Genomic DNA, 57,671 nt, shown 5'->3' with positions numbered 1-57,671 from the left:
GAACGCCATCGGCACCCAGGTGGAATTATCCAATACCTATCATCTGCACGTCAGACCCGGAGACGATGTCGTCTACAAAATGGGCGGCCTGCACAAATTCATGGTCTGGGACAAACCGATTTTGACCGACTCCGGTGGATTCCAGGTGTTTTCCCTGGCAGGGCTTCGGAAAATCAAGGAAGAGGGGGTCTACTTCCATTCACACATCGACGGCCGCAAGATCTTCATGGGACCGGAACAGAGTATGCAGATCCAATCCCACTTGGCTTCCACGATCGCGATGGCCTTCGACGAGTGCCCATCCAGTGTGGCAGAGCGAAAATACGTGGAAGACTCGGTAGCCCGGACCACCCGCTGGCTTCTGCGCTGTAAAGAGGAGATGGCCAGATTAAATTCCCTGCCCGAGACCATCAACCCTCATCAAATGCTGTTCGGGATCAACCAGGGAGCCATCTTTGAGGATATCCGGATTGGCCATGCGAAGGAAATCGCCGCCCTCGATCTGGATGGTTATGCCATCGGCGGCCTGGCCGTAGGTGAGAGCCACGAAGAGATGTACCGGATCCTGGACGCGACGGTCCCCCATCTGCCGGTGGATAAGCCTACCTATCTGATGGGAGTCGGGACTCCGGAAAATATCTTGGAAGGCGTGGACCGGGGGGTGGACTTCTTCGACTGTGTATACCCCACCCGAAACGGCCGGCACGGCCATGTATACACGAACCATGGTAAGTTAAATCTGTTTAACGCCAAATATGAACTGGATGCCCGGCCATTAGAAGAGGGGTGCCAGTGTCCCGCCTGCCGCAGATACAGCCGGGCCTACATCAGGCATCTGCTCAAGGCCAAAGAGATGCTGGGCATGCGGCTGTGTGTCCTTCACAATCTCTATTTCTATAACACCATGATGACTGAAATACGTGACGCCATTGAAGCTGGGCGTTACCAGGAATATAAGGCGGGGAAAATAGCCCGTATGCGTGCGGGGGAGTAAACGGGCGACAGTCCCCTCTTATAAGTATTAAAAAATTATAAAATATGAGAAAGTACTTGATGAATCTTTGGCAATTGTGTAGAATGGACGTAATGGGTAAAAATACCAGGAGAGATTATAGTGAGATTAGGAGGAACTATTATGTTATTAGCAACACAAGGCGGAGGCAGTCCCTGGGTGCTGTTGATTTTTTATGTTGTTGTGTTTGGCGGTCTGATGTATTTTATCGCGATCCGTCCTCAGAAAAAAGAGCAAAAGAGAATGGCCGCGCTGCTGTCCTCTGTTGAAATCGGCGACAGCGTCATCACTACCAGCGGATTTTACGGCGTCATTATCGATATTACCGACGAAGATGTGATCGTAGAATTCGGCAGTAACAAAAACTGCAGGATTCCAATGAAAAAATCCGCGATCGCAGATGTGGAAAAAGCGGAAATCGAATAAAATTTATTGAAAAAACAGACAGGCTTGCTGCCGCACGGACGATGGAATCATCGCAGATGCGGCAGTATTTTTTTGACTCTTTACAGTATAGGGATAAAATAAGATAGAACGTTGTCCGTTTTATTTTTTGAACTAATCTTGGTGGGCATGGTTATAAATGGCTTGTATTTCATCCGGCAGTTTATCCGGCAGCATTTCGTTCAGACGGTTTTCATTACCGTCTTTTAGCGCCTGTTCGTAATACCAGCATTTGAAGCGGAGCATATCCAGCACTTTTTCCAATCTTCTTAATTCTGCGTCCACCACTTCCTTTCGATTCAGAAAAAGGTCCAGCCGCTGCGGGTAAGTATCGCTTCCCTCAGAGCACCATACCATAAATTGTTTGATATCCTTTATTTCCATACCGGATTTTTTCAGGCATTCGATTACCCGGAGGGCTTCAAGTTCCTTTTCTCCAAATTTGCGGATGCCGGAAGAACGCTTTATGTCGGGGAACAGCCCCTCTTTGTCATAATAGCGGAGAGTCGAAATGGGCAGTTGGAACATCTCTGATACTTGTCCTATCGTATACATATAGAATTACCTCCCTTAAACATATTGAATAAAAAGTTCTTGACCTGGAGTCAGGTTCAGGTATTATCATGATAATATCACAGATTGGAAAAAATAACAATCTGACATTTAAGGAGGTTATACAGGATGACCAGGAAAGTTCTTGTTATCAGCACCAGTTTAAGAAATCGCAGCAACTCGGAGATACTGGCAGATTCTTTCATAGAGGGTGCGAAAGCGGCAGGGAATGATGTGGAAAAAATATCTTTAAAGGACAAGTCCATCGCTTTTTGTAAAGGCTGTCTGACCTGTCTGACGCTGCGCCGCTGTGTCATAAAAGATGATGCGGTTGAAATCGCGGAGAAAATGAAAACGGCAGATGTAATCGTATTTGCCACCCCGATTTACTATTATGAAATGAGCGGACAGATGAAGACATTGCTCGACCGTGCGAATGCGCTCTACACGGCAGACTATGCTTTTCGGGATATTTATTTTCTGTCCTCGGCGGCGGAAGAGGGGGATGGCGTGGACGAAAGAGCAGTCCAGGGCTTGGAAGGCTGGATCGCCTGTTATGGCAAATGCCATTTATCTGGCACGGTATTCGCAGGAGGAGTAAATGATGCAGGTGAAATAAAAGGCCATCCGTCTCTGAAAAAGGCCTATGATATGGGCGCTTCCATCAAATAAAGGAGGATGATAAAATGGAAGAGAAATTACATTTGACAGAAGAATGGGATAAGACATTTCCCAAAAGCGATAAGGTAAATCATAGTAAAGTTACGTTTCATAACCGCTATGGAATCACTTTGGCGGCAGACTTATATGTGCCGGCAGACGCAAAGGGGAAACTTTCCGCTATCGCGGTAAGCGGTCCTTTTGGCGCGGTGAAAGAACAGGCGTCTGGTTTATACGCGCAGACTATGGCGGAAAAGGGATTTTTGACAATCGCATTTGACCCTTCCTTTACGGGGGAAAGCGGCGGAACTCCCCGTTATGTGGCTTCCCCGGATATAAATACAGAGGATTTTCAGGCCGCGGTGGATTTCCTGTCCGTTCAGGATAAGGTCGATCCTGAAAAAATTGGTATTATCGGTATCTGTGGATGGGGAGGGATGGCGTTAAATGCGGCCGCAATCGATACGAGAATTAAGGCGACGGCGGCTTCTACCATGTATGATATGTGCCGGGTAAACGCAAAAGGTTATTTTGATTCCGAGGACAGCGAAGAGACCCGTTATGAGAAACGTAAAGCCCTGAATGCGCAAAGAACCAATGATTACAAAACTGGAGAATATGCCAGGGGCGGCGGTGTTGTTGATCCTCTGCCGGCAGACGCGCCGTTCTATGTAAAAGATTATCATGATTATTATAAGACAAGGCGCGGTTACCACAAGAGATCGTTAAATTCCAATGACGGTTGGAATATAACGTCTGCTTTGTCGTTCTTAAATATGCCTATTCTGCAGTATAGCAGCGAGATCCGTAGCGCTGTTCTCCTGATTCACGGTGAAAAGGCGCATTCCTGCTATTTTAGTAAAGATGCCTTTGAAAAACTGAAGGGTGACAACAAGGAACTTCTTATTATCCCCGGGGCTGTCCATACAGATCTTTACGATCAGATGGATATTATCCCATTTGACCAGATGGCGGAATTTTTCAGGGCCAGATTGTAAAATTATGTAAAATGCAGATGAAATGCGTAGACGGCGAAGGCTGGTATCAGGAGGATGGCAAGGACGCACAGAGCCTGAAACCGGGAACAGTCGTTACGATCCCTGCAGGAGTAAAACACTGGCACGGAGCGAAAGCGGACACTTGGTTCAGCCATCTGGCCGTAGAGTGTCCGGGTGTGGATACTTCAAATGAGTGGCTGGAGCCTGTGACGGATGAACTTTACTGCAGCCTGTACACCTCTCAAGCTTAGATGCTTGGGAGGTGTTCTTTTCATTCCCAGTACCGGAATCATGGACCCGGTTAATTGAAGAAATAGTTGAAATCTCGAAAGAAATAGGCTATCATGATACTAATATCGCTTTTTCTTGAATAGGAAAGTGCTCCTAATGAAGAAAAAGCCCCTCCGGGGGATCGCACTGCAGCGGAAAGGAAGATGCCGTTTGCGCGGCCCGCCGCTGGCGGAGAGTTTCGTAAACGAAACTCTATTTAGGTTAAAGGAACAAAGGAGAGAGGACAATGAACTATCATATTGCGTTGATTCCGGGAGACGGGATTGGCCCCGAGATCGTAGCTGAGGCCAGGAAAGTACTGGACCGGATTGCTGAAAAATATGGGCATGAATTTGAATATCAGGAATTGCTGTTAGGAGGCGCCTCCATCGATGCCACCGGAGTCCCGCTGACAGATGAGACTGTAGCCGCCGCGAAGAAGAGTGATGCGGTTTTGATGGGTTCCATAGGGGGGGATACGACTACCTCGCCCTGGTATAAGCTGGCACCGGAGCTGCGCCCGGAAGCCGGACTGCTGAAAATCAGAAAAGAATTAAATCTATTTGCAAATCTAAGACCGGCTGTTCTGTATGATGAATTAAAGGCCGCCTGCCCGCTTCGGGACGAAATCATCGGCGACGGATTCGACATGTTAATTATGAGGGAACTGACCGGAGGTCTATATTTCGGAGAACGTAAAACATTTGAAGAAAATGGTCTCACGACAGCTGTCGATACGCTTACATATAACGAAAACGAAATCAGAAGAATTGCCATAAGAGGATTTGACGTCGCCAGAAAGAGGCGAAAGAAAGTGACCAGCGTGGACAAGGCCAATGTGCTGGATTCCTCGAGATTGTGGAGAAAAGTGGTTCAGGAAGTGGCGGCGGATTATCCGGATGTGGCTTTGGAGCATATGCTGGTAGATAACTGTGCCATGCAGTTAGTGAAGAATCCGGGCCAGTTCGATGTGATCCTGACGGAGAACATGTTCGGGGATATTCTTTCCGATGAGGCCAGCATGGTGACCGGTTCCATCGGTATGCTGTCATCCGCCAGCTTAAATGATACGAAGCTTGGCCTGTATGAGCCCAGCCATGGATCGGCTCCGGATATCGCCGGTAAAGGAATCGCCAATCCGATCGCCACGATTCTGTCCGCAGCGATGCTGCTCCGATACTCCCTGGATCTGGACCAGGAGGCGGACGCGGTGGAAGCGGCCGTGAAGCAGGTGCTGAAGGAAGGTTACCGGACGGTGGATATCGAATCGGAAGGCTGCGCTCAGGTTGGGACTGCGCAGATGGGAGATCTGATCGTGCAGAGGATCTGAATGAAACAAGAAAACAGGTACAGTAAAGGGGAATAGATATGAGAAGTGATTCAGTAAAAACAGGTATGCAGCAGGCCCCGCACCGGTCTTTGTTTAACGCGCTGGGACTTACGAAGGAAGAGCTGGAACGGCCGCTGGTCGGGATCGTCAGCTCATATAATGAGATCGTCCCGGGACATATGAACCTGGATAAGATTGTGGAAGCGGTAAAACTTGGGGTGGCTATGGCCGGAGGAACGCCCATTGTATTTCCGGCGATCGCGGTCTGTGATGGAATCGCCATGGGCCACACCGGGATGAAATATTCTCTGGTTACCAGGGACCTGATCGCGGATTCCACGGAATCCATGGCTCTGGCCCATCAGTTTGACGCTCTGGTGATGGTGCCCAACTGCGATAAGAATGTACCCGGACTATTGATGGCGGCCGCCCGGATCAACGTACCCACTGTGTTCGTAAGCGGCGGGCCGATGTTAGCCGGCAGGGTGAGAGGGCAGAAGAGAAGCCTCTCCAGCATGTTCGAAGCCGTTGGCTCCTACAGCGCCGGGAAGATGACGGAGGAAGAGGTGGCGGAGTACGAGAACAAGGTATGTCCCACCTGTGGTTCCTGCTCCGGGATGTATACGGCCAACAGTATGAACTGCTTAACCGAAGCGATCGGCATGGGGCTTAAGGGCAACGGTACGATCCCCGCGGTGTATTCCGAGAGGATTAAACTGGCGAAGCATGCCGGCATGAAAGTCATGGAGCTTCTTGAGAAAAATATAAAACCCAGGGATATCATGACGGAAAAAGCGTTCTTAAATGCCCTGACCGTGGATATGGCTCTGGGATGCAGTACGAATTCCATGCTGCACCTGCCGGCGATCGCCCATGAGGCCGGCGTGGACTTAAATGTGGATATTGCCAATGAGATCAGCGCAAAGACCCCGAATCTGTGCCATCTGGCGCCGGCAGGCCCGACTTATATGGAAGATTTGAATGAAGCGGGCGGAGTCTATGCGGTTATGAATGAGCTGGACAAAAAAGGCCTGCTCTATACGGATCTGATGACCGTAACCGGTAAGACCATAGCGGAAAATATTAAGGGATGTGATAATAAAGATCCCGAGACGATCCGGCCGATCGATCACCCTTACAGCGAAACAGGCGGTATCGCTGTGCTGAAGGGAAATCTGGCTCCGGACTCCGGTGTGGTCAAACGCTCGGCGGTGGCTCCGGAGATGTGGGTTCATGAAGGGCCTGCCAGAGTCTTTGACTGTGAGGAGGACGCGATCGACGCGATCAAGGGCGGAAAGATCAACTCCGGTGACGTGGTGGTCATCCGCTATGAAGGCCCGAAGGGGGGGCCCGGTATGAGGGAGATGCTAAACCCCACCTCCGCGATTATGGGGATGGGACTGGGCTCCTCTGTAGCACTGATTACGGACGGCCGTTTCTCAGGGGCGTCCAGGGGCGCCTGTGTGGGCCATGTATCACCGGAAGCTGCTGTGGGCGGTAACATCGCGCTGGTGGAAGAAGGGGATATGATCCGGATCGATATCCCGAATAATACGCTGGACTTTGAGGTTTCCGAGGAAGAGCTGGAAGCCAGACGGGCAAAATGGCAGCCCAGAGAGCCGAAGATAACCACCGGATACCTGGCCAGATATATGGCGATGGTAACCAGCGGAAACCGCGGCGCGGTCCTGGAAGTCCCGGGACAGAAGAAATAGAAAGAGAGGTTTCGTCTATGCAGTTAAATGGATCAGAAATCGTCATAGAGTGTCTGAAAGAACAGGGAGTAGATACCGTTTTCGGCTATCCGGGCGGTACGATTCTGAATATCTATGATGAATTATATAAGCATCAAAGTGAAATCCGCCATATCCTGACATCCCATGAGCAGGGTGCCGCCCACGCGGCGGACGGGTATGCCAGGTCCACCGGCAAAGTGGGCGTGTGCTTCGCCACCTCAGGGCCCGGCGCCACCAACCTGGTAACCGGCATCGCTACCGCGTATATGGACTCGGTACCGCTGATCGCCATCACCGCCAATGTGGCGGTGCCCCTTCTGGGCAGGGATACCTTCCAGGAGATCGATATCGCTGGCGTGACCATGCCGATTACCAAGCACAACTATATTGTAAAAGATGTAACCAAGCTGGCGGATACGATCCGCAAAGCATTTACCATAGCCAAATCCGGCCGGCCGGGTCCGGTCCTCATCGATATCACTAAGGATGTGACGGCAGCCGTCACGGAGTATGAGCCTGCGGTTCCAGCCCCGATCCATCGGGTTACGGACACGATTGTCCAGGCGCATCTGGAAGAGGCGGTCGACATGATCAACCGCGCCAAACGGCCTTATATCTTTGTGGGCGGTGGCGCGATTATTTCCGGCGCCAGCGGGGAAGTGGAGGAATTCGCGCATAAGATCCACGCGCCGGTAACGGATTCCCTGATGGGCAAAGGGGCATTTCCCGGGACCGATCCGTTATATACCGGTATGCTGGGAATGCATGGAACCAAGACATCGAATCTGGGCGTGACCGAATGCGATCTGCTGATCGCTCTGGGTGTGCGGTTCAGTGACCGGGTTACCGGCAATATCAAGCGGTTTGCCAGAAATGCCAAGGTGCTGCAGATCGATGTGGATCCGGCGGAGATCAACAAGAATGTGATGACATCCTTAAGCATCATCGGTGATTTAAAAGAAGTGCTGAAACGGCTGAATGCCCTGATTGAACAGAACCAGAGGCACACCTGGGTATCCCATATTCTGGAATTAAAAGAAAAATACCCTTTAAAATATAACGAAAATGGTTTATCCTGTCCTTATATTATAGAAGAGCTGTATCGGATCACAAAAGGTGAGGCTGTCATCACCACAGATGTGGGGCAGCATCAGATGTGGGCCGCCCAATATTATCAGTATACGAAGCCACGGACGTTCCTGACCTCCGGAGGGCTTGGTACGATGGGATACGGTCTGGGAGCCTGCATTGGAGCCAAGGTGGGGTGTCCGGATAAGCTGGTAGTCAATATCGCCGGGGATGGCTGTTTCCGGATGAATATGAACGAGCTGGCTACAGCGACCAGATATAATATTCCGATTATCCAGATGGTGATCAATAACCATGTGCTGGGAATGGTCCGCCAGTGGCAGACCCTGTTCTATGAGCAGCGGTATTCCTATACGGTCTTAAATGACCCGGTGGATTTTGTGAAGCTGGCGGAAGCCATGGGGGCGGAAGGAATCCGTGTGAGTAAAAAGGAAGAGGTGGCTCCTGCCATCGAGAAGGCGATCGCTTTAAATAAGCCGGTTGTTATTGATTTTCAGATCGACTGTGATGATAAAGTATTCCCGATGGTCTCTCCTGGAGCTTCGATTGAAGAGGCCTTTGACCAGCAGGATTTGGAAAATAGAGGATAATGCTTGTTTCTGAGTCATATATATTGTGAGGGGGACAGAAATCCAGAATAAATCTAAAAAACCAGAGAGGAGTTTGTGAAAAAAAGATAGCAGATTATGGAAGAAAACAAAACCCGAAGAGTGAATAATACTAAGAGAGAAAAGAAAATAAAGACACCCAAAGATCCGGCTGGCGAAACCGCGTCAACTGCGGAAGCGGTCATCCTGGATCTGACTGACCAGGCCAACCGGAGAGTAAAACCAAAGAAGTCGCATAAGAAACTGGTTTTGGGCATAGGAATTCCTTTAGGGGTATTGCTGCTTGCCTATATTGGCATATCCGTTTTTTTCATGAATTCTTTCCTATATGGAACCACAATAAACGGAGTGGACTGCTTTGGCAGTTCTCCGGAAAAGGTTTCACAGCTTTTGGCGGCAAAGTCATCCGAATATCAGTTGACACTGCTGGAACGCTCCGGTCAGACGGAGACGATCAGCGGTCCCGATATTGGGCTTACCTGGGATTATTCTGTGGAAGTGCAGGAGTTTCTGGATGCACAGAGCGCTTTTGCCTGGCCAGCGCTGCTGATGGACCATAAGAATTTTACCATAGAGCCCAGGGTGCAGTTTGAGGAAGATAAACTGGATGACGTGCTGGACGCGCTTTCCTGTTTTGATCCTTCCAACGTGACGGATCCGGAGGACGCCTATATCGAGCATACGGATACCGGCTTTGTATTCGTGGAAGAAGTGCAGGGGAACAAACTGGTAAAAAGCCAGGTGAAAGAGCAGGTGATAGCCGCTGTCAATTCTAATGATACGCAGTTATCTCTGGAAGAAACAGACTGCTATGTAAAACCGGAGATCACCATGGAATCTGAGGAGATCAGCAAGCCGAAGGCACAGATTGAAAAATATCTGGAGACCGAGATCACCTACGAATTCGGTTCGGATAAAGAGGTGCTGGATAAAGATACGATACACCAGTGGATCAGCATTGATGAGCAGAATGAAGCGGTTTTAAGCGAGGATGATGTAGCCTCCTATGTAAAAAAGCTGGCCAGCAATTACGATACCGTGGGTAAAAAACGGGAATTTAAGACCAGCGGGGGTTATATCCAGGAGGTCAGCGGTGGTCCCTACGGTTGGAAAATCAATCGGGCGGAAGAAAGAGAAGCTCTCTATGAACTGATTCAGAAGGGGGCCAAAGAGGCCAGAGAACCGATTTATTCCCAGACGGCGGCGTCCAGAGACGCCAATGATATCGGAAATACCTATGTGGAAGTTAATCTGACCACACAGCATATGTGGTTTTATAAAAATGGATCTCTGGTGAAAGATACCGATATCGTCAGCGGTATGATGACTGAAAAACGGGCTACCCCGCCGTTAGTCGGCTTTATCCACTACAAACAGCGCAACGCCGTACTGCGGGGAGAAGATTATGAGACACCGGTGAAGATGTGGATGCCGGTGGCCGGAGATATTGGGATACATGACGCCAGCTGGAGAAAGTCCTTTGGCGGTCAGATTTATGTCAAAAATGGTTCCCATGGCTGTATCAACACGCCGTACAGCGCGGTAAAGGTCATCTTTGAGAACATTGAGACGGGAACTCCCTGTGTCTTTTACTACGGACCTGAAAATGTGACGCCTCCGGAAGAAGCGCCGGTTCAGGAGACAGGGGAAGAACCAGAGAGCTGATAATAGTTCAGCCGTCCGGGAGCAGGTAAATCTGACTCCCCGGGCGGACATGCGGCGTCATCCGGTGGACAAAACGCCGCGTGAAAAGCCACAACTATTCAGATAAATGAAAATGCAAGGAGGAAATGAAAGTGAGCAGAGTGTATAATTTTTCAGCAGGGCCGGCGGTACTGCCGGAAGCGGTGCTGAAAGAAGCGGCAGAGGAGATGCTGGATTATAAGGGGACCGGCATGTCCGTTATGGAGATGAGCCATCGTTCCAAAGCTTACGAAGAGATCATCAATGAGGCGGAGGCGGACCTGCGGGAGCTGATCGGGATTCCGGATCATTACAAGGTCATGTTTTTACAGGGAGGCGCGTCGACCCAGTTCGCCATGATTCCCATGAACCTGATGAAAAATAAGGTGGCCGATTATATCATAACCGGACAGTGGGCGAAGAAAGCATTCAAAGAGGCGCAGTTGTATGGAAAAGCCAATGCCATCGCATCTTCCGAGGACAAAGTTTTCTCCTATATCCCGGACTGTTCCGATCTGCCGGTCAGTGAAGACGCCGACTATGTGTACATATGTGAAAACAACACGATCTATGGCACCAAATTCAAAACCCTTCCCAATACCAAAGGAAAAACCCTGGTAGCGGATGTATCCTCCTGTTTCCTTTCCGAACCGGTGGATATCACAAAATATGGGATTATGTACGGCGGCGTACAGAAAAATATCGGTCCTGCCGGTGTAGCGATCGCGATCGTGCGGGAAGACCTGATCACAGAAGATGTTCTCCCGGGAACACCCACCATGCTCAGATATAAGATTCATGCAGATAACAAATCCCTTTATAATACTCCTCCTTGTTACGGTATTTATATCTGCGGTAAAGTTTTCAAATGGATTAAGTCCATGGGCGGCCTGGAGGCCATGAAAGCCCACAATGAGAAGAAAGCCGCGATCCTGTACGATTTTCTGGATCAGAGCAAGCTGTTCAAGGGCACGGTGCGCAAAGAAGACCGTTCCCTGATGAATGTGCCCTTCATAACCGGAAATGAGGAGCTGGACGCCAAGTTTGTCAAAGAAGCCAAAGCGGCCGGATTTGAGAACCTGAAAGGCCACAGAAGCGTTGGCGGTATGCGTGCCAGTATCTATAACGCCATGCCCATCGAGGGTGTGGAGAAGCTGGTTGCCTTCATGAAGGAATTTGAAGGAAAGAATCTGTAATCCGGATGGATAATAAACTGATTAGACAGGAGGAACATAAAATGTTCAAATATAAGTGCCTGAATCCCATCGCCAAGGTAGGATTGGATTTGTTCAGCGATGAATATGAGAGAGTGGAGGAATTCGCAGAAGCGGATGCCGTTCTTGTGAGAAGTGCAAGCGTACATGATCTGGAGCTTCCAGACACGCTGGAAGCGATCGCAAGAGCCGGAGCCGGAGTCAATAACATTCCTTTGGACAAGTGCGCGGAGAAAGGTATCGTTGTCTTTAACACACCCGGAGCCAATGCCAACGGCGTGAAAGAACTGGTGATTGCCGGTATGCTCCTGGCCGCCAGAGACGTCATCGGCGGCATCAACTGGGTTCAGAAGGAAAGAGAAAATCCAGACATCGCCAAAGCGACGGAAAAAGCGAAAAAAGCGTTTGCAGGTAATGAAATCGAAGGCAAGACGCTGGGTATTATCGGTCTGGGGGCCATCGGTGTCAAGGTGGCCAATGCGGCTACTCATCTGGGCATGAACGTGTTGGGCTATGATCCTTACATTTCCGTAGACGCTGCCTGGAATCTTTCCAGAAGTATCAAGCACATCAAAAAAGTAGAGGATATCTACAGCGAGTGTGATTATATCACGATCCATGTGCCTTTGACCGATGGAACGAGGCAGATGATCAATCAGGACGCTATCGAAATGATGAAAGATGACGTTGTCGTACTGAACTTCTCCAGAGACACTCTGGTGGATGAAGATGCGATGCTCAGTGCTCTGGAAAATGGTAAGATAAAAAGATATGTTACCGATTTCCCGAATCCCAAGGTAGCAAACGCAAAAGGCGTGCTGGTCATCCCCCACCTGGGCGCTTCCACAGAGGAATCCGAGGACAACTGTGCGGTTATGGCGGTCAAAGAACTGGTCGATTATATGGAAAATGGTAATGTCAACAATTCTGTAAACTATCCGTCCTGCAACATGGGCGTATGCAATAGTGTATCCCGTGTGGCGATCAATCACAGAAATGTAAAAAATATGCTGGGGCAGTTCACCAACATGCTGGCTGAGGCTGATGTCAATATCACCAACATGGTAAATAAGAGCAAAGGCGACTACGCTTATACGCTTCTGGATCTGGAGACCGCAGTGAACAAAGAGGTCATAGAAAAATTAAGGGCGGTTGACGGCGTGTTGAAGGTCCGTGTGATCAAAAAATAGTGTGGAAATGAAAGACTCATAGTAACGCAAGGTGCATAGAGACGGAAGGGGTATCTGCTTTCCGTCTCTTCCCATTCAGCAGGAAATCACGTGGAAAAAGAGCGTTCTATTATGAACAAGGGAGGAAATCGTATGGCAGCTGTGAAACCATTTTGCTGTATCCGTCCCAGATCTGATCTGGCGGACAGGATAGCGGCATTGCCCTATGACGTATATAACCGGGAAGAGGCTTTGGAAGAGGTAAAGCGGGAACCAATGTCCTTTTTAAAGATCGACCGGGCCGAAACGCAGTTCGGACCGGAAGTGGACACCTATGATCCAAAAGTGTATCAAAAGGCGCGCGCCACCCTGCAGAAAATGATCGAAGACGGATATTTTTTGAGAGACTGCGATGAGTGTTATTTTATCTATGAACTGACTATGGACGGGCGGGCCCAGACCGGAATCGCTGCCTGTTCTTCCATAGATGACTATCTAAGCGGCGTGATTAAGAAGCATGAGAATACAAGGGCAGATAAGGAAGAAGACCGGATCCGTCATGTGGACACCTGCGGCGCCCAGACCGGTCCCATTTTCCTGGCCTATCGTTCAGATGACAGGATCAATATGATTGTCAAATGGAAAAAGAGGGAAGAACCGATCTATGACTTCGTTTCACCAGACGGGGTGGGACACCGTGTCTGGCGTATCTGTGAGCGAAAATTGGTAGAGGGCCTGCGGGAAGCGTTCGCGGATCTGGACCGGATCTACATCGCGGACGGGCACCATCGGGCGGCATCGGCGGTGAAGGTGGGTTTAATGCGCAGAGAAGCGCATCCGGATTACAATGGGACGGAAGAATTCAATTATTTTCTCTCGGTGTTATTTCCGGATGACCAGCTGATGATCCTGGACTATAACCGGGTGATCAAAGATCTGAATGGTCTGAGCGTGCCGGAATTCCTGCTGAAAGTAAAAGAGAAGTTTGAGCTGGAAGAAGTAGGGACAGATCCTTTTCGCCCAGCCTGCAAGGGCGAGATCGGAATGTATCTGGACAAGAGCTGGTATAAGCTGACCGTCAGGCAGGAACTTCGTTCCAGGCATCCCGTAGATGGGCTGGATGTGTCCATCCTGCAGCGGGAGCTGCTGCATCCGGTTCTTAATATCCAGGACCCGAAAACTGATAAGAGGATCGACTTCGTGGGCGGTATCCGGGGGTTAAATGAACTGGAACGGCGTGTAGCGGCCGACAGCCAGGTGGCTTTTGCCATGTATCCCACCTCTATTCAGGAGCTTTTCGCTGTGGCGGACGCAGATCTTTTAATGCCTCCGAAATCCACCTGGTTTGAGCCAAAGCTGCGCAGCGGTTTGTTTATTCATCAGATCTGACGCGTTAGTGAGGGGACTGGCTCCTTTCGGCTGTCACGCAGCCCCGTAAAGTGACTGGATGAGAAAGGTGCCTGTCCCCGGAAGCAGACTCGGGCAGGCCCACATCCGGGGACAGGCACCTTTCTCCACATAGCCGCGGAACAATTTGGCGCTACAGCCGAAAGGAGCCAGTCCCCTCACTACAGAACTTCCTGTCATATCAAAACCCCTTCCATCATATATTGTAACAGCACATATGGAAGGGGTTACTTTTATGGACAGCTTTAACGTATATAAAGACATCCAGGCCCGCACGAACGGAGAAATATATCTGGGGGTCGTAGGGCCGGTACGCACCGGAAAATCCACATTTATCAAACGTTTCATGGACCTGATGGTTTTACCGAACATGGAAGATGAGCATGCCAAGAACCGCACACGAGATGAACTGCCGCAGTCCGCAGCTGGAAAGACCATCATGACAACGGAACCGAAATTTATCCCGAAAGAGGCGGCGCAGATCTCCCTGGGCGAAGATGTACAGGTGAAAGTGCGGCTGATCGACTGTGTCGGCTATATGGTCGATGGCGCCACCGGACACATCGAGGGGGACACGGAGCGGATGGTCAAAACCCCCTGGTTCGATTATGAAATCCCGTTTACACAGGCGGCGGAGCTTGGAACGAAGAAGGTCATCAACGACCATTCCACCATCGGTATCGTGATCACCTGTGACGGCTCCTTTGGCGATCTGAACCGGGAAAGCTATCTGGCCCCGGAAGAAAAGACGATCCTGGAGCTTAAGAAGCTGGGCAAACCGTTCCTGGTACTGGTGAATTCGGAGAAACCCTACAGTGAGGATGCCCAGAGGGTAGCTGCGCAGATCGAAGAAAAATATGGCGTCATTGCCATGCCGGTAAACTGCGAGCAGCTCCGAAAAGACGACATACATAAAATCATGGAAAGTATTTTATATGAATTCCCAGTCGCCCAGATGGAATTCTTTATGCCCAAATGGGTGGAAATGCTGCCGCCCGACCATAAAGTAAAGGCAGATATGATCGCTAATGTCAGGGAGCTTCTGAAGAAAATCAACACGATCCGGGATGTGACCAATGAGAATATCCAGTTCACCGGAGACTTCACGAAAAAAACGAAACTGGATAAGATCGATATGGCATCCGGCTGTATCCGGATCATCATCGATGTGGATGACAGCTTCTACTATGAGATATTAAGCGAGCTGACCGGAACCCCGATCTCCGGGGAGTACCAGCTGATCGCCACCATCAAAGAGCTATCCTCCATGAAGAAGGAATACGCCAAAGTATTGGAAGCCATGTCCGATGTGCGCTACAAGGGCTACGGAGTCGTAACGCCGAATCTGGATGAGATCGTGCTGGATGAACCGGCCGTCATCAAACAGGGGAATAAGTTCGGCGTGAAGATCAAATCGGAATCCCCGTCCATTCATATGATTAAAGCCAACATAGAGACTGAGATCGCGCCGATCGTCGGCAGCGAACAGCAGGCCCAGGATCTGATCACTTACATTAAGGCCAACAGCGAGGGTGAGAATGGGATCTGGGATACGAATATATTTGGCAAATCCGTACAGCAGCTGGTGGAAGACGGAATCCGGACGAAGATTTCACAGATCAGCGATGAAAGCCAGGTGAAGTTACAGGAGACGATGCAGAAAATAGTGAACGACAGTAACGGGGGAATCGTCTGCATTATTATTTGAGGCGAAGGCGTTCTGGGGGCCAGGTTTGAGGGATTCCAAGGGTTTTTGCTTATGTGCCATAAAGAAGTAAAAGAAGTGTAAAAATTTTGCCGTTCCTATCCGGCGTTTCGCTATTACGCCGGATAGTGCGGGCTATTTTTCGTCAAGTCAACCCTGCCGATAAAGCTGTAATAAATATCTATCAAAGGATATCTTTAAAATAATTTAAGAATTTGTTCTTTCTTCGGACTCATGATCTTCTTCATCAAGTTCTTGAACCACCTGTGCATCACCTGTTCCCGAAAGAGCTTCAAGTAGCTCGCGTATCTCATTTTGGGCCAGGGAACCCGAACCCAAGGATAGACTCACCATTAGGATGAGAAATAATTTATATATCTTTTCTTTCAATTATATTCCTCCAATTCAATCTCTGATTTGCTTTCTCTCATAATAAGTGAGTGGCTGATTACCCGCTATCTATTTGCATACAAAAAGGAAGCCATTGTTTGATTCTAAAAATGGCTTACAACCATCAGCAACTTGCAATGATTTGAAAAGGAGTTGATTCAATCGTCCAGACGTACCTTTTGATTAATTAGTGTCCATTCATCAGGCAATAATATAAATAAGGTCGAAAAGGAAAACAGAAAAACTATGATAAGAAAAAGAAGCAGGCTGAATCCTTTGGGGATAGCTGCAATCATAGGTATTGGACATATATTCTTCGTTATAGTTTCAGTATGAGAATTATGTTTGCTCAAAAATGAAGCCTTAATATGGGTAGTATCATCACCGCCTTCCTTGGAAACAATACTTTCCGAATTTGCCCACGTCTCAATTATAGTTATCTTATCTAATAATCTATAAAGATTATAATTATTGCATAAGAACACATTCATAGTTAAGCCCATAACAAAAAGAAGCATAATGAAAAAGATCAAAATACGAGATAGATGATTTTTCTTAATATTTATTTTCATTACAATTCCCTTCTTAGCTACCGCTACGTTCCATGTGGTCAACTTTTAATCTGTTCCATTTTATCATATCAACATTAACTTTTCTATGAATTTTTCCTTATAATATACGGAATAAAGGGATAAGGCTGCCTATTAAAATAATTGTGTTACTATATAATACATGAGCATTTACTCATGTCCGGCCCGGCCATTTTTCGCAGGACACCACTCACGGACCGTCAAGGCCCTGAGTGGTGTCCCGTAAATTGGCTTAGATAGTGGGTGACGATAAATAAAAGCGTTTCATGAGTGTGTTATATTGCCTTGAGGGGGTGGCGGATTACGGTTTTCAGATTCTGAGGATTGCATCTGCGCACATCACTGAGATAGATCTCATGGTGGAAACGTTCCTCTGTGATATCGACGTGATAACCATTTTCCCGTGCGTATTCATCCATCAGCCGTATGGTCTGTGGTTCATCGTCATATGGTCCGATGTGCATACATTGGACGGACAGGCCCTCTGTATAGTTAAAAAATTCTACTTTGGAATAGTCTGCTTTTTTCTTTTGGGTAGCTTCCATTACCGCCCATTCGAAATCTTTTCGCTGTATAAAATCAGGGAGCCTGATGACGGAGATCCATCGGAAAGTTTCTTTCCGGCCATAATCGATTCCCTCCATTCCGTCCATCCACCAGAATCCCTCCAAGGGGGGAACTTTATAATCAAAATAACCGTCAATTTTGTAATCCCCCTTTGGACTCATTTTCAAGGTAAAGGCGATGCCATAGAGGAGGCCGATGGATGCTTTATATTCCCCATCCGGTTCGTTCGGATCTCCCTGTCCCCTGACTGCGATAAAATTCATGGAAGGAATCTCTATGATTTCCGGTTTGTTTTTTGGCAGATAAAATTCTTTATATTCCTTTTTATAGTCGAATGCCATATACATTCCCCTTTCTCGTTTTGAACATTATACCATTTAAAATATGACAGCTATACGTCAAGTTAAATACGTCAAGTAAACAATACAATACAAAAGCTAAAAATATCAAGAAATATTAAATCATCAATAAGATCCCTTTTTTCGATACTTTGGGTTCTTTCTTAGAGTAGATATATCCAGATATCTAGAAGCGCTCGGACACTTATGCAGAGCCAGCGGAGGAAATTCCGATACCAGGCCATACCCTATTAAGAAAGAACAATACTTTGACCCTAAACATGAGAAAGTGGATTCTTTGCCTGGCTCTAACATCTGAAGTACATCACATTGTCTGTTAAAAATCCATAAATAATTAGTAAATTAGAAATCAAAGCTACTACCTGAAAGGCGGTAGCTCATAAGGAAACATGACAAAAACTATGAGTTATGCCAGGTAAACGGAAAAATGAAAAACTCTATGTGATTGAGAAATCTTTCGCATAGAGTTTTTTCATGTTAGGGATATTGTTTTTGAGTTTTTCAGCGTTCGCAGAACGCGTAGCCGTCACCGCAGGTGGCGATCTCATGGGTTTGGGGATATGTCACCAACAAGCATTATTGCAGGTTTTCCGGGAACGGAAAATCTGCAATAATACGCAATCTTACGGAAGATTGCATTGCTTGCCGAATTTGAAAATTTGACAAAATACATATGTACAAATATAATATAGGTGTTATATTATACGGATATGCGTATGTTATGGAGGGCGAAATGGATTACATATCAGTTAAAGAAGCAGCCGAAAAATGGGCAATCTCGGAACGGCGAATTCAAAAGCTGTGTGAGGATGGAAGAATTGACGGTGTTGAACGGTTCGGCAGATCGTGGATGATACCCAGGAATTCTAAAAAACCAAATGATTTACGAAGGCGTAGCACCCAACAAGAAAGGCGGTGATATTCATGTATAACCCACAACTTGAAACATTTATCAAAGTGGCTGACGCCGGAAGTTTTAATAAAGCGGCAGAACAATCCTTTATCACACCTACGGCTGTGATTAAGCAAATAAATCTTTTAGAGACAGGTTTAGGGGTAGCACTATTTGACCGCACACATCGTGGACTTACTTTAACCAAAGCAGGAAAATCTCTGTATCGGGATTCAAAATATATTATTCAATATTGCCGTGATTCCGTTGTTCGGGCAAAGAACGCCATGCAGCAGGACGAGCAGATTATTCGTATCGGTACCTCTCCCATGACACCGGCACAGGTGCTATTGGCTTTATGGCCCAAAATTCACGAGCATTATCCTAATATGAAATTTCAGCTTGTACCCTTTGAAAACACGCCAGAAAATGCAAAAGAAATCCTTGCCAACCTCGGACAGAATATTGATATTGTTGCAGGAATTTTTGATGAAACATTGCTGGATTTGAGAAAATGCAAAGGTTTTGAATTGATGCGCAATCCGATTTGCTGTGCAGTTTCCATTAATCACCCGTTGGCAGAAAAAGATAAGCTCAAAGTTACTGACTTATATGGTGAAAACTTAATGCTCATTCATCGTGGCTGGAGCCACTATGTTGATAAATTGCGGGATGATTTGTGGATGAACCATCCGCAGATTAAGATTATAGATTTTGACTTTTACAATGTCAGCGTTTTCAATCAGTGCGAAAACAGTAACGACATTTTAATGGCGATTGATTCGTGGCAGAGTGTGCATCCGCTGCTTAAAATTATTCCTGTAGAATGGGATTACTCCATTCCATTTGGTTTGCTCCATTCGCCGGAGCCGACAAAAACTGTTCAGGATTTCCTTTCCATTATTCAGACAATTAAATAAATGAAGTTATAACCTTTAGGTATAAACTGATGAACGAATCGAGACTTCTGTTGAGGTCTCGATTTTTTTATAATGTAGGTGTAAAGAAAAAGCAGAGGTGATCGAAATGAAGAAAGCAACCATTCTTTTTATGATATTTCTTGTGATTTTCTGTTTCGCCGGCTGTTCGTCTGAAGATACTTCCTCCGTCAGCCCCGAAACAGAAAACACAGCGGAATCACAAATGGAGCAAATGAATTTGAGCAGCTTTGATAAAAACACCCGTATAGCAGATGTAATTAATGATTCTTCTTTCGGTGATTACGGCAGGTTGATTTTTCCGGCTGATACCGGATATTACAGCGGAGACACGTTGGAAGAATTAAGACTCACATGGTACAACAACATTTCACCGGATAAGACAGTAGAAATTGTAAACTATCTGAAAAGCCATGCCGATGCCGGAGAAACCGTATTCTATGATATTTATACGGAGGAAGAAAAGGCGGCTGACCCGGATAAAGAAGATACGGGGCTGTTCTTTTTCAAAGGCAATCCCGGCGAGAAGTTCGCTGTGTGCAACGCAGGCGGCGGATTTGCTTATGTGGGAGCGATGCAGGACAGTTTCCCTCATGCGTTGGAATTATCAAAAAAAGGCTATAATGCCTTTGCTTTGATTTATCGTCCTGGCTCACAAACTGCCTGCGAAGATTTGGCACGAGCCATCAGTTTTATTTTTGAACACGCCGAGGAATTGGAGGTAGATACCGATTGCTACTCTCTTTGGGGCGGTTCGGCTGGTGCAAGAATGGCAGCATGGCTCGGCTCCTATGGTCCCGCTGCTTTCGGCGGCGATGATTTACCCCAGCCGGGAGCCGTTATCATGCAGTACACAGGTCATAGCGACTACACCGAGAACGACCCGCCAACTTATGCCTGCGTAGGAGAAAATGACGGTATCGCAAGCTGGCGCACCATGCAGCAGCGTTTGGAGGTTTTGGACTCTCTTGGTATTGATACAGAGTTTCACAAATATCCCGGACTGGAACACGGATTTGGTATTGGAATCGGAACAGCAGCCGAGGGCTGGTTTGATGATGCTGTTGCCTTTTGGGAAAAGCAAATGTGACAGAGTGTAGATTTACTCTTTTGTCCGTATCAAATTACTTATATACGGTTGCTTTCCTGAGAGAACATCATCATAAAAATTTTGTTTCCAATCGATGTAAGCGACACTGGCATTTAGTTCTTCGATTTCAGAGAGAAGGGCTGTCCGTTTCTGAGCGAGCATTTCTTTTCTCGATAAAATAGTTGATTGTCCCTCAAGGCACAGTGAAAGATATCCTTTCATTTCCTGTATGCTCATGCCGCATTTTTTCAGACAGGTAAGGTCTTTAATCCATTTTATATCCTGTTCATCGAAAATCCGGCGATTGTTGGAATCACGCTTTACATTTGGAATAAGCCCCTCGTTGCAGTAAAATTTTAAGGTTTGGTATGTCATATCGAGTGTTCTGCATACCTGCATCATCGTGTACATAACGATTACCTCCTATGTGTGTAAAGAAATTAAAAATCTTTTAAAAAGGGTATTGACCGATAGTTACAACCGGTTGTTATACTCTGATTGTATCACAGAATAAAGTGAAATCAAAGGAGAAATAACAGATGAACAATTTTATTTTTGAAAATGACACCAAAGTTTATTTTGGTAAAGGCTGTGTGAAAGAATATCTTTCCAGTGTTTTAAGCCATTATGGAAAAACCGTTATGCTTGCCTATGGGGGCGAGGCTATCAAGAGAAACGGTATCTACGATGAAATCGTTGAGGCTTTGACCGCCGCAAAGAAAACAATTGTTGAGTTTTCCGGAATTATGGCTAACCCCACCTATGCAAAAGTTTTGGAAGGCGCAGCCCTTGCAAGAGAAAAAGGCGTTGATTTCATTCTCGGCGTGGGCGGTGGTTCTGTGATGGACTGCTGCAAGGCGGTTTCACTGGCTGCCCGGTATGAGGGTGATATATGGAATGACTTTTGGGAGCGAGCCGGTATTGTGGATTTTGAGCCGCTTCCGCTTGGATTCGTGGTTACGGTTACAGGCACCGGCAGTGAGTGCAACGGCGGAGCTGTTATCACCAATGAGGAGCGTAAAATCAAGACGGGGCGGGACTATCCTGCCTGCAATGCAAAGTTCGCTATGCTTGATCCGGTCTACACGATGACCGTTCCCCTGCGTCAGACCATTTCCGGCGGTTTCGATATTCTTTCTCATATTATGGAGACCTATTTCAGCGAGCCGAATGAAGATAATGTTTCTGACAACATTTCAGAGGCGTTGATGAAAAGTGTAATCCACAATCTGCGGGAGGTGATAAAAAATCCGAAGGACTATACTGCCCGGAGCAACCTTATGTGGGCAGCGACTATGGCGGAAAACCGTATCATCAAGCTGGGCAAGCGGTGTGATTTCCAGTGCCACCAAATGGAACATCAGCTTGGCGCTTACACGGACTGCAACCACGGCGAAGGGCTGGCAGTGCTGCACCCAATCTACTATCGGCATATTTATAAAGACGGGTTGCCGAAGTTCATTCGCTTTGCAGAAAATGTCTGGAATATTCCCCGTGAAGGCATGAGCGATGAAGAACTTGCACAATCCGGTGTGGAATCACTGGCTATGTTTATCGCAGAAATTGGCTTGCCTACCACTCTGACCGAATTGGGAATTACAGACGAAGCACTTCTGGGAGAGGTGGCAGATTCCTGTAATATCGCTCCCGGAAGTTACAAAAAAATGACTGCCGAAGAAATCCGGCAGATATTAAAAGAATCCATATAATTTAGGAGGTAAACACCATGAAAAAAGTAATTTCTTTATTCCTTGCACTGACTTTCGTTTTCACACTGGCAGCTTGCAGTAACAATCAGCCGCAGACAAATGATTCATCTGAATCTTTATCCGAGCCAACAACAGAAAGTGCAGAAACACCTGCGGATATTTCTGCTTCCGAATCTTCTGAATCAGAAAACGGAAAGACATTGGTGGTCTATTTTTCCGCCACAGGCAACACGGAAGCAGCAGCCAATTACATCGCACAGGAAACTGGCGGCGACCTGTTCGAGCTGGAACCGGCAGAACCCTACACGGATGAAGATTTGAATTATAGCAATGAGGACAGCCGTGTATCCAGAGAGCACGAGGATGAATCCTTGCGGGATGTGGAGCTTGCGGCGGATACCGTGGAAAACTGGGATGAATACGATACCGTGTTTATCGGATATCCAATTTGGTGGGATATTGCTGCGTGGCCGGTAAATGACTTTGTAAAATCCAATGATTTTACAGGCAAAACGGTAATACCTTTTGCTACCTCTGCTAATGACGATATCGGTGAAAGCGGTAAATTGTTAGAGGAAATGGCCGGAACTGGAAACTGGCTGGAGGGTGAACGCTTTTCTTCCAGTGTCTCAAAAGATGCGGTAACAGAATGGATTGAAGGTCTGAATCTGTAAAAGTAAGATAAAGATTTATCCGATAGTAACTCAAAAATAAAAAAAATCAATTTTAGGAGGAAACCATTATGAAAAAAATAATTTCCCTGTGCCTTGCACTGACTATGATTTTTGCACTGGCAGCTTGTAGTAATAGTCAATCTGCAGACGAAAATTCATCGGAATCTTCTTCATCTGTACCTGCTACGGAAAGTGCAGAGCAGACAGAGCAGCCATCTTCTTCTGATGAAGAAGAACCTGCTGAAACACCTTCTGAACAGCCGGAAACGGATGCGAAAACCCTTGTTGTTTACTTCTCCATGCCGGAAACAACTGATCCAAACAACATGACGCAAGAGGAAGATAACAGTGTTGTTGTCATTAATGGAGAAGTTCTCGGAAACACACAGTATGTAGCTTATGTGATTCAGGAGCAAACAAACGCAGATATTTTCCGTATCGAACCGGAAACTCCCTATCCGACTGACCATGACACCCTTGTCGATTTGGCGGCTGACGAACAGGATGACAATGCCCGTCCCGCTATTAAGGATACGATTGAGAATCTGGATCAATATGATACCATCTTTGTGGGTTATCCCAACTGGTGGGGCGATATGCCGATGATTCTCTATACTTTCTTTGATACTTATGATTTTTCCGGCAAAACCATTATTCCGTTTAACACCCACGGCGGCAGTGGATTTTCCGGCACTATCGGCACCATTGCAGAACTGGAGCCAAATACCGAAGTCAACGAGGACGGATTTACAGTATCCCGCAACAATGTGCAGGAAGCTGAGCCGGATATTATAAGCTGGCTGGATGAACTTGGCTATTAAGGAGGAGGCTGTTATGAGCAAAAAAGTATTGATTTTATCCGGTAGTCCCCGTAATGGAGGCAATTCCGATGTGTTATGTGATGCGTTTATGAAAGGGGCGCAGGAAGCCGGTAACGAGGTAGAAAAGATTTTTCTGCGAAGCAAAAAAATCGGCTATTGCAACACCTGTTACTACTGCAAAAAAAGCGGCGGTGTCTGTGCCATTAAAGACGATATGGCGGAAATCCTTGAGAAAATGCACTGGGCGGATGTTATCGTTATGGCAAGCCCTGTCTATTTTTACTCTATCGACGCACAGATGAAAACCGTGATTGACCGTACAGTGGCACAGTGGACGCAGATTAAGAACAAAGAGTTTTATTACATTATGACTGCTGCGGAGGAAAGCAGCACCGTTATGGATTGCACTTTAGAGTGTTTCCGAGGTCTTGCCGCCTGCCTTTCCGGCTCAAAGGAAATGGGCGTTATTTACGGGAGAGGCGTTTATGAAGCCGGTGTGATTAAGAACACAGCTACGATGCAGCAAGCCTATGAAATGGGCAAAGGAATTTAAGGAGAACATACCATGCAAAAAAGAAAACTTGGCAACAGTGATTTGATGGTCAATCCGGTGGGTCTTGGCTGTATGGGATTCAGCCATGCTTCCGGTGAGCCGACCGAAAAAAATACTGCAATAAAAACATTACGACAGGCCTATGAGATGGGATATGACTTTTTTGACACCGCCGAAGCCTATACGGGCTTCTTCCCGGACGGCTCTGTGTCCTATAATGAAGAATTAGTAGGTCAGGCACTACATGATGTAAGGGACAAAGTTGTGATCGCCACCAAAATGGGTGTTTTCCATAACGAAGATTTATCCCTTTCTTTGGACAGCAGTCCGGAAACCATCCGAAAAAGCGTAGAGGGCAGCTTGAAAAAGCTGGGTACGGATTATATCGATTTGTATTATCAGCATCGCATAGACCCAAAGGTTGAACCGGAGGTTGTTGCGGAAACCATGTCTGAACTCATCAAAGAAGGTAAAATCCGACATTGGGGAATTTCCGAAACAACGGAAGAATACCTGCGGCGGGCACACGCAGTATGCCCGGTGACTGCTATAGAGAACCGATATTCCATGATGGCAAGGTGGCATGAATCTATTTTTCCTGTGTGCGAAGAATTGAATGTGTCTTATGTGGCTTTTTCTCCTATGGCAAACGGCTTTCTGACCGGACAATATACACCGGGTACTGTCTTTGAGGGAAAGCATGACTACCGGGCAGGTATGCCGCAGTACACAGAAGAAGGATATAGCAAAGCCAAAGAACTTTTGGAATTGCTGGAACGGATGGCACAGGAAAAGAATTGCACGATGAGTCAACTGTCGTTGGCTTGGATGATTTGCAAAAAACCTTACATTATTCCGATTCCCGGTTCCAGAAAGCCTGACCGGATTCGTGAAAATTTTGCTGCAGGCGATATTCTCTTAACTGCCGGTGAAATTTCTGAAATTGATAACAAATTAAACTCTATGACATTTGATGTCTTTGGCGGTCATCGTGCAAAATAACGGAGGTGAAAACGATGAAAGTATTGCTTGTAAACGGGAGTCCTCATAAAGAGGGTTGTACCTATACAGCTCTCTGCGAGGTGTCCGAAGCATTGAATAAAAACGGTATTGATACCGATGTTTTCTGGATTGGCAATAAGGCGATTTCCGGCTGTATTGCCTGTAAAGCCTGTGTGAAGAAAGGTGTATGTGCTCTTGGCGGCACGGTAAACGAATTTTTAGAGATCGCCGGAGATTATGACGGTTTTGTATTCGGTACTCCGGTTCATTGGGGAGCAGCCAGCGGCGCTCTGACTTCTTTTCTTGACCGTGCTTTTTATGCTGATCTCTGCGGCGGTGGAAATCGTTTCCTCTTAAAGCCTGCGGCTGCTGTTGTATCTGCCCGTCGCGCCGGAACCACGGCAACATGGGATCAGATCAATAAATATTTTGCCCTAATGCAGATGCCGATTATTTCTTCCCGTTACTGGACGATTGTTCACGGTGCAACGCCCGAACAAGTCAAGAAAGATGAGGAAGGTATGCAAACTATGCGTATTTTAGGAAAAAACATGGCATATTTTCTTCGCTGCATTGAGGCCGGCCGACAGATCTGTATTGACCGACCGGAAACAGAAGCCGTTACCTTTACAAATTTTATTCGGGAATAAGGATTAGCACAAAGGAAGTGAAGCGTATGAACCCACAAGCACTTAAAAAGTTAACATTGGATTTCATTATGACAATCCTCCTGCTTCTTCTGATGACCTATGAACTAATCGGCAGAGCTACACATGAATGGCTGGGAACTGGAATGCTTCTTTTAGTGCTTATTCATCATATTTTCAATCATAAGTGGAGCAAGGCTGTTTTCAAAGGAAAATACACGCCATACCGCATGATACAAACTATACTCGTAGCATTGTTGGTGTTATGTATGCTCGGCGCTATGATTAGTGGAATTATGCTGTCCCGCTATGTGTTCGATTTTCTGCCTATTCAAGGCGGACGCTCCTTTGCCAGAAATCTGCATATGGTTTCAGCCTATTGGGGATTTGTTTTCATGGCGGTTCATCTTGGTCTCCATTGGGGCATGGTGATGAACATAGTAAACAAGCACATCAAAAAAACATCTGCAATCCGCAAATGGATTCTTCGAGGCTTTGCGTTGCTGATTGCCGGATATGGTGTTTATGCTTTTATATATCGCGACCTCTTTAGTTATATGGTGCTGAAGGAGCAGTTTGTGTATTTCAATTATGAAGAACCGATTGTCCGATTTTTAGCAGATTATTTGTCGATTATGTGGTTGTTCGGATACATTGGTTATTATATGAGAAAATATTCTAAAAAATAATTTGGTGGTGATTTTATGGGAAATTAGTTGTATTGGATTTATCCGAGACTGGTGTACAGATTGGTGAGAAATTAGCACTCTTACTTGACGAAAAACAGAGGAAAGAACTTGCGAAATATCTTCTTGATAATCCTGTGGAAACAAATGCTGGTGTTACATATCAGCATTTAAGACACGGTTGGCAATTAATTGATTCCCTCACGGAAATTCAGGAAGGCAACTTATATCTTTGTGTAGAACAACGCATTGTAAAAGTAAGAGAAGAAAAAATCGAACTTACTGCTAAAGAATTTGATATTCTGTCGCTGCTCATTATGAATCCAAATCGGGTATTTACCTATGAACTTATTATGGATTTGGTCTGGAAAGAGGATTATGCTTACTATTCCAGAAAAGCAATCAATAACCATGTATGTAATCTTCGGAAAAAATTAAAGATAGACCCAGGCGATCCCGACTATATCAAAAGTGTTACCGGAATCGGATATAAGTTTGTGTTGCCATAAATTCACACCATAGGGTAAAACCTGAGGTGTGAATTTTTTTGTACTTTCTCAGGATAGACGGCAACTTTTTCCTGAAATATGTACTAAATAATGGAGGAATTTTGGGGCTGCCACTTCTGACAGGGTAAATTGTGAATTTTTTGTGAAATTTTCAAAAAGACCCCCTATTTTTGCCAAAAAAATGTACGGAATAGTGAAGGGATATTTTTTGACAGTCAGGAGGTGACGTATATAAAAAGCAAATTACCGGTCATGGATTACAGTCAGTACCGCAGAGCAAGAAAATTAGTCCATGCGTGCTGCAATTATGATAACGGAAACTGTATCATTCTGGATGACGGGGAGGAATGCGTCTGTGTCCAGAGCATTTCCTATTCGCTATTATGCAGATGGTTTCGGATTGCGGTTCTCACATTGGACAAGCCTTTAGAAACAGCCCTGTTATACAGAGGAAGTATGAAGCGGTGTGTTGTCTGTGGCCAGCCATTTCTCCCCGGTTCCAACCGGGCAAAATACTGTAAGCCCTGTGCGGCAAAGGTACATCGGAAACAGAAGAATGCCAGCGATCGTAAAAGAAGGCTCCTATGCGGACAATTAGAAGCGAAAAAGCCTTGATATTGCTGGGCGTTTCAACGCTTGTCAGTGGGCAGGCAGTATAAATCCCTTCTACCCCCGGAAAGCAGGCTTGAAACTGTCCGCAGAGGTAATTTCACCTATCTGGGATTTTCCCGATTAGGTGGCATCTATTTCTCTTATATTTCATGCATTTTAGAGTTCGCTCCCAAACGGGGTTATCCTGTCTTGGGATTTCAGAGACTGGAAAAGCTGCCCATCTGCACTGCCCCAAAGCTGTCTTTCCGGCAGTGTATATTTCGACGCTTTGGAGAGCCGGAAAATAGACGGAAATTAAAGAGAAATAAGTAAATTATAAAATAGTCAATATCAATCTAATCAATCAGGATGGATTGATGGAAAGGAACAATGTATGCAGAATAATATTTTTATCCCCTATAAAGCTGATACAACAGTACCGCCGTATCTTCCGTTTCCGCGTTTTTTGGTAACACTCAATTTATCCAATGACGCAAAGGTGCTTTATGCCCTGCTCTTTGACCGGGCAGGCATTTCAAGGGAAAATGGTTACATAGAAACAGACGGATCGGTGCGGCTGTATTTTACAGTAGAAGAAGCAAAAGGGAAGCTGCACCGGAGCCGTCAGGTAACGACCCGTGCGTTTCAGGAATTAGAGCACAGCGGACTGATTATCCGTAGGAAACAGGGGCTTGGCAGACCTGCAGTAATTACCCTAAAGATTCCGGCGACAGGAAAGGAGAACTGACTGAATGGCAGATAAAAAAGATTTGGGTACACTTCCGCAATTTCTAAAACCGGAAGTGGCGGAACGTGTGGCAGAGCATTTCAAAAACGGCGTGTTTGAATTTGATTTTGATACCGAGGAACATATCACCGTGGAGGGCAACACGGTTTATCATGTGATTCCCCATTATGCCGGTGATGATGCGGAAAGTGTGTTAAACAAGCTGCGCCGGATGATTGCAAAAAACTTGGAGGAAATGTAAATGAGGGAGGCTGAAAAAACAGAAAGAATGCGTTATAATACAGGTAACCGTTTACCTGGCTGTTATCCCTTTTTCGGGAGGAAAGGAGCTATTTATGAACCAGCAGCCAGATAAAATTACAGCTTTATATTGTCGTTTAAGCCAGGACGATGCCCTTGACGGAGAATCCAACAGTATTACCAATCAAAAGGTACTGCTCTCCAAATATGCTGCAGAACACGGCTTCCGCAATACCATGTTCTTCGTGGATGACGGATTTTCAGGAACGAGTTTTCAAAGACCCGGATTTCAGGAAATGATGAAATATGTGGAGGACTATTCTGTTTCCACTCTGATTGTCAAAGACCTGTCCCGGCTCGGCAGGGAGTATTCCTATATGGGACGTTTATTTCGCCGTTTTCAAAAATGTGTTCAATGATTATTACGCAAAGGACACCAGTAAGAAAATCCGGGCAGTCGTTAAAATGCGGGGTGAAGCCGGGGAACACCTTGCCAGTAACCCTCCCTACGGCTATATCAAAGATCCTCATGACAAAAAGAAATGGATTGTGGATGAAGAAGCGGCTAAGGTGGTGCGACGTATCTTTGACCTGTGCATTGCGGGGAAAGGGCCGATGCAGATAGCAAAAATACTGACAGCAGAAAAGGTGCTGACTGTTACAGCCTATCATGCCAAACAGAAAGGCTGGACAATGCCGGATAATCTATATGGATGGAACAAAAAGTCAATCGCCGGTATTTTGGAACGGCGGGAATATACCGGATGTACGGTTAATTTCAAGACCTATACCAAATCCCTGAAATTTAAGAAACGGCTGGAAAATCCGAAAGAAAATCAGCGCATATTTGAAGGAACACAGCCGGCAATCATTGAGTACGGACAATGGGAACGGGTACAGGTTCTCAGGGAAAATAAACGCAGACCGACCAAAACCGGCAAGACAAGCATTTTCTCCGGCCTTGTTCATTGTGCTGACTGCGGAGCTAAGCTCTATTACTGTACCTGCAACAGCTACAAAGATGATTCGCAAGATCATTTCGTCTGCTCCAATTACAAAAGCAATACCGGTTCCTGCCAGATTCATTATATCCGTGAAATCACGCTGTATAAGCGAGTGCTGGAATGTGTTCAACGGACACTGACTTATGTGCGACTGTTTCAGGATGACTTCACCCAGGAAATGCTGATGCAGGATGAAGCCAGCCGGAAAGCAGAACTGGCACAGAAACGAAAAGCCCTGTCAGGTGCACAGAAGCGTATGGAGGACTTGGATAAAATCATCCAACACCTTTATGAAGATAATGTTTTAGGGAAACTAAGTGACCTCCGTTTCCAGAAGTTATCTGCACAGTATGAGACCGAACAGGCAGAAATCAGGCAGCTTTCCGAAACACTGGAACGGGAAATTGCAGAAGAAGCCGAGCAGGTTTCGGATGTGGGGCGTTTCTTACAGCTTGCGGAACGGTATTCCGATATACAAGAACTTGACGCTGCGACAGTCAACGAACTGATTGAAAAAATCGTCATCCATAGCCCGGAGAAAATCGATGGAAGAAAGCATATGACGATTGAGATTTATTTTACTTATGTAGGCAAGATTCGGATTCCCCTTCAAAAACCGAAGCTGCCTGCAAGCACGGAAAAACCGGCGTGATTGTTACCACGCCGGTTCTACCGGAAAATTTTATTTACTTCCTTATGAGCCTCCGCCTAATTCGCAGCAGCTTTTGTGTCATCGAGCGTTTTATTGATCACCAATGTAGGAGTGTGCAGGCGCGAAGGCGGGTTCCGGGAGGGGGCGCGCAAAAGTAACAGGAGCCGAATCGCTTGAGGCCGGGCCTTAGAACGGGTTACGCAGAAGAGGAAGAAACCTGGCAGGACCCGGGGCACTGTCTGAGCCGTATTATGGCGAGTTTGCCCCGGGTCCTGCGAATCAGAGGTTTCTTCCGCTTCGGAGTTACCCGTTCTTAGGTCCGGCCGATGCGATTCGGCTCCTGTTACTTTTGCGCGCCCCCTCCCGGAACCCGCCTTCGCGCCTGCACACTCCGGCCCTTAGTAAATAAAACCCCCCCTTAAGGAGAGCAGCCATCTATAAAGTCAGCTTCCGAAGATCTGCATAAAATCCAGGATAGGAGATCTTTACACAGTCACTGTCCAGGATTTGTGTGGTTCCGTCACTGGCTAGGCCTGCTACGGCAAAGGACATGGCGATCCGATGATCCAGACGGCTGTCGATAACAGCCCCATGAAGGGGCAAGCCGCCCTCGATGATCATGCCATCCTCTGTTCCACGTATACTGGCGCCCATGGCGGAAAGATTTTTTACCATAACGTCGATCCGGTTGGACTCTTTGACTTTCAGCTCCTGGGCGTCGCGAATGACCGTTGTGCCTTCGGCAAAGCAGGCTAATACGGCCAGAATGGGCAGTTCATCGATCAGAGCGGGTATGATGGAACCGCCGATGACCGTCCCGTGAAGCCTGCTATGGCGGACGATCAGATCTGCTGCAGGTTCGCCATCCGTATCGATGACATTTTCTAGGGTTATATCTGCGCCCATATCCCGGCAGACTCTTAAGATTCCGTCCCGGGTAGGATTGATACCCACATTTCTTATACGGACTTCGGAATCCGGGATCATGAGGGCAGCCGCGATAAAATAGGCGGCAGATGAGATATCACCAGGGACCTGAATCGGGCGTCCGGTCAGCACCGGTTCCGGCTGAATGGAAACCGTAGTACCCTGGGATGAGACCTGGGCGCCGAGCATCCGCAGCATCAGCTCCGAATGGTTGCGGGAGAGCTGCGGTTCCGTTATGGCAGTAGGCCCGTTTGCGTAGAGGCCAGCCAGCAGGATCGCGGACTTCACCTGTGCGGAAGCGACCTTTGAGTGATAATGAATGCCGGTAAGCCCGCCGCCGGTAATCTGAAGCGGCGCGCAGCCGTTGCCCGGGATACTGATGATTCCGGCCCCCATCTGGGAGAGCGGTTCGATGACCCGTCCCATGGGTCTTTGCTGTATCGAAGCATCCCCGGTGAGCACAGACTCAAATTCCTGTCCGGCCAGGATACCGGACAGCAGCCGCATGGTAGTACCGCTGTTCCCGACATCCAGCGGCTGCTGCGCCCTGGTCAGACCGTGCAGGCCTTTTCCGTGAATGAGCACTTCGCTTTCGTTATTTTCAATCGGGATCCCCATCTGCTGAAAGCAGGAGATGGTGGACAGGCAATCCGCGCCCTGCAGGAAATTAGTGACGGTAGTAGTGCCTTTCGCCAGCGCTCCGAACATGACGGCGCGGTGGGAGATTGATTTATCCCCCGGAACCCGAACCTGGCCCTTTATATGATGTACTTTATGAAAATTCATTGTAAAAACTCCAATCTATCGATAGAATACCCGTCTGGGTGTAAAAAAGAGTTTCGCTTGCGAAACTCTCCGCATGCGGCGGGCCGCGTAAGCGGCATCTTCCTTTCCGCCGCAGTGCGATCCCGCGGAGCGTTTTTTATTTCATAGGAGCATTATCCTATGAAATAATAAAGTCCGCTGTATAGCGCTCCCATTTTATCGTTCATAAACCGTATAGTGGTACTTGCGCAGAAGCTCTGCCGCAAGGCGGGAGGCCTCTTCCTCATAGAACTCAATTCGCAGAACGCCTTCTTCAAATTCCCGGTTGTGAAGGATGCCTATATTTTTAATACTGATGTGATTACTGGCGAGTATCGTGGCAATCGTGGCGATGCCTCCTGCCTCATCAATAATATCGCAGTAGACGGCATACGCTTTTTTAATCGGCCCCAGAGACGATTCCGGCATGGAATTGCGATAATCCCTGGCGGAATCAAAAAGCTGATAAAGCGAATCCTCATCGGAACGGCTGATCTCATCCCGGGCCGTCTCTAACGTGCGGATATAATCATCCAGCGTTTTTAAGATATTTTCCCGGTTTGTCAGACAGATCTGCTGCCACATAACCGGGGACGAGGAAGCGATCCGGGTAATGTCCCGGAAGCCGCCGGCGGCGATGGCCTTCATGGTACCTTCCAAAGAGTCCGAATCCCGTACCAGATTCACCAGGCTGGACGCTATGATATGAGGAAGATGACTGATTACCGCAGTGATATAATCATGATCCTGATAATTAAGGATCAGCGGTATCGCCCCCAGAGAGCGGACCAGATCGCTGTAGGCCGTTACCTTCTCCGGACTGACCGACGCGGTGGGAGTCAGGACATAATAGGCATTTTCAATCAGATGATCATTGGAGTTCTCATACCCGGATTTTTCAGAACCGGCCATGGGATGTCCGCCGATAAAATTCGCTTCCATACCGGCGGCAGTGATTTCCCGGTGAATTCCGGTTTTCACACTTCCGACATCTGTCAAAACCGTATCTTTAGAAAGATAAGGCTTAAGGGCGGACAAGCAGGAAGAATTATTGGCAACCGGCGCGCACAGGAATATATAACGGCAGCCGGCGAACTGACTGTCAATGCTGGTACATGCCAGATCAATGGTGCCGTCCTTCAGGGCGGCGGACAAGGTGGTGCGGTTGGTATCATAAGCCAGCATCCCGCTGTCCGGATAAAACTTCCGGACAGCCTTTGCAATAGAGCCTCCGATCAGGCCCAGGCCGATAAAACCGATGCGCAGCTGTTCCATTACAGTGTCCTCCCGGAAAGCGCCGCGTAAGCTTTCAGCTCACCGGCCAAAACATCAAACTGTTCAAAGGTAAGGGACTGAGGGCCGTCTGAGAGCGCGCATTCCGGATTATTATGTACCTCCATAATCAATCCGTCCGCACCCACCGCAACAGCTGCTTTCGCCAATGCCGGTACATAAGCCCGGACTCCGCAGGCATGGCTTGGATCTATAATAACCGGCAGCTGCGTTCTGGACTTCAGAGCCGGAACCGCGCTGATATCCAGCGTATTGCGGGTAGCGGTTTCAAATGTCCGGATACCGCGCTCGCACAGAATCACATTTTCATTGCCCATAGACATAATGTACTCAGCCGCGTTCAGCCATTCCTCCAGCGTCGCGGACAACCCGCGTTTTAAGATCACCGGAAGCCCGCATTTTCCGGCCTCCTTCAGCAGATAGAAATTCTGCATATTCCGGGCGCCGATCTGGATCAGATCCACGTACTTTACCGCCGCATTGATCGCCTCCAGGCTGGTCACCTCGCATACGGTATAAAGCCCTGTGGCCTTGCCGGCCTCCTGCATATACTTAAGTCCTTCTTCTTCCAGCCCCTGGAACGCATAAGGAGAAGTCCTGGGTTTATAAGCGCCGCCTCTTAAAAAATTAGCGCCCGCTTTTTTCACAGCCTGAGCGATCAGCAAAATCTGATCCTCACTCTCAACCGCACAGGGTCCGGCCATCAAAGCCAGGGTATCCGGTCCGATCTCGGCATTTCCAACCTTGATTCTGGAGGGCTGCGCATGGAACTTACGGTTAGCCAGTTTATAGCTCTCCGTAACCGGAACAATCTTATCCACATAAGGCGCCAATTCCAGATTTCGGTTATTCAATCTGGATTTATCGCCGATCACGCCGATAATCGTCAGCTGGCTTCCTTCTGACAGATGGGGCGTCAGTCCATTATTTTCAATCGTTTTTACCACATTATTGACCGCTTCTTTCGGAGCGCCGGGTTTCATTACAATAATCATATCTACAATTCCTCCAACACCGTTTTGTAAAACAACGGCAATTTTTCTGTATCCATTGTACTTTTGCGGGTTTCGATTGTCAACACTTTTTCACTTTAAAGTGAAAAAATAATGAGAATTTCTGATGGAATTTTAAAGAGTGATTGACATCAGGGCAATGTAATGAAAAACTTGTCCGAAAATGGCGTGATTTGATCGGACATCTGTATTATAATCAAAAAGGAATTAATTTATCTAGGAGGTGTGAAAGATTGATCTATACAACGAAATACGGTTCTCCCATTGGTGAGCTTTTGCTTGCTGAGAAGAACGAGGCATTGGTGGGATTGTGGATGGAGGGCCAAAAATACTTTATGGGTTCGCTGCGGGAAGAAACCAAAGAATGCGGCAGCTCCCTGGTTTTCGATCAGATAAAACAGTGGCTGGACCGCTATTTTCACAAGGAAAAACCGTCCATCCGCGAACTGCCTCTTTCCCCTGCCGGCAGTGTGTTTCGCAGGGAGGTTTGGGACATCTTATGTGAAATCCCTTATGGGGAGGTAACAACTTACGGGGAAATAGCCAAAAAAATAGCCGGCCGTCATGGGCTGGCCCGAATGTCCGCTCAGGCAGTGGGCGGCGCGGTGGGCCACAATCCCATTTCCATTATCATCCCCTGCCACCGCGTAGTCGGAACGAATGGCAGCCTGACAGGATATGCAGGAGGATTAGAGAAAAAGATCCGCCTCCTGATACTGGAGGATGTGCAGATGGATAAGCTGTTTGCCCCCAAAAAAGGGACTGCGCTTTAATGAATTCAAAGAAAAAGAAAGGCGTCAGCATACGAAATCTCCATGGATAACTTTGTATAATATGAATAAAACACTTGTAAATATAGTTGATTTTTAGTAGAATATACCCATGGACATTTCCAGCATGCAGCGGGGCGGTTTACCGCTGTAAATCTAACAGTATCGGAGGAATTCATATGAACGTTTATACCACGGACAAAATTCGAAATGTCGTTTTATTAGGCCACGGCGGTTCAGGAAAGACTACTTTGGCAGAGGCTATGTCATATTTAGCCGGTATTACTAGCCGGATGGGAAGAGTCGAGGACGGAAACACCATAAGTGATTATGACAAAGAAGAGATCAAGAGAAAGTTTTCAATTTCTACTTCCGTGATCCCGCTGGAATGGGAAGGCGTGAAGGTTAATATATTGGATTCTCCCGGATATTTTGATTTTGTGGGTGAAGTGGAAGAAGCGGTTGCGGCGGCTGACGCGGCGGTTATCGTTGTATCAGGTAAAGCAGGCGTGGAAGTCGGTACGGAAAAAGCCTGGGATCTCTGTGAAAAATACAATCTGCCCAGAATGTTTTACGTAAGCGATATGGACGTGGATAATGCCAGTTTCCGTGAAGTAGTGGAAACTTTAACCAATATGTATGGAAAGAAAATTGCGCCTTTATTCCAGCCGATCCGTGAAAATGAAAAATTTGTCGGTTATGTCAATGTTGTTAAGATGGCGGGCCGCCGTTTTATAGACAAAGGAAAAAGGGAAGAGTGTGAGATCCCGGATTATTGTAAAGAGTATCTGGATATATACCGTGAGGCACTGATGGATTCCGTAGCTGAAACCAGCGATGAGTTCATGGAGCGGTACTTCTCAGGAGATGAGTTCTCCGTAGATGAGATTCGCGCGGCCCTTCGGTTCAACATTGATGACTGCTCCATCGTACCGGTGGAGATGGGTTCCGCTGTTGAATTGAGGAACATCCATAATCTGCTGACCGATATCGTAAAATATTTCCCCAGCCCGGATAAACGTCAGTGCGCCGGCTTGAATAAAAAGACAAATGAGATCTTTGAAGGAAATTATGATTTCCAGAAAGCAAAATCTGCTTATATCTTTAAGACAATCGTAGACCCGTTCATTGGTAAGTATTCGTTGATCAAAGTGGTTTCCGGTGTAATCAAGAATGACGATGTGCTGTATAATACAGATAAAGATACGGAAGAGAAACTGAACAAGCTCTATGTACTCCAGGGGAACAAACCCATCGAGGTAAAAGAGCTTCATGCCGGTGATATCGGTGCGATTGGCAAGCTCTCTGCTGCCAGAACCGGTGACACCCTCGCGACGAAAGCGATTCCGATCGCCTATGGCAAGACAGAGATGTCCATACCTTATACATACAAGAGATACAAAGCCAAGAATAAGGGCGATGACGATAAGATATCCCAGGCTCTGAACAAGATGATGATCGAAGATCAGACCATCAAGGCAGTCAATGACGGTGAAAACCGTCAGACCCTGTTATACGGCATGGGAGACCAGCATCTGGATATCATTACCAGCAAACTGCAGGATGAGTATAAAGTGGAAATTGAACTGACCAAGCCAAAGATGGCATTCCGCGAGACGATCCGGAAAAAATCCGATGTGGAAGGAAAGCATAAGAAGCAGTCCGGCGGTCATGGCCAGTATGGCCATGTAAAGATGACCTTCGAACCTTCCGGTGATCTGGAGAAATCTTTCATATTCGAACAGATCGTTGTGGGCGGCGCGGTACCGAAGAACTATTTCCCGGCAGTAGAAAAAGGACTTGCGGACTCCATGCAGAAGGGCCCTCTTGCTGGTTATCCGGTAGTGGGCGTGAAGGCCACCTTATATGATGGTTCCTTCCATCCGGTGGATTCATCGGAAATGGCCTTCAAGATGGCGACGATTCTGGCCTTCAAGAAGGGCTTTATGGATGCTTCCCCTGTATTGTTAGAGCCGATCGCTTCCCTGAAAGTAACGGTTCCGGATAAATATACCGGTGATGTTATGGGGGATCTGAACAAACGCCGCGGACGTGTACTGGGCATGAATCCTACAGCCGGCGGAAAACAGGTGATCGAGGCAGATATCCCGATGATGGAATTGTATGGATACTCCACCGACCTTCGTTCCATGACTGGAGGACGCGGAGATTACAGATATGAGTTCGCCCGTTATGAGCAGGCACCTTCCGATATTCAGGAAAAAGAAGTTGCAGCCAGAGCAGCGGCGGAGAGTGGTTCTGAAGACTCCTGATTAAATTTGAGCAGCCTTCCAAAAAATGGAGGCTGCTCTTTTTATTTGTCTAAAGACCGTATATTATTTTTCCCTACATATACTTATTCTTCCGAAAAAAATATCAGGTACAGGTCATCGGACAGTTTGTCCAGATAAGATTCTTCCAGCTCCCCATATGACCGGATAATGACATCCTTAATATTTTCCAGCCGTTTAAAATATCGTTCTTCCTCAGAAAAATCCGCATCAATCCCCGCTTCCAGTGCATCCACAGCAATCGTCTTTTGAAACCAGGTCAGTATTTCTTCTGTCTGCGCGTTTTCCACCACAACCTGTTCCGATATCTTTTTTGCTGACTTCATAGAGTATACCCCAAAAACAACACAGGCCGCGAACAGAATCCCCATCACACTGAGCATCAGCGTATTGCTTTCCCTTCCGAAGGGGAGCGGCAGAATACCAGCAAATCCAAGCAGGTCCAGAATTAATCCGATCCCCCCGACAATCAAAAATGTATAAGCCGAAGAACGGGTCTCTTCATATCGTTCCTCCGGTTTTTTATAAATACCCATAACCAAACTCCTTTTTTCATGATAGACCCATTCTACCATAATACATCTTGAGCCGCAAATATTATTATAATCAGTTTGTTTCCGGCAGTTTGCCTTTCATTATGCATTTTGCTGATAAAATAGCAGGTACCCTTTACCATGCAGTACACACCGGGAAAAGTTTATAAACATTGCAACCCGGCAAGTATTTGTGCTAGAATGGTACAAGATTGTAAGGAGCAAAGTATGAGGAAAAATGACTGGATGCTGCTGGCGGCGGTGATTGTGATAGCGGCCGGCCTTTATGTGGTAAATACCTGGATTGTCCATAAGCCGGGAAAAGAGGTCGTGGTAACCGTGGAAGGAAAACTGTATGGGACGTATCCTTTAAGTGAAGACACGGTCATCGATATTCAGGGGACTAATCGTCTGGAGATCCGGGACGGTAAGGCAGATATGGTCTGGGCGGATTGCCCGGATAAGCTCTGCGTGCATCAAAAGGCGATACAGCGCAATGGGGAAACAATCGTATGCCTGCCCAATCAGGTGGTGGCCGAGGTAAAAGGAGCCGGAAACTCGGAGGGGGAAGATGCAAAAGGTTTGGATGCAGTTGCGCATTAGGAGGGTGAAAGTTGAAGCATAAAATAGCGTTTCTGGGAATGTTTACCGCATTTGCCCTTATTGCCAGTTATATAGAGTCCCTGATCCCATTTTATTTTGGTATCCCGGGTGTGAAGCTGGGATTGACGAACGCGGTGATTGTACTGGTGTTATATCTGATGGGGACAAAGGAGGCGTTGACCGTATCTTTTGCCAGAATTCTGCTGGCTGGCTTTATGTTCGGCAATCTATACAGTATTTTATACAGTCTGGCCGGAGGAATGCTGAGCTTTCTGGTCATGGTGCTGCTGAAAAGGTTGAACCGCTTCAGTGTGATTGGGGTCAGCATGGCAGGCGGAGTCTTTCACAACGTGGGCCAGATTCTGGTGGCCATGGCGGTTGTGGAGAATGCAAGCCTTGCGTATTACATGCCGCCGCTTTTGATTTCCGGAGTGATTACCGGGATGCTGATCGGTGTAGCGGCCAGGGAGGTTTTGAAAAAACTGCCCGCCGGGAACAGGAGGATAAAATGATCGCTTATATAAAAGGAGAATTGGTTGAGGTGGAGGAAAACGCCCTGATTATCGAAGCGGGGAATATCGGATACCGGGTTTTTATCAGTACACAGACATTATCTGAGCTTCCGGCTGTGGGGGCCCAGATAAAGCTGCACACGTATTTTAATGTCAGGGAGGATGCGATGCAGCTCTACGGCTTTCTGACCAGGGACGATCTGGAAGTATTCCAATTGCTGTTAAATGTAAATGGTATTGGCCCCAAAGCGGCTCTGGGCGTCCTGTCCGGATTGTCAGCGGATGATCTTCGCTTCGCGGTCCTTACGGATGACGCGAAGACCATCTCCAAAGCCCCGGGGATCGGCGGAAAAACCGCGCAGAAGATTATTTTGGAACTGAAGGATAAATTAAAACTGGAGGATGCCTTTGAACGGAAACTGGAGCATAACCTGACCGGAAAGCAAAAGGCTGCCTCGGATGCCAGGGACGAGGCGGTGCAGGCGCTGGTAGCGCTTGGGTATTCCAGCACCGATGCGCTGCATGCGGTGAAAACGGTTGATATCACGGACGATATGGATGTGGAGGCAATCTTAAAAGGCGCGCTGAAAAAGATGTCCTTTTTATAAAAATAGACGCGTATAAGAATCGTATAATAAGGAATGCATTTTAAATAGCAAAAGCAGGACGATAGCGGGAGATTAGTATGGAGAAACGGATTATAACCACACAGACCCTGGAAGAGGATCTGAAAATCGAATATAGTCTGCGGCCGCAGACCCTGGATGAATATATCGGCCAGGAGAAAGCCAAAAAAAATCTGAAAGTTTTTATACAGGCGGCAAAACAGCGAGGGGAGGCTTTGGACCATGTGCTGTTCTACGGCCCTCCCGGGCTGGGTAAGACCACCCTGGCCGGTATCATCGCGCATGAGATGGAAGTGAATATTAAGGTCACCTCAGGGCCGGCGATCGAGAAACCCGGCGAGATGGCAGCGATTCTGAATAATCTGCAGGAAGGGGATCTGCTTTTTGTGGATGAGATTCACCGGCTGAACCGGCAGGTGGAGGAGGTTCTGTATCCGGCGATGGAGGATTACGCGATTGACATTCTGATCGGTAAAGGGGCAACCGCCCGTTCGATCCGTCTGGATCTGCCGAAATTCACGCTGGTGGGGGCGACGACCAGGGCAGGGCTTTTGACCGCTCCGCTGCGGGACCGGTTCGGGGTGGTTCATCATCTGGAATTCTATACGGTGGAGGAGCTGCAGACCATCGTCATCCGTTCAGCGAAAGTGCTGAAGGTCCGGATCGATGCCAAGGGAGCTGAGGAGATCGCGCGACGCTCCAGGGGCACGCCGAGACTTGCAAACCGGCTTCTGAAGAGGACCAGGGATTTCGCCCAGGTGAAATACGACGGCAATATCACGGAGGATGTGGCCAGATTCGCACTGGATCTGCTGGATGTGGACCGGATGGGCCTGGATCAGATCGACCGGACGATCTTACGCACACTGATCGAGAAGTTCAGCGGCGGGCCTGTGGGACTGGATACCCTGGCGGCGGCGATCGGTGAGGATGCCGGAACGATAGAGGACGTCTATGAGCCCTATCTGGTGCAGAACGGCTTTCTGCTCCGTACGCCCCGCGGACGGATGGCGTCCGATCTGACTTACAGCCATCTGGGGTTGGAACATGAGACCATATAAAAAGGTTGTTTTTTAGACAAATTTGTTTATAATAGAAATAGGATGCTTAGGACAGAAGGGGTGAGAATTATGGCAGAGAAGAATCATACGGAAGTGCTGATCGACGGTAAGGTTTACCATCTGGCAGGGGTAGAAGGCGAAGAATACCTGCATAAGGTTGCCACTTACATCAATAACAGGCTGGAAGAATTTAACCAGGTAGAGAATTTTCGCAAGCAGTCGGGCGAGAACCGGAATCTGATGGTTCTGCTGAATATTGCCGATGATTATTTTAAAGCCAAAAAGCAGTCAGATCTCCTGTCCGAAGAGATGGAAGCAAAAGACAAAGAGATGTATGATCTGAAGCATGAAATGATCGCCGCGCAGGTACAGCTGGAGAACATGGAAAAAGCCATGAAGGAAATGCAGACCAAGACCTATGATCTGCAAAAGCAGATCGTGAAGCTGGAAACCGAACTGGACGGGCGTAAGAGATAGCGGAACTTAAGGTAAATGATAAGGCGGGGGCGTGAGATTGTCGAAATCCCACGTCCTTTTTCATTCAAATAGAAGATGACGGAAAATTCCGCAGGCGAAAAGAAAATGCACTATATAACGAAGAATGATAGGAATATGGGAGTAGAAGATATGGACAGGGAACAAATCGAACTGCTGGCTCCGGCCGGTTCTTATGACAGCTTTCGGGCGGCGATGCAGGCGGGCGCGGATGCGGTCTATATGGGCGGGAGCAAATTCGGGGCCAGAGCCTACGCGAATAACCCACAGCAGGACTCTCTGCTGCAGGCACTTCGGGAAGCCCATTTGCGGGGAAAGAAGATCTATCTGACGGTGAATACCCTATTGAAGGAGCGGGAACTTAAGATGGAACTGTACGATTACCTGCGTCCTTATTACGAGGAAGGGCTGGATGCGGTGATCGTGCAGGATGTGGGAGTGTTGTCCTTTATCCGGGAATATTTTCCGGATCTTCCGGTACATGCCAGTACCCAGATGACCATCACCGGCCCGCTGGGGGCGGAATTCCTGGAAAAAGAAGGGGTGTCCCGTGTCGTTCCAGCCAGAGAACTTTCGCTGCAGGAAATCCGTATGATACGGGAACAGACCAGTCTGGAGATCGAGACATTTGTGCATGGTGCGCTGTGCTACTGTTATTCCGGCCAGTGCCTGTTAAGCAGCATATTGGGCGGCAGAAGCGGTAACCGGGGGCGGTGTGCCCAGCCCTGCCGGCTGCCTTATGAATTGACCGGAGGCGCCGTCACAGGATCCAAAGCTGCGGCAGGCCGGGGAAAGCAGGCGGTACCGGTTTCTGCCTCACATTTGATAAGTATGAAGGATCTTTGCACCATTGATCTTCTTCCTGACATTCTGGACGCCGGAGTGACCTCCTTAAAGATCGAAGGAAGAATGAAACAGCCGGAATACGTGGCGGGTGTGGTCCGGATTTACCGGAAATATCTGGATCTGTTTCTGGAAAAAGGGGCAAGGGATTACCGGGTTTCGGAGGAAGACCGCAGAGAATTGGAATGTCTGTTCAGCCGGGAAGGATTCACAAAAGGCTATTACCAACAGCACAACGGACGGAAAATGTTAAGTTTAAACAACGCGGGCGGAGAAATCCGTATGGGAAATCTTATGGAGACGCTGCGCAGAGAATATGTCGAAAACCAATCCAAAGAAAAAATTAATGGTATGTTAATACTTTCTAAAGAAAATCATGCTAAACTCTGTGTTAATACGCAGAGCGCGTCCGTTACTGTGACGGGGGCCTGTGCAGAGCAGGCAGTACAACGGCCTATCCAAAGGGATCAGGTGGAGAAACAGCTTCGAAAGACAGGCAACACTCCATTCTTATTCGGGCAGCTCCAGATCGAAATGGAAGAGGATCTCTTTCTGCCGTTACAGGCGGTCAATGAACTGCGCAGAAATGCCCTGGAGGCATTGGAACGGGAGCTGTTAGCGCCTTTCAGGCGTACTCCTCCTGTAAGCTGGGAGAAAGAGAACGCACAAAGAGGCATGGGCGCGGATGCCTCCAGGGCGCAGGAAAAGGCTCTGTGTATTCGGGCATATGTGGAAGAAACCCAACAGCTGGAGGCGCTTGTCACACTGGAACAGATATCGGATCTGTATGTAAACTACTCTCTTTTTCCCTCTATTTTGGATGAGAAAGCAGAACTGGCTGATCTGAAGAGATGGACACAGGAGGTTCACCGGTATAAGAAAAAATGTTATCTGGTTCTTCCGGTGATTTTCAGGGAAAGCTTAAGACAGGTATTCGAAGGGATCTGGGACAGGCTGATGGAAACCGGTATTGACGGCATCGTTATTCGAAACTACGAGGAGTACGAATTCCTTGAGCGCCATTCGTTTACAAAGCCCGTGGTTACGGATGCCAATGTATATACCTTTAACAAAAGAAGCCGCGCATTCTGGGCAGCAAAGGGCTGCGGCCGGGATACCGCGCCTGTGGAGCTGAACCTGAAAGAGTTAAGAGCAAGAGGCTGCGAAGGCAGTGAAATCATCGCCTATGGGCATCTGCCCATGATGGTATCGGCACAGTGCCTGTTAAAGACAGCGGATCACTGTACCCATGTTCCGGAGACAAGACGGTTAAAGGACAGGTATCAGAAGTATTTTTATGTCAAGAATTTCTGTATGCCGGAAAGCTGCTATAATGTAATTTACAATTCCGTTCCGCTGGTCTTGCTGGATCAGGATAAGGATATCAAGTCCCTGGGGCCTGCGGCCCTCCGGCTGGATTTTACCGTGGAGACCGGAGCAGAGACGTTGAAAACGGCAAAGCTTTATATAGACCGCTATATACACGGCATTCAGACAGACATGCCCTGGAAAGAATTTACACGGGGACACTTCAAGAGAGGCGTAGAATAATGGTTAATGTCATCGTTGAGTTATCCAAATATCTGATGATCATATTGATTGCCATGTATACGTACCAGAGCTATACGGTATTCGGGCATGGGGACCCGGTCCGGCAGAAGAATATCTTCCGGAAACAAAATACGCTGATGTTTCTCATTCATCTGACCGCTTATCTGGTGATGTATTTGAAAACAAATAATCTGCAGATCCTGTTATTCTATGGAGAGCAGGTGATTTTGCTGGCGGCGATCCTGGCTTTTTATCATGTGGCTTATCCAAAGGCTTCGCGTCTGGTGGTCAATAATATGTGCATGCTGCTATCCATCGGCTTTATTATTCTCACCAGGCTTTCCTTTGACAAATCCAAGCGGCAGTTTATGATCGTAGCTGTCTCGGCGGCCGTATCGCTTCTGGTGCCGTTACTGGTGCGGAAGATGAAGTTCCTGCGGCAGCTTACATGGCTGTATGCGGCTGCGGGAATAGGGCTTCTGGGAGTTGTGGCCGTCGCCGGAAGCAGGGTATACGGAGCGAAACTGAATATATCCTTCGGACAGCTTTCCGTACAGCCGTCCGAGTTTGTTAAGATCATCTTTGTGTTTTTCGTGGCAGCGCTGCTCAGCAGATCTACGGAATTCAAGGATATTGTGAAGGCAACCGCGGTAGCGGTGGCTCATGTACTGATTCTGGTGCTTTCCAAAGATCTGGGCGGGGCGCTGATCTATTTCGTAGTCTATCTGATCATGCTTTATGTGGCATCGAGAAAACCTTTATACCTGATGGGCGGGCTGGCCGGGGGCTGTGCCGCCGCTGTGGCCGGCTATTTCCTGTTCGGCCATGTGCGTACCAGGGTACTGGCCTGGAGCAATCCCTGGGACGTGATTGAAAAAGAGGGATATCAGATCACCCAGTCCCTGTTCGCCATAGGAACCGGAGGCTGGTTCGGAATGGGACTTTTTCAGGGATCACCGGATAAGATTCCGGTGGTGGATCAGGATTTTATCTTTTCCGCCATCTCCGAGGAGTTGGGCGGGATCTTCGCGCTGTGTCTGATCCTGATCTGTGTCAGCTGTTTTTTAATGTTTATCAATATTGCGATGCAGATCAAGGATGATTTTTATAAACTGGTGGCTTTGGGGCTGGGGACGGTCTATGGGTTCCAGGTGTTTCTGACCATCGGGGGTGTTACAAAGTTCATCCCCTCCACCGGGGTTACGCTGCCGCTTGTCAGCTATGGCGGAAGTTCTATGCTTAGCACGCTGATTATGTTTGCCATCATCCAGGGCATGTATTTATTAAGAGAAGATGAGGATGTTAAGGCCAATGTTCAAGTTCAAAAACAAAAAAACCGTAAAGGAACAGGAAATTCTGGACCTGGATCTTCAGGACGGGGAAAACGGGACGACAAGCCCGCAAAAGCGAGACGGAAAAAAGAGAAATAGAGAACTATTACTGGTTGCCTATCTGTTTGTAGGGATGTTTACTCTGCTGATGGCCTATTTCGTATATTTTAATACGACCCAGGCGGATGATGTGATTAACAATCCTTATAATTCCAGGCAGGATACTTTTGCGGACCGTTATATCCGTGGGAAAATCCTGGCAAATGACGGGGAAGTCCTGGCAGAAACCGCATTGTCAGGGGACGGTACGGAAACCAGGCGCTATCCCTATAAAGACCTGTTCGCCCATGTGGTGGGATATTCCACGGTAGGAAAAACCGGAATCGAATCCCTGGGCAATTTCAGCCTTCTGTCCTCCCACGCTTTTTTCCTGGAACAGCTGGAAAATGAGTTCAAAGGCGAGAAAAACATCGGTGATAATGTGGTGACCACACTGGATGTGGAGCTCCAGAAGATAGCCTATGACGCTATGGGCAAATATGACGGCGCCGTGGTCGCGTTGGAACCGTCCACTGGAAAAGTGCTGGCCATGGTCTCCAAGCCCACGTATGATCCGAATAAAATACAGGAGCAATGGGAAAAGCTGACCGCTGAGGGAAACGAAAGTACCGCGCTGTTGAATCGGGCGACCCAGGGGCTGTATCCTCCGGGTTCCACCTTTAAAATAATAACCACGCTGAAATATGTGCGGGAGAATGGGAATTATGAGCAGTACAGCTATGACTGCCATGGCGAATTTACGGCTGATGACGTGACGATCAACTGCTATAAGCATAAGTCCCATGGTGTTCAGAATCTGATGGAATCCTTTGCCCATTCCTGTAATTCCTCCTATGCCAATATCGGGATGGACCTGAATATGAAATCCTTTAACAGCTTATGTGACAGCCTTCTGTTTAACAAGGAACTTCCGATCTCGCTCCCTTACAGCAAGAGTAAATTCGCGCCGCCTGCTCAGGATGATACCGCGCAGAAGCTGATGACGGCCATCGGCCAGGGAGAAGGCACACTGGTGTCCCCCATGCATATGGCGCTGATTACCTCAGCGATCGCCAACAACGGTGTGCTGATGAAGCCCTATTTCATTGACCGGATCGAAAATTATACCGGGGATAAGGTAAAACAGTACAAGCCGGCTGAGTATGGCACCCTGCTCTCCGAAGGGGAAGCGGCGCTTCTGAAATCTTATATGATCGATGTGGTGGAAGAAGGGACGGCCACCAAGCTTTCCGGCCAGAATTACACGGCGGCCGGGAAAACAGGAAGTGCCGAGTACAGCAGTAACAAAGCGAAAAGCCATGCCTGGTTCGTTGGCTTTTCCAATGTGGATTCCCCTGACCTGGTGGTCGCCGTGATCCTGGAGGGCGCCGGAGCTGGAAGTGATTACGCAGTACCCGTGGCGAAGAAACTGTTTGCCGCTTATGCTCAAGCTGGGAATGGAGGTGTGAGTTGAGATCAATCTTATATTATCCGGATATTAATATAAAGGATCAGAACTGGCTTCGGAATGCAGTTTTATATTGGGACAAAGTAAGCTCCATCGTTCCAAAAGGGGATAAGACGATTTGCCTTTCCCCTGAAATATGTGAACTTATGGAGCAGGAATGCTATCGTCCAATCTATCCGTCCACTCTGTTTGAATCAGAATTCCTGCCGGATTTCGAAGAAGAAGTCATAGAACGGTTATCCGATCCGCAAAGCCTGCCGGATCCGCGGTCACACAAGTTCGGTTCCTCCGTGAAAGCTGCTTCCTGCGTCCCGGACCTGCGGTTGCCTGGCACGGACTACGGCCGCTATTACATACAGGAGGACAAGCTTCCGTGGCATGAATTACCCGTCCTGCTTCATCAGGAAAAAACCAATGGGAAACTATATGATTTCATGTGTGAGCATAAGCTTTTACACTGGGACGGCAACGGTAACTGGTATGTGCTGGATGAAAGGATCGCCAGACTCTATATGTCCCTTCTTGCAAAATATTTAGCGAAGGCGGAAGGCGGAAGAACCGGCCAATTCATCGCTGTGGGTACGGACCGTCCGGTTAATCTGTCCTATGCCTATGAAAATGTGTGCTCGCCATTGACGAACGGCAGCTGGTGTATTGACTGTGTAATGCAGAATGTACTTCCGACGCCCAGGAAAGGCGTACCTCTTAAGAAAATCCTGTCCTTCCGGAGGCGGTACCGGGATGAGCTGCTCCAATTCCGCCATGAATTAGACTCCTTTGAAAAAAGCTTAAAAACATGCGGGGACGCGCAGGAAATACAAAAATCCAGTGAAAGCTTCCGGGAAAAGATGGAGCTGGAAACAGGAAAACTTATCAGGATCATGCACCAGTCCGGTGTCGAAGCGGCCCTGACCACCGTCAAATCCCTGATTGAACTGGACAGTTCCTCCGTTCCGGCGCTTCTGTCCGCATTGGCCATAGGATCTCACTCCCGTGTCCTCAGTGCCGCAAGTTATGGTATGATAAAAATTACTGCCAGCCGTCTGAACCTTCGGAAACAGCGAAAGGAAATCCTGTCCGATTCCGGCTTCGCCTACCTGTATCACGCGAACACGAAAAAAATGGTTTCTGTCAGAAGGTAACCTAACGCTCCCATACAAATCTCAGGCCCTTCCATATATAACTGGTATTTAACTCCACATATAACTGGCATTTAACTTTATTGACATACCCCAGGAAAAATCGTAAGATAGACGAAGAGAAAATTAGTCGTATTTTGTAGAGAAGTGCGAAATGCGTCACTGGAGGAAAACATGAGGCTTTATGATGGAGCAATCGGTCAATCTTATCAGGTGGTTGATTTGGGATTGGAGGAGAATATCACCCGCAGATTGGAATCCCTGGGGATTAACGAAGGGACCCGGGTGGAGGTTTTTAACAAAAAACGGCACGGGGCTGTGATCATCAAGGTGCGGGGAACCCGCTGGGCAATCGGTAAGCAGGTAGCCAAAGGAATTGATGTAAAGGAGATCGCGCAATGAAAGATAAGATATCCGTCGCATTTGTGGGAAATCCCAACTGTGGTAAGACTACTTTATTTAATGCCTATACCGGAGCCAATCTGAAGGTGGCCAACTGGCCGGGGGTTACGGTTGAGAAAAAGGAAGGTTCCACCACTTATAAGGGCAGTAAATTAAAGCTGATTGATCTGCCGGGCATCTACAGTCTGACTTCTTATTCGATCGAGGAAAAAGTCAGCCGCCAGTGTATTATGAGTGATGACGTTGATGTGATCATTAATATTGTGGACGCGTCCTCCATGGAGAGAAATCTTTATCTGACCATGCAGCTGCTGGAGCTTCGCAAGCCGGTTATACTGGCGCTTAATATGATGGACATTGTGGAGGAGCGCGGGATGGAACTGGATCTGCATCGCCTTCCGGAAATGTTAGGCGGAATTCCGGTTGTTCCGGTATCGGCCAGGAAAAGGACGGGGTTAGATGTACTGCTGCATGCGGTGATTCATCATTATCTGGAAGGACCGGCGGAACATGTCGTAACCTATGACGACACCATTGAGGAAAAGATTGCGAAGTTGGAAGTGGTGATCAAAGCACGCTATCCGGATGCGTCTAATCTTAGATGGCACGCGATTAAACTCCTGGAATACGATGAGGAAGTGATGAATCATCATCCGGTGGATGTGACCGCAATCATAGATCGTAATTATGAAAAAGATATCATTAATCAGAAGTATGATTATATTGAGGAAGTTATTGAGGACTGCCTTTTTTATAAGAAAGAGAAGCTGGCCAGTACGGACCGGATTGATGAGGTTTTGACCCATAGAATCTGGGGTATCCCTATTTTTCTGGGGATCATGGCACTGGTCTTTTTTCTGACGTTTACAGTAGGCGATTTCTTAAAGGGCGGATTTGAAGTCTCGCTGGGCTGGTTATCGGTTTCGGTATCAAATCTGCTCACCAGCCTGCACACGGCCGGCTGGCTGAATTCACTGATCGTGGATGGAATTATCGCGGGAGTCGGGGGAATTCTGACTTTCCTGCCGAACATCTTTATTTTGTTCCTGGCGCTGGCCATATTGGAAGACAGTGGTTATATGGCCCGGGTGGCATACGTCATGGACGGTATCATGGGAAAAGCCGGACTGTCCGGAAAAGCATTTCTTCCTATGATCCTTGGCTTCGGCTGTACGGTCCCGGCCGTCATGGCAACAAGGGCATTGGAACATGAAGGCGACCGGAAAAAGACGATTCTGGTTACTCCATTTATGTCATGTTCAGCAAGACTGCCGATCTATGTGCTGTTCGCTGATATTTTCTTCGAAGATTATGCTATGGTGGCCGCGTTCTCCCTCTATGTGATTGGCGTTGTGCTGGCTATTTTGATAGCCCTCTTATCCAATCGCGTCTTTAAAGGGAAAAGCAGCAACAGTCTGCTGATCGAACTGCCGGAATATAAATCGCCAAATCCCAGAACCATCGCCGTATATGTGTGGGAAAAGGTTAAGGATTACTTGAGTAAAGCGGGAACGACGATCTTCGTCGCTTCCATTGTGATCTGGTTTGTTTTAAACTTCGGAACTACCGGGATGGTATCGGATATCTCGATGAGCTTCGGCGCTGCGATCGGACGCTTCCTGGTCCCGGTCCTGGCCCCGGCTGGTTTAGGCCTGTGGCAGATCGCTGTAGCTCTGATTTCAGGCTTATCGGCAAAAGAAGTTGTGGTATCCAGCTTTGCTGTACTTTTTGGTATCTCTAATGTGAACTCAGCGGCAGGAATGATGCAGATGTCGGAGGCTTTGGGGGCCTATGGATTCGGGCCACTGAATGCTTACGCACTTATGATTTTCTGTCTGTTATATACCCCTTGTATGGCTACGATCGCAACGATTCGCAAAGAGACCAATTCTACCCGGTGGACATTGGGAATGGTCATTTTTCAGTTATTGATCGCATGGCTCGGGGCAGTACTGGTTTATCAAATAGGTAGTCTGTTTATGTAAATATGTATCCACTGGAGCGGACATACTGGAGTGGACATGTCCCAAATTGGAATGGACATGTCCCAGACTGAAATGGACATGTCCCAAATTGAACGATTAGGAAAGGATGCGGATGGAATGAATAAGATTAACTGGGGAATTATGGGGGCCGGCCGGATTGCGGGGATTTTCTCCGCTGCGCTGCGCGCATGCGGGGAGGCGAACCTGTATGCGGTCGGTTCCAGATCTTTGGAGAAGGCCGTTGCGTTTGCCAGGCAGAACCAGATTCAGAAGGCGTATGGCTCCTATGAGGAATTGCTGGCGGATCCGCAGGTGGATATCGTATATGTGGCGACTCCGGCCAGATACCATTACGAGGGAATCAAGAGCTGCCTGCTGGCCGGTAAGAATGTGCTGGCGGAAAAACCCCTGACGATCAACGCGGTTCAGGCGGAAGAACTGATTCTTCTGGCCAGAGAAAAGAAGCTGTTTTTTATGGAAGCGGTTTGGACAAAATGCCATCCCGCCTTTTTGAAACTGCAGGAGTGGATCAGGGAAGGGGTCTTGGGGGAGATCCGGATGGCCGAAGGCCGTTTTTTTACCGCTGCTCCTTCGACACACCGGCTCTATTCCTATGAGAACGGGGGAGGGGCTTTGCTGGATCTGGGCATGTACCCGATCATGTATGCCCAGTCCGTTTTTCACCAGACCCCGGTAAAAGTGGTCAGCCATGCATTTATGGGTGAAAAAAAGGTAGACTATACCAACAGTGTCGTGTTAGAGTATGAAAACGGCGCATATGCACAATTATCCAGCGGCCTGGGACCGGAGAAACTGGTATTCTTCTATATACAGGGGACCAAAGGAAAGGTACTGTTAAATCAGGAATTCTTTTTCCAGGCTACAAAGATCTCAGTGCTGGACTATGATAATCAGGTGATCCGGCAATTTGAAGAGCCGTTTATCTGCAATGGATATGAATATGAGGCGCTGGAAGCCATGCGCTGCCTGCGGGAGGGGAAGACGGAAAGTGACAAGGTGCCGCTTGACGATACCCTGACTGTGATGAAAATTATGGATACCTGCCGGAAGCAGTGGAATTTCCGGTTTGATTTCGAGGAGTAATGGTTGAAAATGAAGGATTGGGTAAAAGGACTGAAAGAGCACAGGCTCTTAGGTGATGGGGCCTTCGGTACCTATTACAGTGGGCTGCAGGGCGGAGCTGCGAAAATTCCCGAATGGGATAATCTGCGCCGGCCGGATCAGGTAGAGCAGGTGCACCGGGCATATATAAAAGCCGGTGCACGATTTTTGCGCGCCAATACCTTTGCTGCCAATACCAGGCGGCTGGAATGCGGCCGCAGGGAAGCCGGACAGGTCGCGGCAGCGGGTTACCGGATTGCCCGGTCTGCCGCTGAGACTTATAGAAGAGAGCATGCACAGGATACGGCAGAAAACAGTATGCTCCTGACAGCGGCGGATATCGGTCCCATTCCAATGGATATCCATCAGACCGCAGAACAGGTCATAGAAGAGTACCGCTACATCTGCGACGCATTTTTAAGTGAGGGGGCCGATCTGTTTTTGTTTGAAACCTTTGCCGATATGAAATATATAGAGCCTGTAATCCTTTGGTTAAAAGAGAAGTCCGATGCGGCTGTCTTCGTATCCTTCTGCGTCAACGGTTATGGTTATTCTAAATATGGTATCCCCGCGTCCAGGCTGCTGGAAGATGCAGCCCGAATGGAAGAGATTGACGGAATCGGCTTTAACTGCGGGATAGGCCCGGGTCATCTGTGGCAGGTGATGAGCAAACTGCAGCTGCCGGAAGATAAGATTATCACCGCATTTCCGAATTCCGGCTATCCGGCTTTGAGTTCCGGGCGGACTGATTTTAAAGATACAAGACAGTATTTTGGACAGAGGATGAACGATATCGCAGAGTTGGGAGTGAACCTGCTGGGAGGCTGCTGCGGTACGAACCCATCTTATATAGAAGCGGTGGGAAAAACGGTAGATTTCCGGCAGACGGCGATCCGACAGATAACGGAAGCTCCGCCGGTGATTCTGGAAAAAGCAGCGGTTGTCAATCCGCTTCTGCAGAAAATGCAAAGGGGTGAAAAAGTGACCGCTGTGGAGCTGGACCCACCCTACGACGCCAATACGAACCGGATTATGGAGTATGCCAATTCCTTAAAGACTGCTCCGGTCGACATGATTACATTCGCGGATTCGCCCATGGGGCGGGGACGGGTGGATTCCATATTGATGGGGACCAAGGTGCTTCATGAGACCGGACTGCCGGTTATGCCCCATATCGCCTGCCGGGATAAGAATACCATTGCTCTGCGGGCCGGGCTTCTGGGCGCGTACGTCAACGGGATCCGTAATTTTCTCGTGGTAACCGGGGATCCGGTAGCCGGAGGGGACAGAGGGGATATCACCGGGGTCTTCGATTTTAACTCCATCACTCTGATGCAGTTTTTAAAAGAGATGAACCAGGAGCATTTCCGGGAGGAACCGATCTGCTACGGAGGTGCCCTCAATCAGGGACGCAAAAATCTGGATGCCGAGATCCGGCGTATGGAGAAAAAGATAGAGGCAGGTGCCTCCTATTTTTTGACACAGCCCATATTTTCTATAGAAGAAACCGAGCGGATCCGTAAAATAAAAAAAGAAGTGGATACCAGAATACTCTGTGGAATCATGCCTCTGGTCAGCTATCGGAACGCATGCTTTATCCGCAATGAAGTGACCGGGATACAGGTACCAGAGCAGGTGATTCAGGCGTTTGATCCCGGGATGTCGAAGGAGCAGGGGGAAGAGACCGGAGTCAGAATTGCCCGGCAGATGATGGAAGAGCTTAAGGATGTGGCGGATGGATATTACTTTATGCTGCCGTTTAACAGAGCGTATCTGGCGGCACGCTGCTTACACTGGAGGGAAAAATGACAAGACAGGAATTCAGAGATTGGACAACAAAGAATCTGGTTATATTGGACGGCGCCACAGGATCTAATCTCCAGAAACGGGGAATGCCATCCGGCGTTTGTCCGGAGGCCTGGATCGCCGGTCATAGGGAAGTGATGCTTAAGCTTCAGCAGGAATATGTGGCGGCGGGTACCAATATTCTCTATGCTCCGACATTTACAGCGAATCGGATTAAGCTTAAGGAATATGGCCTGGAAGACCGGATGGAGGAACTGATTCATTCCCTGGTATCCATTTCCAGGGAGGCTTCCGCCGGACAGGCTCTGATCGCCGGTGACCTGACCATGACTGGTGAACAGTTATCACCTGTAGGGACCCTCGATTTTGAAGAGCTGGTGGATGTATACAAAGAACAGATCGTCCTCCTTGACCAGGCCGGTGTTGATATGCTGGTCGTCGAGACAATGATGAGCCTTCAGGAGACCAGAGCCGCCTTATTAGCTGCCAGAGAGGTCTGCAGTCTGCCGGTCATGGCTACTATGACTTTTAATACCGATGGCAGGACTTTCTATGGAACAGATCCGGCCACTTCCGTAGTGGTACTTCAGAGCCTGGGGGCGGATGCGGTAGGCGTAAACTGCTCATCCGGACCGGACACGATGTTAAACTTCGTGCGGGAGATGAAGAAATATGCCAAGGTGCCGTTGATTGCGAAGCCGAACGCGGGTCTTCCCGGTATCAATGAGGCCGGTGAGACCATATACGATATGGATGCCGATATCTATGTAAAACATATGCATGCGCTGATTGAAGCAGGTGCCACGATTCTCGGCGGCTGCTGCGGTACAACGCCGGAGTTTATACAAAAGCTCTCAGCATCCCTTCCAGACCGCCGCATCACGTTCCAGCCTGCAGCGCCCGTAAGGCTGCTGGCTTCCGAGAGGCAGGTGCTGGCGTTTGGCTTAAGTGAGCGGTTCCATGTCGTCGGCGAGCGGATCAACCCCACCGGTAAGAAAAAGTTTCAGGAAAAACTGCGGACCGGAGATTACGGTATGGTTCGTTCCTTTGCGGAAGACCAGACCGAATGCGGTGCATCCGTGCTGGATATCAATGTGGGAATGAACGGTATCGATGAAAAAGAAACCATGTTAAAGGTGCTGGATGAGGTGATGGCTGTAACCCCCCTCCCGCTGTGCCTGGATACCAGTCATATCGAAGTGATGGAAGCGGCGCTCAGGCGTTATCCGGGACGGGCACTGATCAATTCCATTTCCCTGGAAACGGAGAAGTTTGAGAAACTGCTGCCCATCGCCCGAAAATACGGAGCCATGTTCATCCTGCTTCCTCTGTCCGACGAGGGTCTGCCAAAATCACTGGATGAAAAGAAAAAAATCATCCAAAAGATCCTGGAACGGGCGTTAATCCTTGGGTTCACCAGAGAGGACATCGTAGTGGACGGTCTGGTGGCCACCGTAGGGGCGAATCCCAAAGCCGCCTTAGAGACCCTGGAAACCATCCGCTACTGCAAGGAAGAGCTAGGTCTGGCCACGATCGTGGGCCTTTCCAACATTTCATTCGGCCTGCCCGAGCGCAGTTTTATCAACGCTGCCTTTTTAACCATGGCGATACAGCAGGGCCTGACGATGGCTATCGCGAACCCGTCCCAGGATCTTCTGGTAAACAGTGCGATGGCCGCAGACCTGCTCATGAACAAACCGGATGCAGATCTGGCCTACATCAACCGGATGAATGCCAGAAAGGCGGCTGAAACTCCCGAAACCAACCCGGCCCAGAAGACAGCAGAAGTAAAAGCAGAGCACCCCAAGGTATATGAAAGTGTAATGAAAGGGAACCGCAGCGGTATTCTGAACCATGTAAAAGCTGCGCTTGCGGACGGATACACGCCTTCCGCCATTATCAACGAAATGCTGATCCCGGCCATCCACGAGGTGGGGGAACTCTTCGACAAACAGATCTATTTCCTGCCCCAGCTGATATCCAGCGCGGAAGTTATGAAAAAGGCGATCGAATATCTGGAACCTATGCTGGAACAGGATGAAGACCAAAAAGAAAAGCCGGTCATCGTCATCGCCACCGTCGAGGGAGACATTCACGACATCGGCAAGAACCTGGTCGGACTGATGTTAAAGAACTGCGGTTACGACGTCATAGACCTGGGAAAAGATGTCCCCAAAGAACAGATCGCAAAAGCTGCCATGGAACATCACGCAGCCATAATCGGCCTGTCCGCGCTGATGACCACCACAATGCAGGAAATGCGCCATGTCATCGCCTACGTAAGAGAACTCGGCATCGAAGCCAAGGTAATCATCGGCGGCGCCGTGATTACCCAGAGCTACGCAGATGAAATCGGAGCGGACGGCTATTCCAAAGATGCCGCTGAGGCGGTGAAATTAGTCGAACGGCTGCTGGGGGAGGGGTAGTCTTCAGAATGTCGGGCCGCTCTGCGCACCCCCTCGATTGGTGAAGGCTAAGTTCCATGTTCGAATGGTTGAGTAATGTATCAGGTAAATCTAAAGCCCTTAAAGTGAGTTTATAGTATTAAGGGCAGATATTCCGATGCTCTACTACTTAAGCACAGTAAAGTGTTGAAATTCTATTTGACAAAAATTTTAAGACTTGATAGAATAACACTTAGTACAATTCTATAAAGAAAGCAGGTTGTCTGTATGGATCAAACCGTATTATCTATGTTGGTTGACAATACCTCCGGTGTGTTAAGCAGAGTGGCGGGCTTGTTCAGCCGCAGAGGCTATAATATCGAAAGTCTGACCGTAGGAGTGACAGCAGATCCCAGATTTTCCAGGATGACGGTAGTTGTCCGCGGAGATGAGGTGATTATTGAGCAGATCGAGAATCAGCTTCGTAAGCTGGTGGATGTGGTTGATATCAAAAAGTTATTGGATAAGGAATCAGTGAGCAGGGAATTGATCCTGTTAAAGGTGAGGGCCCAGGCCGATGATCGCCAGGCGATTATAGCGGTGGCAAATATTTTCCGGGCGAATATCGTGGATGTGGCGCCGGATTCCCTTATTATCGAGTTGACGGGAAATCAGTCCAAGCTGGACGCGTTTATCGGTCTGTTATCCGGATATGAGATTCTGGAACTGGCCAGAACCGGGATTACCGGACTGTCGCGCGGTTCTAAGGATGTCAGGTATTTTGATTAGAGAGTGCTAGAGGCTTAAATAACCTTTAACCATATTTTGCCGGGAGATTCCGGCATACATTTTATAAAAAATGGAGGATGAGTAAAATGGCAAAGATTTTTTATCAGGAAGATTGCAACCTGGCTTTACTGGAAGGTAAGACCATCGCAGTCATCGGCTATGGCAGCCAGGGACATGCACATGCATTGAACCTTAAGGAGTCCGGTTTTCATGTGATTATCGGCCTGTACGAGGGCAGTAAATCCTGGGCTAAGGCAGAAGCAGCCGGATTTGAAGTATATACCGCGGCAGAGGCTGCAAAGAGAGCAGACATCGTAATGGTCCTCATCAATGATGAGAAGCAGGCGAAGATGTACAACGAATCCATCGCTCCGAACCTGGAAGAGGGTAACATGCTGATGTTCGCCCATGGTTTCGCGATTCATTTCGGACAGATCATACCGCCGAAGAATGTGGACGTCATCATGATCGCTCCGAAGGGACCGGGCCACACCGTAAGAAGTACATATCAGGAAGGTAAGGGAGTTCCCTGCCTGATCGCTGTTCATCAGGATTACACCGGTAAAGCGCATGATATCGGCCTTGCTTATGCACTGGGGATCGGCGGCGCAAGAGCGGGTGTCCTGGAGACGACCTTCCGTGAAGAGACAGAGACCGACCTGTTCGGTGAGCAGGCTGTTCTGTGCGGCGGCGTGACAGCCCTTATGAAATGTGGATTCGAAGTTCTGGTGGAAGCTGGATATGAGCCGGAGAGCGCTTATTTCGAATGTATCCATGAGATGAAACTGATCGTAGACCTGATCTACCAGAGCGGTTTCGCCGGCATGAGATATTCTATCTCCAACACGGCGGAGTACGGCGATTATATTACCGGACCGAAGATTATCACCGAGGATACCAAGAACGCTATGCGTCAGGTTTTAAAAGACATCCAGGAAGGCGTATTCGCCCGCAACTGGCTGTTAGAGAACCAGATCGGATGCACCAACTTTAACGCGAAGAGAAGAATGGAATCGAAACATCAGCTGGAGGAAGTCGGCGCAGAGCTTCGTAAGCTGATGAGCTGGACAGATGAGAAAAAACTGATTGATAACTGATTTGTAGTTCCATCTGGATCTTTCGGCATAAAGCTGGAGGATATAGAAAATTACGAAATGATTTTAATGTAAATAAGCGAGTAAAAGCAGACTCCCGATTTACAATGAACTGCTTCCCGTCAAGTAGACAATTAAAAAAAATAAAAATTATTTCTGCCACCAGATGCGATTAGCTGGTGGCAGTTTTTATGCTGCCAACATATATTGTTCGTATTTTTCAAAAGGAGTTAATACTCCCAAATTTCTTT

Annotated in this window: 56 protein-coding genes (1 of these 56 running past the window's edge); 47 read left to right on the top strand and 9 right to left on the bottom strand. The window is 48.0% G+C overall.

All coding sequences use genetic code 11. The annotated features are described in order from the left end of the window. Together tgt and yajC are read left to right on the top strand one after the other, a co-directional pair. Positions 1-994: the 3' portion of a tRNA guanosine(34) transglycosylase Tgt gene (gene tgt / locus KTH90_RS19630; protein ID WP_158354963.1), read on the top strand. The gene continues 137 nt to the left of window position 1, outside the view; the window shows 994 of its 1,131 coding nt (coding positions 138-1,131); the start codon falls outside the window, past its left edge; its stop codon occupies positions 992-994. 141 nt (positions 995-1,135) lie between these two features. Then, a complete protein-coding gene (gene yajC, locus KTH90_RS19625; protein ID WP_158354965.1) occupies positions 1,136-1,438 on the top strand; it encodes a preprotein translocase subunit YajC in 303 nt (100 codons plus the stop codon). A 132-nt stretch (positions 1,439-1,570) separates the two neighbouring features. Here yajC and KTH90_RS19620 read toward each other — a convergent pair whose 3' ends face one another. Beyond that, positions 1,571-2,011 (bottom strand): MerR family transcriptional regulator, encoded by a 441-nt coding sequence (locus tag KTH90_RS19620; RefSeq protein ID WP_158354967.1) that lies wholly within the window; start codon positions 2,009-2,011, stop codon positions 1,571-1,573. A gap of 126 nt (positions 2,012-2,137) precedes the next feature. On the opposite strand from KTH90_RS19620, the gene KTH90_RS19615 reads away from it, so the two are divergent. The 11 genes from KTH90_RS19615 to spoIVA all read left to right on the top strand — a co-directional run bounded on the left by KTH90_RS19615 (position 2,138) and on the right by spoIVA (position 15,880). Then, a complete protein-coding gene (locus KTH90_RS19615) occupies positions 2,138-2,680 on the top strand; it encodes a flavodoxin family protein (RefSeq protein WP_158354969.1) in 543 nt (180 codons plus the stop codon). A gap of 14 nt (positions 2,681-2,694) precedes the next feature. Then, positions 2,695-3,666, top strand: coding sequence for an alpha/beta hydrolase (locus KTH90_RS19610; protein ID WP_158354971.1), 972 nt, complete (start codon positions 2,695-2,697; stop codon positions 3,664-3,666). A gap of 17 nt (positions 3,667-3,683) precedes the next feature. After that, entirely contained in the window at positions 3,684-3,917 is a 234-nt protein-coding gene (locus tag KTH90_RS19605) for a cupin domain-containing protein (RefSeq protein ID WP_330656117.1), read from the top strand. A 266-nt stretch (positions 3,918-4,183) separates the two neighbouring features. After that, positions 4,184-5,266, top strand: coding sequence for a 3-isopropylmalate dehydrogenase (leuB, locus tag KTH90_RS19600; protein ID WP_158354973.1), 1,083 nt, complete (start codon positions 4,184-4,186; stop codon positions 5,264-5,266). 38 nt (positions 5,267-5,304) lie between these two features. Continuing rightward, positions 5,305-6,981, top strand: a complete 1,677-nt coding sequence (gene ilvD, locus KTH90_RS19595; protein ID WP_158354975.1) for a dihydroxy-acid dehydratase — start codon at positions 5,305-5,307, stop codon at positions 6,979-6,981. Positions 6,982-6,998: 17 nt separating this feature from the next. Beyond that, a complete protein-coding gene (gene ilvB, locus KTH90_RS19590; RefSeq protein ID WP_158354977.1) occupies positions 6,999-8,681 on the top strand; it encodes a biosynthetic-type acetolactate synthase large subunit in 1,683 nt (560 codons plus the stop codon). Positions 8,682-8,777: 96 nt separating this feature from the next. Next, positions 8,778-10,364 (top strand): L,D-transpeptidase family protein, encoded by a 1,587-nt coding sequence (locus KTH90_RS19585; protein ID WP_158354979.1) that lies wholly within the window; start codon positions 8,778-8,780, stop codon positions 10,362-10,364. A gap of 131 nt (positions 10,365-10,495) precedes the next feature. Continuing rightward, a complete protein-coding gene (gene serC / locus KTH90_RS19580; RefSeq protein WP_158354981.1) occupies positions 10,496-11,578 on the top strand; it encodes a 3-phosphoserine/phosphohydroxythreonine transaminase in 1,083 nt (360 codons plus the stop codon). A gap of 41 nt (positions 11,579-11,619) precedes the next feature. Beyond that, the gene (locus KTH90_RS19575; protein ID WP_158354983.1) at positions 11,620-12,786 is read left to right on the top strand and encodes a phosphoglycerate dehydrogenase; all 1,167 of its coding nucleotides are present in this window, start codon (positions 11,620-11,622) and stop codon (positions 12,784-12,786) included. Between the two features lie 132 nt (positions 12,787-12,918). Then, positions 12,919-14,154 (top strand): DUF1015 domain-containing protein, encoded by a 1,236-nt coding sequence (locus KTH90_RS19570; RefSeq protein WP_238727307.1) that lies wholly within the window; start codon positions 12,919-12,921, stop codon positions 14,152-14,154. Positions 14,155-14,407: 253 nt separating this feature from the next. Beyond that, the gene (spoIVA, locus tag KTH90_RS19565) at positions 14,408-15,880 is read left to right on the top strand and encodes a stage IV sporulation protein A (protein WP_238727306.1); all 1,473 of its coding nucleotides are present in this window, start codon (positions 14,408-14,410) and stop codon (positions 15,878-15,880) included. A gap of 204 nt (positions 15,881-16,084) precedes the next feature. Here spoIVA and KTH90_RS19560 read toward each other — a convergent pair whose 3' ends face one another. From KTH90_RS19560 to KTH90_RS19550, 3 genes are all read right to left on the bottom strand, one after another. Continuing rightward, entirely contained in the window at positions 16,085-16,267 is a 183-nt protein-coding gene (locus tag KTH90_RS19560; protein ID WP_158354989.1) for a hypothetical protein, read from the bottom strand. Between the two features lie 158 nt (positions 16,268-16,425). Continuing rightward, positions 16,426-16,839: a hypothetical protein gene (locus tag KTH90_RS19555; RefSeq protein ID WP_238727305.1), complete on the bottom strand. Its 414-nt coding sequence runs from the start codon at positions 16,837-16,839 to the stop codon at positions 16,426-16,428. 293 nt (positions 16,840-17,132) lie between these two features. Next, on the bottom strand, positions 17,133-17,765 hold the full coding sequence (locus KTH90_RS19550) for a GyrI-like domain-containing protein (RefSeq protein ID WP_238727304.1): 633 nt from the start codon (positions 17,763-17,765) through the stop codon (positions 17,133-17,135). A 691-nt stretch (positions 17,766-18,456) separates the two neighbouring features. Here KTH90_RS19550 and KTH90_RS19545 point away from each other — a divergent pair. The 3 genes from KTH90_RS19545 to KTH90_RS19535 all read left to right on the top strand — a co-directional run bounded on the left by KTH90_RS19545 (position 18,457) and on the right by KTH90_RS19535 (position 20,703). Next, on the top strand, positions 18,457-18,702 hold the full coding sequence (locus tag KTH90_RS19545; RefSeq protein ID WP_330656115.1) for a helix-turn-helix domain-containing protein: 246 nt from the start codon (positions 18,457-18,459) through the stop codon (positions 18,700-18,702). A 5-nt stretch (positions 18,703-18,707) separates the two neighbouring features. Beyond that, positions 18,708-19,595, top strand: a complete 888-nt coding sequence (locus tag KTH90_RS19540) for a LysR family transcriptional regulator (RefSeq protein ID WP_238727303.1) — start codon at positions 18,708-18,710, stop codon at positions 19,593-19,595. 106 nt (positions 19,596-19,701) lie between these two features. Then, entirely contained in the window at positions 19,702-20,703 is a 1,002-nt protein-coding gene (locus KTH90_RS19535; protein ID WP_330656114.1) for an alpha/beta hydrolase, read from the top strand. Between the two features lie 12 nt (positions 20,704-20,715). Here the strand turns inward: KTH90_RS19535 and KTH90_RS19530 are convergent, their stop codons facing one another. Next, complete coding sequence (locus KTH90_RS19530) at positions 20,716-21,114, bottom strand: MerR family transcriptional regulator (RefSeq protein ID WP_238727302.1); 399 nt, start codon at positions 21,112-21,114, stop codon at positions 20,716-20,718. A gap of 128 nt (positions 21,115-21,242) precedes the next feature. Between KTH90_RS19530 and KTH90_RS19525 the strand changes: the two genes are divergently transcribed. From KTH90_RS19525 to KTH90_RS19470, 13 genes are all read left to right on the top strand, one after another. After that, on the top strand, positions 21,243-22,412 hold the full coding sequence (locus tag KTH90_RS19525; protein ID WP_238727301.1) for an iron-containing alcohol dehydrogenase: 1,170 nt from the start codon (positions 21,243-21,245) through the stop codon (positions 22,410-22,412). A gap of 17 nt (positions 22,413-22,429) precedes the next feature. Continuing rightward, positions 22,430-23,086, top strand: coding sequence for a flavodoxin (locus KTH90_RS19520; protein ID WP_238727300.1), 657 nt, complete (start codon positions 22,430-22,432; stop codon positions 23,084-23,086). Positions 23,087-23,154: 68 nt separating this feature from the next. After that, complete coding sequence (locus KTH90_RS19515) at positions 23,155-23,907, top strand: flavodoxin (RefSeq protein WP_238727299.1); 753 nt, start codon at positions 23,155-23,157, stop codon at positions 23,905-23,907. Positions 23,908-23,920: 13 nt separating this feature from the next. Then, the gene (locus KTH90_RS19510) at positions 23,921-24,460 is read left to right on the top strand and encodes a flavodoxin family protein (RefSeq protein WP_238727298.1); all 540 of its coding nucleotides are present in this window, start codon (positions 23,921-23,923) and stop codon (positions 24,458-24,460) included. Positions 24,461-24,472: 12 nt separating this feature from the next. After that, complete coding sequence (locus tag KTH90_RS19505; RefSeq protein WP_238727297.1) at positions 24,473-25,462, top strand: aldo/keto reductase; 990 nt, start codon at positions 24,473-24,475, stop codon at positions 25,460-25,462. Positions 25,463-25,476: 14 nt separating this feature from the next. Further along, a complete protein-coding gene (locus KTH90_RS19500) occupies positions 25,477-26,112 on the top strand; it encodes a flavodoxin family protein (RefSeq protein WP_238727296.1) in 636 nt (211 codons plus the stop codon). A 26-nt stretch (positions 26,113-26,138) separates the two neighbouring features. Next, the gene (locus tag KTH90_RS19495; RefSeq protein ID WP_238727295.1) at positions 26,139-26,798 is read left to right on the top strand and encodes a DUF4405 domain-containing protein; all 660 of its coding nucleotides are present in this window, start codon (positions 26,139-26,141) and stop codon (positions 26,796-26,798) included. 32 nt (positions 26,799-26,830) lie between these two features. Next, positions 26,831-27,304, top strand: a complete 474-nt coding sequence (locus KTH90_RS19490; protein WP_275061452.1) for a winged helix-turn-helix domain-containing protein — start codon at positions 26,831-26,833, stop codon at positions 27,302-27,304. A 252-nt stretch (positions 27,305-27,556) separates the two neighbouring features. Then, complete coding sequence (locus tag KTH90_RS19485; RefSeq protein WP_238727294.1) at positions 27,557-27,919, top strand: cysteine-rich VLP domain-containing protein; 363 nt, start codon at positions 27,557-27,559, stop codon at positions 27,917-27,919. A 370-nt stretch (positions 27,920-28,289) separates the two neighbouring features. After that, on the top strand, positions 28,290-28,643 hold the full coding sequence (locus KTH90_RS19480) for a replication initiator protein A (protein WP_238727293.1): 354 nt from the start codon (positions 28,290-28,292) through the stop codon (positions 28,641-28,643). A 4-nt stretch (positions 28,644-28,647) separates the two neighbouring features. Then, positions 28,648-28,884: a hypothetical protein gene (locus KTH90_RS19475; RefSeq protein WP_238727292.1), complete on the top strand. Its 237-nt coding sequence runs from the start codon at positions 28,648-28,650 to the stop codon at positions 28,882-28,884. A 94-nt stretch (positions 28,885-28,978) separates the two neighbouring features. Then, complete coding sequence (locus KTH90_RS25170) at positions 28,979-29,302, top strand: recombinase family protein (protein WP_330656111.1); 324 nt, start codon at positions 28,979-28,981, stop codon at positions 29,300-29,302. 46 nt (positions 29,303-29,348) lie between these two features. Then, positions 29,349-30,539 (top strand): DUF4368 domain-containing protein, encoded by a 1,191-nt coding sequence (locus KTH90_RS19470; protein ID WP_330656110.1) that lies wholly within the window; start codon positions 29,349-29,351, stop codon positions 30,537-30,539. 435 nt (positions 30,540-30,974) lie between these two features. Here the strand turns inward: KTH90_RS19470 and aroA are convergent, their stop codons facing one another. From aroA to aroF, 3 genes are all read right to left on the bottom strand, one after another. Beyond that, positions 30,975-32,252, bottom strand: coding sequence for a 3-phosphoshikimate 1-carboxyvinyltransferase (gene aroA / locus KTH90_RS19465; protein WP_158354994.1), 1,278 nt, complete (start codon positions 32,250-32,252; stop codon positions 30,975-30,977). A gap of 195 nt (positions 32,253-32,447) precedes the next feature. Further along, on the bottom strand, positions 32,448-33,545 hold the full coding sequence (locus KTH90_RS19460) for a prephenate dehydrogenase (RefSeq protein ID WP_158354996.1): 1,098 nt from the start codon (positions 33,543-33,545) through the stop codon (positions 32,448-32,450). Continuing rightward, on the bottom strand, positions 33,545-34,558 hold the full coding sequence (aroF, locus tag KTH90_RS19455; protein WP_158354998.1) for a 3-deoxy-7-phosphoheptulonate synthase: 1,014 nt from the start codon (positions 34,556-34,558) through the stop codon (positions 33,545-33,547). The genes KTH90_RS19460 and aroF overlap by 1 nt, the downstream gene beginning before the upstream one ends. A gap of 251 nt (positions 34,559-34,809) precedes the next feature. Here aroF and KTH90_RS19450 point away from each other — a divergent pair, with 251 nt between their 5' ends. Together KTH90_RS19450 and KTH90_RS19445 are read left to right on the top strand one after the other, a co-directional pair. Beyond that, on the top strand, positions 34,810-35,349 hold the full coding sequence (locus KTH90_RS19450) for a methylated-DNA--[protein]-cysteine S-methyltransferase (RefSeq protein WP_238727291.1): 540 nt from the start codon (positions 34,810-34,812) through the stop codon (positions 35,347-35,349). A 176-nt stretch (positions 35,350-35,525) separates the two neighbouring features. Then, the gene (locus KTH90_RS19445; RefSeq protein ID WP_158355002.1) at positions 35,526-37,619 is read left to right on the top strand and encodes an elongation factor G; all 2,094 of its coding nucleotides are present in this window, start codon (positions 35,526-35,528) and stop codon (positions 37,617-37,619) included. 83 nt (positions 37,620-37,702) lie between these two features. Here the strand turns inward: KTH90_RS19445 and KTH90_RS19440 are convergent, their stop codons facing one another. Continuing rightward, positions 37,703-38,173, bottom strand: a complete 471-nt coding sequence (locus KTH90_RS19440; protein WP_158355004.1) for a hypothetical protein — start codon at positions 38,171-38,173, stop codon at positions 37,703-37,705. A 225-nt stretch (positions 38,174-38,398) separates the two neighbouring features. Here KTH90_RS19440 and KTH90_RS19435 point away from each other — a divergent pair, with 225 nt between their 5' ends. The 16 genes from KTH90_RS19435 (at position 38,399) to ilvC (ending at position 57,423) form a co-directional block, all read left to right on the top strand. Next, positions 38,399-38,773, top strand: coding sequence for a NusG domain II-containing protein (locus KTH90_RS19435; protein ID WP_238727290.1), 375 nt, complete (start codon positions 38,399-38,401; stop codon positions 38,771-38,773). Between the two features lie 11 nt (positions 38,774-38,784). Next, positions 38,785-39,285 (top strand): Gx transporter family protein, encoded by a 501-nt coding sequence (locus tag KTH90_RS19430; protein WP_238727289.1) that lies wholly within the window; start codon positions 38,785-38,787, stop codon positions 39,283-39,285. Continuing rightward, on the top strand, positions 39,282-39,893 hold the full coding sequence (gene ruvA / locus KTH90_RS19425; protein WP_158355008.1) for a Holliday junction branch migration protein RuvA: 612 nt from the start codon (positions 39,282-39,284) through the stop codon (positions 39,891-39,893). The genes KTH90_RS19430 and ruvA overlap by 4 nt, the downstream gene beginning before the upstream one ends. Before the next feature lie 77 nt (positions 39,894-39,970). Beyond that, a complete protein-coding gene (ruvB, locus tag KTH90_RS19420; protein WP_238727288.1) occupies positions 39,971-40,972 on the top strand; it encodes a Holliday junction branch migration DNA helicase RuvB in 1,002 nt (333 codons plus the stop codon). A gap of 66 nt (positions 40,973-41,038) precedes the next feature. Then, the gene (locus KTH90_RS19415) at positions 41,039-41,449 is read left to right on the top strand and encodes a cell division protein ZapA (RefSeq protein ID WP_158355041.1); all 411 of its coding nucleotides are present in this window, start codon (positions 41,039-41,041) and stop codon (positions 41,447-41,449) included. A gap of 150 nt (positions 41,450-41,599) precedes the next feature. Further along, positions 41,600-43,861, top strand: coding sequence for a U32 family peptidase (locus KTH90_RS19410; protein WP_238727287.1), 2,262 nt, complete (start codon positions 41,600-41,602; stop codon positions 43,859-43,861). After that, complete coding sequence (locus KTH90_RS19405) at positions 43,861-45,291, top strand: FtsW/RodA/SpoVE family cell cycle protein (protein ID WP_238727286.1); 1,431 nt, start codon at positions 43,861-43,863, stop codon at positions 45,289-45,291. The genes KTH90_RS19410 and KTH90_RS19405 overlap by 1 nt, the downstream gene beginning before the upstream one ends. Continuing rightward, complete coding sequence (locus tag KTH90_RS19400) at positions 45,173-46,705, top strand: peptidoglycan D,D-transpeptidase FtsI family protein (RefSeq protein ID WP_238727285.1); 1,533 nt, start codon at positions 45,173-45,175, stop codon at positions 46,703-46,705. The genes KTH90_RS19405 and KTH90_RS19400 overlap by 119 nt, the downstream gene beginning before the upstream one ends. Beyond that, on the top strand, positions 46,702-47,841 hold the full coding sequence (locus tag KTH90_RS19395; RefSeq protein ID WP_238727284.1) for a DUF6236 family protein: 1,140 nt from the start codon (positions 46,702-46,704) through the stop codon (positions 47,839-47,841). Before KTH90_RS19400 ends, KTH90_RS19395 begins: the two co-directional genes overlap by 4 nt. 171 nt (positions 47,842-48,012) lie before the next feature. Next, positions 48,013-48,240 (top strand): FeoA family protein, encoded by a 228-nt coding sequence (locus tag KTH90_RS19390; protein WP_158355018.1) that lies wholly within the window; start codon positions 48,013-48,015, stop codon positions 48,238-48,240. Continuing rightward, positions 48,237-50,225: a ferrous iron transport protein B gene (gene feoB, locus KTH90_RS19385; RefSeq protein ID WP_158355020.1), complete on the top strand. Its 1,989-nt coding sequence runs from the start codon at positions 48,237-48,239 to the stop codon at positions 50,223-50,225. The genes KTH90_RS19390 and feoB overlap by 4 nt, the downstream gene beginning before the upstream one ends. A gap of 117 nt (positions 50,226-50,342) precedes the next feature. Further along, positions 50,343-51,329, top strand: a complete 987-nt coding sequence (locus KTH90_RS19380) for a Gfo/Idh/MocA family protein (RefSeq protein WP_238727283.1) — start codon at positions 50,343-50,345, stop codon at positions 51,327-51,329. A gap of 9 nt (positions 51,330-51,338) precedes the next feature. Further along, positions 51,339-53,156: a bifunctional homocysteine S-methyltransferase/methylenetetrahydrofolate reductase gene (locus tag KTH90_RS19375; RefSeq protein ID WP_238727317.1), complete on the top strand. Its 1,818-nt coding sequence runs from the start codon at positions 51,339-51,341 to the stop codon at positions 53,154-53,156. After that, positions 53,153-55,579: a homocysteine S-methyltransferase family protein gene (locus KTH90_RS19370; protein WP_238727282.1), complete on the top strand. Its 2,427-nt coding sequence runs from the start codon at positions 53,153-53,155 to the stop codon at positions 55,577-55,579. Before KTH90_RS19375 ends, KTH90_RS19370 begins: the two co-directional genes overlap by 4 nt. A 246-nt stretch (positions 55,580-55,825) precedes the next feature. Continuing rightward, complete coding sequence (gene ilvN, locus KTH90_RS19365) at positions 55,826-56,326, top strand: acetolactate synthase small subunit (RefSeq protein ID WP_158355029.1); 501 nt, start codon at positions 55,826-55,828, stop codon at positions 56,324-56,326. Positions 56,327-56,412: 86 nt separating this feature from the next. Continuing rightward, positions 56,413-57,423: a ketol-acid reductoisomerase gene (gene ilvC, locus KTH90_RS19360; RefSeq protein ID WP_158355031.1), complete on the top strand. Its 1,011-nt coding sequence runs from the start codon at positions 56,413-56,415 to the stop codon at positions 57,421-57,423. Positions 57,424-57,671 lie beyond the last annotated feature (248 nt).

This window comes from Diplocloster modestus (genome assembly GCF_019042245.1).
Lineage (GTDB): Bacteria > Bacillota > Clostridia > Lachnospirales > Lachnospiraceae > Diplocloster > Diplocloster modestus.
Note: the sequence above shows the minus strand (reverse complement) of the source record. Positions and strands in the feature narration are given on the sequence as shown.

Coding starts and splice junctions, on each gene's coding strand:
- yajC (WP_158354965.1), top strand. CDS start 1,136: ATGTTATTAGCAACACAAGGCGGAGGCAGTCCCTGGGTGCTGTTGATT.
- KTH90_RS19620 (WP_158354967.1), bottom strand. CDS start 2,011: ATGTATACGATAGGACAAGTATCAGAGATGTTCCAACTGCCCATTTCG.
- KTH90_RS19615 (WP_158354969.1), top strand. CDS start 2,138: ATGACCAGGAAAGTTCTTGTTATCAGCACCAGTTTAAGAAATCGCAGC.
- KTH90_RS19610 (WP_158354971.1), top strand. CDS start 2,695: ATGGAAGAGAAATTACATTTGACAGAAGAATGGGATAAGACATTTCCC.
- KTH90_RS19605 (WP_330656117.1), top strand. CDS start 3,684: ATGAAATGCGTAGACGGCGAAGGCTGGTATCAGGAGGATGGCAAGGAC.
- leuB (WP_158354973.1), top strand. CDS start 4,184: ATGAACTATCATATTGCGTTGATTCCGGGAGACGGGATTGGCCCCGAG.
- ilvD (WP_158354975.1), top strand. CDS start 5,305: ATGAGAAGTGATTCAGTAAAAACAGGTATGCAGCAGGCCCCGCACCGG.
- ilvB (WP_158354977.1), top strand. CDS start 6,999: ATGCAGTTAAATGGATCAGAAATCGTCATAGAGTGTCTGAAAGAACAG.
- KTH90_RS19585 (WP_158354979.1), top strand. CDS start 8,778: ATGGAAGAAAACAAAACCCGAAGAGTGAATAATACTAAGAGAGAAAAG.
- KTH90_RS19575 (WP_158354983.1), top strand. CDS start 11,620: ATGTTCAAATATAAGTGCCTGAATCCCATCGCCAAGGTAGGATTGGAT.
- KTH90_RS19570 (WP_238727307.1), top strand. CDS start 12,919: ATGGCAGCTGTGAAACCATTTTGCTGTATCCGTCCCAGATCTGATCTG.
- spoIVA (WP_238727306.1), top strand. CDS start 14,408: ATGGACAGCTTTAACGTATATAAAGACATCCAGGCCCGCACGAACGGA.
- KTH90_RS19555 (WP_238727305.1), bottom strand. CDS start 16,839: ATGAAAATAAATATTAAGAAAAATCATCTATCTCGTATTTTGATCTTT.
- KTH90_RS19550 (WP_238727304.1), bottom strand. CDS start 17,765: ATGGCATTCGACTATAAAAAGGAATATAAAGAATTTTATCTGCCAAAA.
- KTH90_RS19545 (WP_330656115.1), top strand. CDS start 18,457: ATGTACAAATATAATATAGGTGTTATATTATACGGATATGCGTATGTT.
- KTH90_RS19540 (WP_238727303.1), top strand. CDS start 18,708: ATGTATAACCCACAACTTGAAACATTTATCAAAGTGGCTGACGCCGGA.
- KTH90_RS19535 (WP_330656114.1), top strand. CDS start 19,702: ATGAAGAAAGCAACCATTCTTTTTATGATATTTCTTGTGATTTTCTGT.
- KTH90_RS19530 (WP_238727302.1), bottom strand. CDS start 21,114: ATGTACACGATGATGCAGGTATGCAGAACACTCGATATGACATACCAA.
- KTH90_RS19525 (WP_238727301.1), top strand. CDS start 21,243: ATGAACAATTTTATTTTTGAAAATGACACCAAAGTTTATTTTGGTAAA.
- KTH90_RS19520 (WP_238727300.1), top strand. CDS start 22,430: ATGAAAAAAGTAATTTCTTTATTCCTTGCACTGACTTTCGTTTTCACA.
- KTH90_RS19515 (WP_238727299.1), top strand. CDS start 23,155: ATGAAAAAAATAATTTCCCTGTGCCTTGCACTGACTATGATTTTTGCA.
- KTH90_RS19510 (WP_238727298.1), top strand. CDS start 23,921: ATGAGCAAAAAAGTATTGATTTTATCCGGTAGTCCCCGTAATGGAGGC.
- KTH90_RS19505 (WP_238727297.1), top strand. CDS start 24,473: ATGCAAAAAAGAAAACTTGGCAACAGTGATTTGATGGTCAATCCGGTG.
- KTH90_RS19500 (WP_238727296.1), top strand. CDS start 25,477: ATGAAAGTATTGCTTGTAAACGGGAGTCCTCATAAAGAGGGTTGTACC.
- KTH90_RS19495 (WP_238727295.1), top strand. CDS start 26,139: ATGAACCCACAAGCACTTAAAAAGTTAACATTGGATTTCATTATGACA.
- KTH90_RS19485 (WP_238727294.1), top strand. CDS start 27,557: ATGGATTACAGTCAGTACCGCAGAGCAAGAAAATTAGTCCATGCGTGC.
- KTH90_RS19480 (WP_238727293.1), top strand. CDS start 28,290: ATGCAGAATAATATTTTTATCCCCTATAAAGCTGATACAACAGTACCG.
- KTH90_RS19475 (WP_238727292.1), top strand. CDS start 28,648: ATGGCAGATAAAAAAGATTTGGGTACACTTCCGCAATTTCTAAAACCG.
- KTH90_RS25170 (WP_330656111.1), top strand. CDS start 28,979: ATGAACCAGCAGCCAGATAAAATTACAGCTTTATATTGTCGTTTAAGC.
- KTH90_RS19470 (WP_330656110.1), top strand. CDS start 29,349: ATGCGGGGTGAAGCCGGGGAACACCTTGCCAGTAACCCTCCCTACGGC.
- aroA (WP_158354994.1), bottom strand. CDS start 32,252: ATGAATTTTCATAAAGTACATCATATAAAGGGCCAGGTTCGGGTTCCG.
- KTH90_RS19460 (WP_158354996.1), bottom strand. CDS start 33,545: ATGGAACAGCTGCGCATCGGTTTTATCGGCCTGGGCCTGATCGGAGGC.
- aroF (WP_158354998.1), bottom strand. CDS start 34,558: ATGATTATTGTAATGAAACCCGGCGCTCCGAAAGAAGCGGTCAATAAT.
- KTH90_RS19445 (WP_158355002.1), top strand. CDS start 35,526: ATGAACGTTTATACCACGGACAAAATTCGAAATGTCGTTTTATTAGGC.
- KTH90_RS19440 (WP_158355004.1), bottom strand. CDS start 38,173: ATGGGTATTTATAAAAAACCGGAGGAACGATATGAAGAGACCCGTTCT.
- KTH90_RS19435 (WP_238727290.1), top strand. CDS start 38,399: ATGAGGAAAAATGACTGGATGCTGCTGGCGGCGGTGATTGTGATAGCG.
- ruvA (WP_158355008.1), top strand. CDS start 39,282: ATGATCGCTTATATAAAAGGAGAATTGGTTGAGGTGGAGGAAAACGCC.
- ruvB (WP_238727288.1), top strand. CDS start 39,971: ATGGAGAAACGGATTATAACCACACAGACCCTGGAAGAGGATCTGAAA.
- KTH90_RS19410 (WP_238727287.1), top strand. CDS start 41,600: ATGGACAGGGAACAAATCGAACTGCTGGCTCCGGCCGGTTCTTATGAC.
- KTH90_RS19405 (WP_238727286.1), top strand. CDS start 43,861: ATGGTTAATGTCATCGTTGAGTTATCCAAATATCTGATGATCATATTG.
- KTH90_RS19400 (WP_238727285.1), top strand. CDS start 45,173: ATGTTCAAGTTCAAAAACAAAAAAACCGTAAAGGAACAGGAAATTCTG.
- KTH90_RS19390 (WP_158355018.1), top strand. CDS start 48,013: ATGAGGCTTTATGATGGAGCAATCGGTCAATCTTATCAGGTGGTTGAT.
- feoB (WP_158355020.1), top strand. CDS start 48,237: ATGAAAGATAAGATATCCGTCGCATTTGTGGGAAATCCCAACTGTGGT.
- KTH90_RS19380 (WP_238727283.1), top strand. CDS start 50,343: ATGAATAAGATTAACTGGGGAATTATGGGGGCCGGCCGGATTGCGGGG.
- KTH90_RS19375 (WP_238727317.1), top strand. CDS start 51,339: ATGAAGGATTGGGTAAAAGGACTGAAAGAGCACAGGCTCTTAGGTGAT.
- KTH90_RS19370 (WP_238727282.1), top strand. CDS start 53,153: ATGACAAGACAGGAATTCAGAGATTGGACAACAAAGAATCTGGTTATA.
- ilvN (WP_158355029.1), top strand. CDS start 55,826: ATGGATCAAACCGTATTATCTATGTTGGTTGACAATACCTCCGGTGTG.
- ilvC (WP_158355031.1), top strand. CDS start 56,413: ATGGCAAAGATTTTTTATCAGGAAGATTGCAACCTGGCTTTACTGGAA.